This window comes from Algoriphagus antarcticus (genome assembly GCF_002150685.1).
GTDB classification, from domain to species: Bacteria; Bacteroidota; Bacteroidia; order Cytophagales; family Cyclobacteriaceae; genus Algoriphagus; species Algoriphagus antarcticus.
Window position 1 is genome coordinate 115,344 of sequence record NZ_MSSW01000002.1, and the last position, 57,671, is coordinate 173,014.

The window sequence follows — 57,671 nt, forward strand, 5'->3', positions numbered from 1 at the left end:
AGCCCGTAATCCTAACTGACTATCCAAAAGAGATCAAGTCGTTCTATATGCGACAAAATGACGACGGAAAGACTGTAGCTGCGATGGACATTCTATTCCCTGGAATCGGCGAAATAGTAGGAGGATCCCAGCGAGAGGAGCGAATGGATGTGCTGACCAAAAGAATGGAAGAAATGAGTATTCCACAAGATGAGATGTGGTGGTACCTAGATACCAGAAGATTTGGAGCTGCACCTCACGCTGGCTTTGGACTTGGCTTTGAGCGGATGGTGCTCTTCGTCACCGGAATGGGAAATATTAGGGATGTGATTGCATTCCCCCGAACTCCTGGAAATGCAGAGTTCTAACAGACTAAAGCCCGATAGAAATGCCGGGCTTTCCTTTTGATCGCTTTTTTTACCGCAATGGCCGAAGAGATTTTCGCAGAGAGCACAGCTGAATACTTGTATACTTAAGATTCAATGGTTTGAAAGTGCAAGAAAAAATAACATAAAAGGATTGCATAAATAAAGGTTATAATTTAATCTGTATGTACGCTTTTCTACCAGTAAGTGAATTCTCTTTGGTCAACGGGTTGGAAGACCGATGACCGAAGACCGAAGTAAACCAGAATTCAATGTGTCTTTGGACCTTCGATCCTATAAATTTTCTACTGGCAAGATTCCGTACAATCACATAATTTAACTCTAAAAAAGCTCCTTTATAGGATAATTCCAGAATTCAACATCAAAAACGTTTGAATAAATGACAAACTATTACTCGCTCATTTTATCAACTAAATCTGCTTTCCTTCTTTTGAAATTATTCTTCCATTAAAGGCTTTAAGCAATTGGTTCCGCTGATCATGGATAAGGTTAAACACAGAAAAGTACCCCAAATGATTTTTTTTGTGTCTGATTTTCTATCTGTAAATAGACAAAAGCATTATAATATTTGATAAACTCTAGCATTTAGGCTTCATCGGACATCTGACACCCAACCTCCAAACCAAATAAAGGTCACTAGTATAATTTCAGAAAAAAATGCAAACAATCTAACTCACCACTTTTATTCTCATAGCTAGCGGAATACAAGCTAAACTAAATGCGATAGCGATATACCCAACCACATTGTAATTGGTCAACTCCCCTGCAGCATTTTCACCGATGATTATCCCTGCCAATAAGGTCGCTGCCCCAGTTGCCAGTTGTTGCACTGCTGAATTGAAACTCAGAAAGCTGCCTCTATTTTCTGGCTTTGCCGTACCGGTTACAATAGCAGCCGCAGGCACGTATCTGCCATTTGATGTCACAAAAAACATCGTGGAAACCATCAGCACAAAGGGAATAGGAGTTACTCCCAAGTGAGTAATGATGGCAATAGGAATCAGGTTTAGAAGCATGAAGATGATAAAGATTTTTTGCTTGCCATATTTATCAGAAAGCTTCCCAACCCAAGGCGAGGTAAAAATCGTAAATGCTCCACCCGCCATATAAATGTAGGTGAGTTGAATTTCCGAAAAGCCAACATTCGCTACAGTGTAAGGACTCAAAAAGGGGATAACTATAAACTGTCCAAACATCATCATTACCGAAAGCGTGATAGCCCTCATTTGATTAGAATCGCTAGTTACCCTACGAATCACCACCAGGGGATTTGGTCTTACTATTTCGTTTTTAAGATGCTCTGTGATATTGGGAATATAGTTGATGATCATTCCAAGACTCACTACAGATAGACCTGTGAGAATGAAAAAAGGCGTATGCCAATCCGACAAACTAGCAAGAAATAGCCCAAGAGGAACCCCCAGAACTGATGCCACTGAAAACGCAGCCATCACCAATCCCATAGCTCTTCCTCGTCTAGAATCGGGAATCACATCCCCTATTATTGCTTAAATCAATGCTGAGGTCAGACCTCCAAATAAACCCGAGACTACTCTTGCTGCCAACAGGACAGGGTAGCTAGGCGATAATGCACACCCTAAAGTGGAAATTGCGAAGCCTATATATACCCAAACCAATATTTTCTTACGATCAAAGCGATCCAATACAAAGGCTCCGAAGAAACTGGAAATCCCTGCACTGAAAGTATAGCAAGACACTAATAATCCAAACTTGCGAGGAGAAATATCGAAGAGCCTCATAAGTTGAGGGCTTAAGGGCATCAAAATCATGAAATCGACAATGTGGATGAAATTAATGGCTGACAGAGCCCAAAGCAACAGCTTCTCTTTGTTCATAGTAAAAATTGATATGCTAAGAACCCCAAGAGAACTTTTAAGTTTGTCTAGGAAAAAGGGATCAAGAAATATTCAATTGAATGTATGTTTCTGGGATTGCAGCAATAATATCACTGGCAATCATAGATCTTCTTTTCGATTTTGAGGCAATTTCTCCTGCTAAGCCATGATGAAATACGCCACAAAGCGCAGCATTCTCCGGAAAATACCCCATCCCCAAATAGGAAGTAAGCATACCAGTAAGCACATCTCCAGATCCTCCTGTCGCCATATATTTATTCCCGGATGAATTAATCACCTGTCTTCCGTCTGGCAAACTAATAACTGTATTCGCGCCCTTAAGCACCAAAATCAATTCATTTTCAACTGCAAAGCCTTTAGCCATCTTCAACCTTTCCAAATGATTCTCAGCCGAACCAACCAGTCTGGTGAATTCTCCTATATGAGGAGTAAGAATTGAATTCTTTGGCACCAAAGGCAATAGATCAGGATTCCTAGACAAAAGGTTCAGTCCATCAGCATCGATTACTATTGGCTTTTTGAAATCTTGCAAAAACTGCCGGAATAAACGTGCACGATTTTCTGTCCCCCAACCTGGCCCAATACCTACGGCATCATAAAACTCAGGATTAGGAATCAAACCCCAAGAAGCCATAGCCTCAGGAACAGCGGTCTGAACAATTACCCTCTCGGAATCCTCCATGTGGCAGGTAACTAATCCCGAACCTGTTCTCAAGGCACTCTTCGCACAGAGAATAAGTGCACCCATTTTACCTGGACTCCCGCCTACCAGCAGCACCTTTCCCATATCACCTTTATAGCTAAACCGATTAAAGACCGTATGCAAAGGAGGAACATCCAGGGTTTCGAGATAGTAAAAAGTCGAGTCCAAATCCATAAAGGCTTCTTCTACCAATCCTATCTTCAGCACTACCAACTCGCCTACATATTCAGCATGCTCGGGAAGTATGAGTGAAAGTTTAGGAAATGCAAAACTGACCGTGAAATCAGCTTTCACTGCCTCGCCTTTCAGAACTATATCCGATGGCAAACCAGATGGGACATCTATGCTTATTACAGTTCCTTGATAGTCATTCAGTTTTTGTATGATCTTGATAGCATCAGGCCTCAGTTCACCTTTCAAGCCAACACCGAGAAAAGCATCAATCAAAATTCCCTTTTCAACAAATCTCAGATTTTCAAAATCCACGATTTGAATGGATTCAGGTAGCTTATTGAAATTCAAAAGAGCATCCTCACTCAATGAATCCTTTGAATCGAAACACTTGAAGATTATAACTTCATAAGAAAGTGCTGACAAAAGTCTGCCGATAGCCAAGCCATCGCCTCCGTTATTTCCAGCACCGCAAGCGATTTGAATAGGTAGGTCTGAAGAAAACCCTTGATCTAGAAACCATTTGACAAAAGCTTTAGATGCCGTTTCCATTAGCTCATGGCTACTTTGACCACTCAACTTCAAATGTTGCGAATCCAGTTCTTTGACTTGAACCCCAGAGAGTATTTTTTGCATAGTTAGGCCCTTTCAGTATCCAACCCTTTTTTAGGTATAGCTACTAAAAGTAGGAAACCTAAGCCAACAAGAAAAAAGATACCTAGTGAAAGAGCAGAGTTTCTCATACTTCCAGTGATTTGCTCTATAAATCCATAGGAGAATGTACCCAGCACTATTGCCAATTTTTCGGTCACATCATAGAAGCTAAAATATGATGCATGATCTGTAGTACTCCTAGGAATCAGCTTTGAGAAAGTAGATCTAGACAAAGCCTGGATACCTCCCATGACTAAGCCGACTACAAAGGCTAAAGCAAAAAATTCATATACAGTATATACATAGTAAGCACCTGCACAGATCCCAATCCACACCAGAACCATAATCACCAAACTTTGCTTGTTTCCATATTTCTTAGATATAAACGCAAAGAAATAACTACCTGCGATAGCTACGATCTGAATAATTAAAATAGTCATGATCAACTGATCACCGGGCAACCCAAGCTCTTTGTCTCCAAAAGTGGCAGCCAGATACATTACCGTCTGCACTCCCATGGAATAGAAGAAAAAAGACGCTAAGAAGCGATACATCACTTTAATTTGCTTGACTTCATTCCACACTTTTGTGATCTCCTGATAGCCTTTTAGCAAAAACTCCTTTTTGATATCCTTACCAAAAGGGTTTTGAGGAAGTACTCTAAACGGAATCTGGGAAAATCCCGCCCACCAAACTCCAGTAATCAAAAACGAAAAGCGTGCAGCCATCCCATCATCAGACAACATAAACCAAGACGGGAATTGAATCATCAGCAAGTTTACAACTAAGAGAATCACACTGCCTATATAGCCCAAAGCAAAGCCTTTTGCACTGAGAAGATCATATTTATCTGGCGTAGTGATCTCAGGCAAATAGGCGTTGTAGAATACGATACTTCCAGCATATCCCACACTTGCCAAAACACTAAAACAAATACCCCATTCCAGGTTATTTCCATCAAAAAAGAATAAAGCAATACAGGAAATGGAACCTAGATAGGCAAAGAACTTCATGAACTGAAGCTTCTTCCCGCTTGCATCAGCAATACCAGATAGGATTGGCGATATCAACGCGATAATTAAAAATGAAAAAGAAATAGAATAAGAATACAAAACCGTGTTGACGATCTTAAATCCAAAAAAATCAACCTTGTCATCCGGATTAAGCCCCTTTGTGACACTGTTGAAATAAACAGGAAAAATCGTAGAAGTAATGACAAGACTATAAACGGAATTAGCCCAGTCGTACATCGCCCAAGCATTTTGAACCTTCTTGGTGTTCTTAATAGATGATAGCATGTAATAAACAAAAAAAAGCTATCCCAAAAGGGGATAGCTTTAATATCAAAATGATCTATAATTATTTTTGAACTTTACCTATTGAAGCATAGAGAATTCTTCTCGCATCAGCCTCTCTTAGTTCATTCTGAACATCAGAAATAGGCCCCATTTTAACGTCCCTATCTACTTTCATGGATATAGTAATCAATCCACGGTCAGCTTCAGGAAGTAAATCACGCTCTTGGTTCACCCACTGAACAATATCAGGAGTAGTTAAGAGCGCATCATTTGCTTGTACTCTAGGTTCAGTGCCGTAAAGAGCTGTATTCTTAGGCTTTCCAATGAAAATATAAGAAATAAGTGTTTTCTTCTGGAGCTTCTGAAGCTGGGTAGCTTGAGGTATCTTCTGCTCTACCAATATCTCCTGCTCTCTCAACACGGTAGTTACCATGAAGAAAAAGAGAAGCATAAAGATGATATCCGGTAAAGCCGATGTAGGTATACTTACCTCTGCTTTTGTTTTCTTTCCAAACTTCGCCATATCAATTACCTCCTATTTTATCAGGTTCTGCAATAGAAATCGCCATAGGGATTCCTTCTTTTCCTCGATCTTGAAGACTGGTTTCAGCATCGTTTTTACCTGTCAGACCTCTGTATTCATCAGTACTAAGATTAACTCTTGCCGCGTAGATATCGAAATAAGCCTTCTTGGCTAAATCGAAAACTTCCAAATATTTCTCATAGCTGGTACCACGGTTTGTTTTAATCGAAACAACTGCTTCTCCAGGGTGATCAGACGATTCAGGATTTCTCGCAGACAGCGCTTTCACTGATGCTGGCAAACTATTGTACAATGCGGTAGCTTCCTCATTCGGCGCACCGAAATTCATGATAAATGCTTTCACATCTTCATCAAGTCCATCAGGGCTATCTCTGAATTCATCTTCAACCAATAGTTGATCATTCGCATTGATCAGAATATTGAAAATATTCCGTTTATTCAGATCGATCTCAGGAGGAGGATTATTTGGATCCGGCTTCGGAGGAAGAATATTCAAAATACCTTTATCAGACGCGATCGTAGTGGTGACGAGAAAGAAGATCAGCAGCAGGAAAGCAATATCTGCCATAGAGCCTGCATTGACCTCCGTACTCATTCTATTTTTCTTTCTAGCCATATTATTTTATCGCTTTAGTCACTTCCGTCAATACGATACTTCCTAGAGCAACGATTGCAAGAATGTAAGTGGTGATAAGCATTCCACCTACCAACTGAGATCCCGCAGGAGTCAGGTTGAAAGGAGATGCTTCAAATTTAGGAAGTACTTCATTACTTGAAATAGAATAAGCAATAAAGAACAATACAACTATACCGACAATTCCAACTGCAGTTTTGAGCAAGCTTTTTGGATTATCCAAAGACTTGATCAATGGCATAAAAACCGCTAATACAGCTCCAATTCCGATTAGGATGTAACTTCCATATAATAAGATGTCATAAGTATCCATAAGTGTAGCTTTTCTTTTAGGTTAACTTTTAATTTGAGGTCGTACAAACTTGATGGCTTACTTGCCAGTCAATTTATGTCTAACCAAGATGTCAACCAATGATATAGAAGCATCTTCCATGTCATTAACCAAAGAATCAATTTTAGCTATACAATAGTTGTAGAACAACTGAAGGATAATCGCAACGATCAAACCAGCAACTGTGGTCAAAAGTGCGATTTTAATACCACCTGCTACTAGAGATGGAGAGATATCACCAGCTGCTTCGATAGAATCAAATGCACCGATCATACCGATTACAGTACCCATGAAACCCAACATTGGAGCTAGAGAGATAAATAGAGAGATCCAAATTAGACCTTTTTCCAATCTACCCATTTCTACAGAACCGTAAGAAATAATAGACTTCTCTACCATTTCGATCCCTTCAGAGTATCTCATCAAGCCTTGTGTGAAAATAGAAGCTACTGGACCTTTGGTGTTTTTTGTAACATCCTTAGCTGCTTCAACTCCACCTGACTCAAGGGCATCTTCTACTTTGATCAACAATTTCTTCGTGTTGGTCGTAGAAAGGTTCAAGGTGATAATTCTTTCTAAAGCAACCGCTAGACCCAAGATCAAACAGATCAATACTGGAGTCATGTAAAGAGGATCACCTTCGATGAATTTCTCCTTTACTACTTGGTGGAAGCTTAGCTCCTCTGCGACGATCTCATCATCTACAATTGTGGGAGATGCAGCAGGCTCAACTGCTACTGGGGTTGTTTCTTGTGCTGCAGAATCTTCTGCCTCTTGTGCGTTAGCAATAACCGGTGCGAAAAGGATGCCTGCAAGCATGAACAAAGCGATTAACTTTCTCATAATTTGGATTTTAAATAGACTTTAGATAAAGGTTAAATGGTTTCTACTCTAGAATCGAGTTTTAAAGTTATCATTTTTTAAATTCAAAAAACAAGCGACTCTTTTAGAATTTTGTGAAAACTCAGGCTTAAATCTCAAGTATAAGCAAGCTTTTACACGAACGGAAGTATTTCCTTTTACAACAAAAAAGACACTTATCTCCAAAACTCGACGGTAAGGTTCTTATTTTTTTGCAAAAACAAAAATAAAAACGTCTAAGAGAGTCCAGCTTTTTTTTATTTGATCAGAATATCCTGATTAATTGGTTATTACATATTGGAATAATGTCACTCTTTTACCATTATTCTTCCATCTTTGAGTTGAAATTACAGAAATCGTCAAAAAAACCAGCTATTGCTAACTTGGATAGTTGACAAAACTTAAACTTTTACGAATTAAAATTTTATGTTTTGAAAGCTTATTCTGAACGTAAATTTGTAAAATATTACCCTTGTTTTTTTAATCTGATGAATATAGGTCGTGTACTACTTTGAATTTTATTTCTTATGATGAACCTTAAAACAATGCACATTTATAATGTGTGTAAAAATTAAAGCCTAGGAATACGGCTATCCTTGGCTTGTCTAATTCGATTAATCAAAATGCTATTTTTCAGTTACTACAGTCAAAATAGATCTGGCGGGGATAGTCAAATAATCCAAAGCCAGATCTATTTCCACTAACTCCAAATCCTTATCCTTTGAGGTGATATAAACACTCCTGATAGGATTGGAAATGCCATCTTCGTACAAATGCATTTTCATTTCCTTAATTCCTGAATTTACTATTACCAATACAACTTCACTCTTATCAGCGGATTGATAGGCCGAAGCCAAAAATTCAGGAGACTGTTTTTCCTGATTATTAATTTCCACTCCTAGACGCTGATATCCCGGACGGATAAACCTGCTGTAATTCCCCAACGCCCAGAGCATTTTGCTTTCGTAGAAATTCCCATCCGCTTTTTCTTTGTCAATGTAAATCAAGCCGTCTTTATAATTATAGGGAGAAATGGCAAGCCACCAATGCCAAGCGCTCGCATTGGATACCGTAAGATCATTATGAATCACTTTAGCCAGATAAAGAGCTGGGTCAATCCCCAAATCTCTCCCATTCCCATTCATTTCACCACCATTACCGCCCAGAATGCAGTACTCACTCATCCAATAACTCAATCCATCTATTTCATTTAAGGCAGAACGCAGGCTTTCTCTTTGTCTTACGGCAGATTCATAGGGTGAGGTAGTGAAATAACTATGCGCAGAAATTGAGCGGCTCACGTGTTTCAAATCGCCAATAAAATTGGATGACTCTGGATTAAAGAAATTCGAAATCTGCTCACCTCTCCCATTCTTGTCTGCTTGCTCATAGAGGTAATTGATTTTGCCTGCTTCGGCTACATCGATCTTAGTATTCAGGTTGTTCTTATCTAAAGCATAATCTAGAGCTTTCACAATTCCCCCAATCTCATTATTCCAAAATGGCGTCCCCTCCTGCCCTCCATCAGACCAGTCCCATTGAGGTTCATTCACCGGACTGACATAATCGACCATTAGGCCTTTTTCGGTTAATCCTTTTACCACCTGAGCCAGATACTCACCAAAGTCCTCATATTTCTCCACAGACAGGTTTGACTCCCCATCTTTGGCGAAAGCTTTTCCAGTCTTGGTCATAGATACAGGTGGACTGTTTGAGAAAATCAACAATTTACCTACCCCAAATTCCTGTGCGGCTGTGGCAAACCAAACTTGGCCCGCTTGCTTGGACCAATCATATGATCCATCCGTCGACAAAAACGACTCAGCTCTCCTCCACTCATCACGAATACCACTTTGCTCGCCTTGCTCTGCACTGCCTGCTCCGACATTAAAGCGCCAGAGTGACAGACCTATTCCTTTGGGATTTCCATCTGCATCAGACTCATTACTGAAAAGCAACTCAGCGATTGAATTTTTCTTTTGATTGGGCCAAAGGCCTACAAACTGACCTGACCAAGCATCTGAAGCACCAAAATGCTCCATTATCTGGTAAGTTTCCTTGCTGATCACGTTTATCTCTACAGTCTCTCCAGAAGTTGTAAACGTTTGATTTTCCTGACCTGAGCTTTGACAGGCAAAGAGAACAGCAAACGATACAAAAAGAAAAGTCTTGAAAAAACTTCTGTTGCTACTAATGTTTTTCATAAGCTAAAGTTTCCAAATAATTATAATTTAAAAAAAACGATGAAAATAATCCCTGTTCCACGAAGCAATTTTCATCCCTACTAGCCCAAATAACCTCTTAATATACTACAAAACGGGTGAATATTGCTTTCACAAAGCCTTCTCTGCCACGTGAGCACTATGATCAATATTTTAAATACCAATTAAATTTTTCAGTGAGGATTTTCTGCTTTTCAGACCGGATAAAATTGAGATAAGCCAGACTTACAGGTGACAGTTTTTTGCTTTTTAGCCAAATCAAACGCCACTCGGTTTTTATAGGCAAGTCTTCTTCTTCCAAAATGAACAACTGCCCATTGAGCAGCTCATTTTGAATCCCTATCAATGGCATAATAGAATAACCTAGACCTGCGATTACTGCCTGTTTGACAGCTTCATTGGAGGTAAGCTCCATGCGCTTTCTCTTTTTCCCCTGATGAACTTCAAAATATTTCTCCATCGCCAGACGAGTCGCAGAACCTTCCTCTCGATATATCAGCGGTTTATTCTCATCCCTGATTGCATGGTTTCCCACCAAATACAACTTGTTTTCAATTAGTAACTCCTCTTCAATACTTAGCTTTTCGGGTAGTACAGAAACCAGCGCAAAATCAATCTCATTGTTTTTAAGACTCTCTACCACTCTACTTTTGTTCGTGACGTCCAAGACAAGATCGATCCCGACACTCTTTTCCAAAAATTCCGATAAAAAATACGGGATTACATATTTCCCAGTAGAAACAGCGGAAATACTGAGCTTGCCCGTCAAGATCCCTTGATATGCCTGTGTTTTGTAATTGATATTTTCCAATTCCTGGATTACTCTCTCCGCTATTATTGCAATTTCTTTACCAAAATCAGTTACATACAATTGACGGCTCACTACTTCTGTAAGCGGAATCTCAAACTGATCTTGTAAGTTTTTTAGTTGTATCGAAACGGCCGGTTGAGTCATAAAAAGCTCCTCCGAAGCCTTAGTAATACTTTTAGTCTGTACTACTTTGAGGAATATCTGAAGCTGGTGAATGGTATAGTTCATAATTTTTATTTATGCATTACATAATAAATATAAATAAAAATTTATAAACAAGATTATTAAACTTTGCCTCACAATCAAAAAAAAGATATCAATGAATACGGCTCAATCAATCGAACACACAATGACCGATACAAAAAAGCATGACCTCGTAAGAGGTAATTTTTCACCAGAAGATGCTTTGGAAATCATCAACCATCTGATCGCTGAAAAGATCAACTTTCATGAAATGAGAAGCTTCAGTAGTAAAATAAGATTTGGCGAAGTAGATCAAAATTCAGAGGTGCGAATTAAAGAATTAAAGCAAAGTAAAGCATCGATAAATGTCTTGATTTCAAATGCAAAAGAACAAGGCAAAACCTTGAAAATAGAATCTACAATTTCAGTCGAACTTATTTAAAAAGAACTATTCAGCTATGAATCAATACTTTCTCGCCGCACTAACTTTATTATCTCCAGCAGTTTTTGTGGCTACCGCGTTGATATCTTGGTTCCAGTCTGGCATGCGGCCATTTCTGGTAAAAAAAGTAGCCACTGCAGCTACTTTAATCAGTATTTTAATTGCCGCGATTTGCGGTTTTTTTGTGATCAATTACGGTCTATTAGAAACTCCTCTTTTGGGATTTGAAGACCTTGGCCTAAGTATAAGACTGGATGCATTGAGCATTTTGATGCTCGCAATGATAGCCCTAATCAGCTTCATTGTGGTACGCTTCAGTCTCAATTACCTTGATGGAGACCCGCAGCAGGGAGCTTTTATCGGGAGATTGGCGGCCACCATTGCTTCCGTGCAACTCTTGGTGCTTTCAGGAAACTTAGAACTACTATTTGTCTCTTGGGTACTCACCAGCGTGTCTCTCCATCGATTACTAGTATTCTACAAAGATAGACCAGGCGCTATTATAGCTGCGCGTAAAAAGTTTATTCTTGCTCGATTGGGAGACATCTGTCTATTAGCTGCTTTTGTACTCTTGTACTTTCAGTTTGGCACAGGCAACTTGGAGATGATTTTTCAGGAAATCAAAAATAATCTAGCCTCCGGAATAGCTATGAATGGTATTGAAGCTGTAGCCGTCTTACTTGTCTCTGCAGCGCTTTTGAAATCTGCCCAATTCCCGACTCATGGCTGGTTGATTGAAGTAATGGAAACGCCTACACCAGTTTCCGCGCTTCTTCACGCAGGTTTGCTCAATGCTGGACCTTTCCTGATCATTAGAATGGCCTTTGTCATGGAAGCTAGCACCTATGCTCCGTTAATACTTATTGCTTTGGGAGGTTTTACGGCGCTGTTCGCTTCTGTAGTTTTCTTGACTCAAACATCAATAAAAACGGCTTTGGGATACTCAAGTGTCGCACACATGGGTTTCAGCCTCCTTACTTGTGGTCTCGGTTTGTACCCAGCGGCAATGCTACACTTAGTGGCTCACTCCTTCTATAAGGCACATGCCTTCTTATCGTCAGGAAGTGTCATAGAAGTGATCAGAGCTACCAAAGTTACTTCTGCCAAAAGAATCGGCAGTCCTTTCAGAATTGCTTTGGGAATCTTCCTAGCGCTGGGACTTTACACAGGATTTGCTATAGTGTGGGGCATCGATCCAGAAAAAGAATTATCACTACTCGCATTAGGAGGCATTATCGTCATGGGTCTTTCAAGATTATTCACCTCTGCGCTTGACTCAAGTGGCAGCTTAAAATTGATTCTTCGAGCAAGCATCTTATCGATCCTGGTTACCATTGCATTCTTCACGTTAGAATCTGGCTCCCATTATATACTCTCCTCTCAAATCCCGGAATTAGTAAGACCAACTTTCGTGGAAATCATTTTTATAACTACCATTCTATTGGCTTTTGGAGTAACAGTCTTTATCCAAATATTGGCTCCAATTCTTTCTGCAACTCCTTTTTATCGGGCCATGGCAATCCATTTGAGAAATGGACTATATGTCAATACAGTTTTTGATCGGATGGTTAGGTCGCTTTACTCTCATAACCCCGAAAATAAATCAATAGTAATGACACCAATCAAAGAGAAAAAATCAATGAAAGCTGAAAGGTTTGAAAATCAACCTGTCTAACATTAAAAATGAGCACTACCCACAATCTGAACCAATTTAAAGACCGCCAAATGATCAAGAATAACGTGTCAAAACAAAATTACTTTGAAAGCTTGGATAGCAAGCAAGAGATATTGGTGGATACCTTAAGAGAAGCTTGCAAAAAAATAGCTCCAGTCTGGCCCCTTGAAAACTTTGTGGCTGTAAATCCATACTTAGGATTTGCACACAAAAAATTCGAGAACGTAGCCCAAGAATTAGCGGCAGCAGGTGGGATTCAAATGACTTTGGATACCTCGTTTTATCTGCAAAAATTGAAAGAGGGTAAAATAACAAATCAAGATATAGCCCAGATATTAAGCAAAAAAGGAAGAAAGACAGATGTAAATAAATTCATCAAAAATCTTGAGAAAAATCTTGATTCAATCGAAGTGACCAAAACGATTGCTTCGGTCGCTGACATTGCCACAGTAGTGACTAATAAAGATTGGAATAGATTCGCTACTTCCAGAGTCTCTCTTTGGGCGGCTTCATATTTTGATAATGGGCAAGCGATCTGGTCTGCTGCCAATCAGGAGGAGGATTTATTCTCGGCTTGGAAAAATGAAGCTCAAATAGACCGTACACCAGAGCTGATGGGCTTGAGAGACTTTCGAAAGGCAGTAAAATCTTTGCCGAATCATCCAGTCGAAGCCACACAAGTAGCCTTGGAGCAATTAGGAATTCCCATCGAGCATGCCGCCTTGTACTTGCATCGTCTGCTACTTCGAGTTGGAGGATGGTCTGCCTATGCTGCTCGATTGGATTGGGACAATGAGTTATATGGGGGAAAGGACGGTAAACTGATCCAATTCTTGGCAGTGCTCATTTGCTGGGAGGTTTGCATATTAAAAAGCTTAACTAATTCAGAATTAAACCATCAGTGGAATGACGCTAAGCTTACATTTTCACAGACAATTATTCAGGAAGAGCTAAACCAGCACTTGACTCAAAACTTGATCCTGCAAGAGGCTTTTGATTTGGCAACACAGCGAAACATTCTAGCCAAATTTGCCAAGGTCAAGCCATCAACGGTTGAAAAGTCAGGACAACCTCAAGTACAGGCAGTATTTTGTATCGATGTGCGATCAGAAGTTTTCCGAAGAAATTTAGAATTGGTCGATAGCTCCATAGAGACACTTGGGTTTGCAGGATTCTTTGCCTTCCCGATTAAATATGTGCCTATAGGACATGAAGAAGGAGAAGCTCAATGTCCTGTTCTTTTGAAAACTGGCCCGACCATTATGGAACAATTATCAGATCAGAAGGAACATCAAAAAGCGCTCACTGCAAGAGTACTGAATCGTCAGGTCCAACAAGTTTGGAAATCTTTTAGATCCGGGGCAGTCACTTGCTTCAGTTTCGTAAGCCCTATGGGACTTTCCTACCTGCCAAAGATTTTTACTGACTCATTTGGTTTGACTAGACCAGTTCCACACCCAGATAAAGAGGGATTGTCTCAGGAGGTTTATGATGAGAAAAATATCAGTCTAAAGGTGGCTCGCCATGGTAATGAAACTGTCGGAATTCCCTTAGAGCAGCAGATTCAAATGGCCAAGAATGCACTCAAAGCAATGTCATTGGCAGATGATCTTGGCAGATTGGTTTTAATAGTCGGACATGGTTCCTCAACAGTCAACAATCCACACGCAACTGGATACGACTGTGGAGCTTGCGGAGGACACTCAGGAGAAGCAAACGCCCGTGTAGCTGCTGCGGTATTGAATAGCAGAGAAGTGAGAGCGGGTCTTTTGGCAGAAAAAATATTCATCCCTACCAATACAATCTTCCTGGCCTGCCTGCACGATACTACTACGGATGAAGTAAGTATCTATAATGAGAAAGACATTCCAAAAGAGAGAATAGAAGAATTAGTAACGTTAAAACGATCGCTAGAATTGGCTGGACATACTGCCAGAACGGAACGCTCTCTCCGGATGTCAACAGAAAATAAATCCAATATTGACAAGATGATTATAGGTAGAAGCAAAGATTGGTCACAAACTCGCCCTGAATGGGGACTTGCGGGATGCTCAGCCTTTATAGTAGCACCACGAAAAAGAACCATAGGAATCAACCTGGAAGGAAAGTCATTTTTACACTCCTATGAATGGGAAAAAGATCAGGGTTTTTCAGTGCTGGAACTGATCATGACAGCCCCAATGGTGGTGACTAGCTGGATCAATCTTCAGTATTACGGTTCCACGGTGGATAACAAGAATTTCGGATCGGGAAACAAAACCCTGCACAATGTAACGGCAGGCCTGGGCGTGCTGGAAGGTTACTCTGGAGATTTGAGAGTCGGGCTACCCCTGCAGGCCATCCATGACGGTGAAAAATATCAGCACGAACCTCAAAAGTTGAATGTCATCATAGAAGCTCCTATTGAGGCTATGAATGGCATTTTAGAAAAGCATCAAGGTGTCAGAGATCTCTGTGACAATGGCTGGATCTATCTCTTGGCAATGGATAGTGAGGGAAAAGTATCCTATCGATATACCGGTGCTTTGTCTTGGGAAAGCACGGATGAACTTGCAGCTTGATTTGAAGCTTTGGAAACAAAGACAGCCTATGACACCTTTAATTAAGGTCATTCATGAGGACAGATTGGTTTGATTCTTTTACTTATTTCCCAATAACTAAAACAGCATTGTCCTCATAAACTGTCTGAATGGATTGTATGATAAAAGTCCAATGAAATCCAACTCCTGCTAGTACTGCAAAATGAAATAGTTCGTGGGGACCCAAGTAACCTGGAATTACGACTGGATATTTGACCCAATCAATAACTGCTCCTATGGTGTAAGCCAGCCCACCATACACCAAGTATTTGAAGGATATAGCTTTCTTTAATTTCCAAATTCCAATCACAGACACCATACCAAGCCATCCAAATATCAGAAAAACGGCATGCGTCATGTATTCGGGGAGATCTTCAAAATAGATTGATACGAGGGTAATTCCAAGAGTTGCAATTACAGAGGTAATAATAGTGATGCCCCATTTCATGAAACCTGTAAAGAGAATAACATGAATAGCTATCAGCGTCCCTGCAATCAATAAAAATATGCCTGCATGATCCAGTATTCTCAATACATATCGAGAGGTAGTTTCTCTTTCGATTAGATGGTAGGTTCCACTCATCGCAAGTAGGAAGAATGAAGCAAAACCATAAATTAAAACCGGAAGTGGATGCTTTCTGCCCGCTCCATTTTTCTTGAAAAGAAAGAAAAGAAGAATAGCCACAGCCAAAGCTCCTAACAAATGGGTCCATGAATCAATTGGATCATCAAAACCGAGAATTGGATTAGTATTCATTAGCGGGGGTAAGAGAGTATCAGTAAAAGTACGGTAAGAAGTAGTATGGCAATTATTTGTGAAGCTATATTTTAAGTTTAAGCCTGCCTTTTACTGAAAAAAAAATGAGGTTACGTTAGTTCCATGTTTTAGCTATTCTATTTGCTAAATGAAAAAATAGCGGCATACCTGTAGTTAAGCCGCAAAAGTCATATCACTTCTAAAATATGAAATCAGATAGCCTTGAAATCAATTCGGCTGATGTTTTTCTTTAGTCAGAAGTAACGAATTGGAGAAGAATACAACTATCCAGAATTTCCGGATAGTACAATTGGAGAAAAAAATAAATTGATCAAAATATTAACCGCAGCCTATCTTAACATGATCATATCAGTTAGCTATTCTAAAATTCGATTTTTCCCCTCTCTCACCGGTTTCAATTGCCTTTTTAGGTAAAAAAATGCATCTTGTTATCAGTTTTTAATACAGGGTAACTATAGACGGCCATATCCTTACAAAAACCAGCTCATCAAATGGCCCAAGGAATTCCAAGTCAATCCTCATTAACGCAACAGTCAAATTAGCCGTAATAGTTACCTTATCCGTAACTGCCTCAAATAAAGAAGTTAAATGAACATCGCCCAGATTGAAACCAACCTTCAAAATCTGATTAAGTCCTTTTCGAAAGAAACTTTCATTTATGAGCTTCTTTTAGCATACGGTTTACCAAAAGCATCCATTACCCGATTGCAGAAAGGAAACCTCAATCTCTCAAAAACCGAAGGAGAAATCTCGTGGAAGAAAAAGCTCTTTTTCCAGGAAGAGTACAAAGAAGACTTACACCTCACTATTTCTGAACTGATCAAGTCCATCAAGCATCAGCAGCGATTCGTGATTGTGACGGATTACAACTTATTCTTGGCTGCAGATACCAAGACTGGTGAAAAACTGGATATTGAACTTCAGGAATTGCCGAAGCATTTCGATTTCTTTTTGCCCTGGGCAGGAATGGAAAAAGCACAGCACCGCAATGAAAACCCTGCGGATGTCAAAGCAGCGGAGCGAATGGCCAAGCTTTTTGACGAAATCAAGAAAGACAATGTCGCAGCCTCAGAGGATGACTCTCATGCGCTAAACGTATTTCTGTCACGCCTCCTGTTCTGTTACTTTGCCGAAGACACCCACATTTTTCAAGATGGGCAATTCACCAATGCGATCAGCTCGCATACTACCGTAGATGGAAGCGATCTCAATATTTATTTAGAGGCTCTTTTTGAAGTTCTTAATTCTGACAAAAAGAGTAGAAAGGATTTGCCAGCCTATTTAGACTCATTTCCTTATGTAAATGGAGGACTATTCAAAGATGCTCATCCTGTCCCAGTCTTCAGTAGAAAATCCCGTCAGCTGTGCATCGATGCCGGAGAGATGAACTGGAAGGACATCAACCCTGATATTTTTGGATCGATGTTCCAAGGTGTGATTGATCCTGATAAACGAGGCAGTCTGGGCGCACACTATACTTCCGTTCCCAACATCATGAAGGTGATTGAGCCGCTTTTTCTGGATGAACTGAAGGAGGAGCTGGAAAAAGCGAAGGGGAATCCTAAAAAACTAAATGACCTACTTGCCCGACTGAGTAAAATCAAAATCTTCGATCCTGCCTGTGGAAGTGGAAACTTCCTGATCATCGCCTATAAAGAACTAAGACGGCTAGAAATAGCAATCATCCAGCATCTGCAGGAACTGCAAAAGATAGCATTGGGATTTAACAGTAAAAACGAACAATTATCCTTTATCCCAAAGTCCCAACTTACGCTTGCAGCCTCCTTTCAAGTGGAGCTATTTTCTAGAATCCAACTGAGTCAGTTTTTCGGAATAGAGATTGATGATTTTGCACATGAGATCGCTCAGCTATCGCTTTGGCTTGCTGAGCACCAGATGAATGTAGAGTTTCAGAAGGAATTTGGTAAGTCCAGCCCAACTTTACCATTGAAGGAAGCAGGCAAAATCGTCTGTGGAAATGCCTGCCGTTTGGATTGGGAAGTCGTTTGTCCGAAAAAAGAAGGGGATGAAATCTATATTTTGGGAAATCCACCTTATTTGGGAGCACGATTTCAATCGGAATCACAAAAGAAAGATATTTCAATTGCGTTAAAGGCAATCCCTGGAAGAAACAGCCTAGACTATATATCATGCTGGTTTGTTAAAGCAAGTGATTATATTAAAGAAACTTGGTCTGAGTTTGCATTTGTTTCGACGAATTCAATTTGTCAAGGAATGCAAGTGTCATTGCTTTGGCAAAATATTTTTGATACAGGAAATGACATCAAGTTTGGATACCCAGCTTTTTATTGGTCGAATAATGCAAAAAACAAAGCTGTTGTGGCAGTGATTATAGTTGGTGTTAAAGGTGCTCTTAAAAGCACAAAAAAGACTTTGTACCTAAAAGGCATTAAGGAAGACGCTTCGAATATATCCCCTTATTTAACTGTTGGATCAAATTTATTGATTCAAAAAAAACAAACATCCCTCTCTAATATTCCTCAACTGGTTTTTGGAAATCAATCGGTTGATGGAGGTTTCCTGATACTGTCTGATCAAGAAAAAGAGGATTTAATTAATGCATATCCACAAGCAAAGAGATTTATTAGGAAATTTTATGGATGGAACGACCTTTCCAAAAATATTCCAAGATGGTGTATTTGGATAAATGAACAGGAAATTGATGAGGCAATATTGATTCCAGATATTAAAGAAAGAATTCAGAGAGTTAAAGAATTTAGATCAAGTGGCGGAGAGGTTGCTAGGTCTTTAGTAGATATTCCTTATCGATTTAGATACATCCATGAAGGTAAATCCAATTATATAGCAGTAGGAAGGAATTCAAGCGAAAACAGAAAATATCTTCCAGCAGATTTTAAGCCTTCGACAGATATTGCTGGTGAAACTATCCAAGTTGTTTATGATCCAGAGCCATATTTATTTGGGCTGATTTCATCTAACATGCACATGATTTGGGTTAAAGCTGTTGCAGGAGGTATGAAGATGGATATCCTGTATTCTGTTACAATATGCTACAACACCTTCCCCTTCCCTTCAATTTCAGATCAGCGGAAACAAGAAATCACCCAATGTGTATTCCGTATCTTAGAAGAGCGGGAACGGCATTCCGAAAAAACTCTGGCTCAGCTCTATGATCCGGATAAGATGCCAGATGGATTGCGTGAAGCTCACCGACTAAATGACCTAGCCATCGAGCGATGCTATAGAAGCCGACCTTTTGAGTCGGATGAGGAAAGACTGGAATATCTATTCAAGCTGTATGAGAAAATGATCGCCGAAGAGAAAATCAAGGATAGTCTTTTTGAAAAAGAGAAAAAGGGAAAGAAAATCAAGAACTAATGGAAAGTTTACTTCAACAATTTCTTTCGCATGAAACGGAGACGGAAATATTGGAATTTAAAGAGGCGAAAACCCAATACGATAAAGATAAATTGGGTAAGTATTTCTCCGCCCTAAGCAATGAAGCCAATTTAATGAATAGGCCAAACGCTTGGTTTATATTAGGAGTGAACGACGATAAGCAGATAGTAGGCACAGAAATATCTGATGCGAAAATCAATGAATATAAGAAAGAAGTAGCTGATCACACCTCTCCCAATATGACATTTCGGGATGTACACAGAGTACAAATCAATGGAAAATGGGTTTTGTTATGTGAAATTCCGGCTTCACCAAAGGGAATCCCTGTTTCTTGGAAACGACAATATTACGGAAGAGATGGAGAGAGTTTGGGGATTTTGAGTCTTGATGAAATTGATAGGATCAGAGAACAATCAAATTCTTTTGATTGGAGTGCACAGATTATTGAGGATGCAACTTTGGATGATTTATCACCAGAGGCAATAGAAGTAGCAAAACAGAAATACTCTGAGAAGAATCCTCACATTAAAGAGGAGATTTTGAAGTGGGAAACACTTACCTTCTTGAATAAGGCTAAGATCACTATTCAAGGAAAAATCACAAATACAGCAATTTTGCTTTTGGGCAAATCCGAGTCAGAGCACTTCATTAGTCCTGCTACAGCAAAAATCTCTTGGATTTTGAAAGATAGTGATGGGTTGGAGAGAGATTATCAGCATTTCACCTGTCCGTTAATACTTTCCGTTCAGTCGGTTTATGCCAAGATTCGAAATCTTAATTATAGGTATTTACAGGAGGGCAGTATTTTTCCTGAGGAAGTAAGCCAATTTGACCCCTATATTATAAGGGAAGCCTTAAACAACTGCGTCGCGCATCAAGATTATACTTTAGCAGGAAAGATCAATGTGGTCGAGCGTGAAGATGGTATTTTGATTTTTTCCAATTCTGGGAATTTTATACCAGGGACAGTTGAGAAAGTAATCGACTCCGACTCTCCTGAGACCAAGTACCGCAATCCATTTTTAGCCAATGCCATGGTTGACCTGAAGATGATTGATACAATTGGAAGTGGCATTAGAAAGATGTTTCTCATCCAGAAGGATAAGTATTTTCCTTTGCCTGATTATGATTTTTCGGACCAGAAGGTCACTGTAAAAATTACGGGTAAAGTTTCGGATCTGAATTTTGCTCGAAAACTGGCGCAAATGCCAGGGCTTTCTCTTTATGAAATTATGCTTTTGGATAAAGTGTCAAAAGGGAAACCACTTAAAAAGCAAGAAATTCAGCAGTTGAGAACCAAGAAGTTGATTGAGGGAAGAAAACCCAATCTCCATATTTCTGCAATTGTCGCCAGCGCAACTGATGAGCGTGGAGACTATATTAAGATGAAAGGCTTTAAAGATGATTATTACAAAAACCTCATTCTGGGATATCTGGAGAAATACGGAGAAGCTGAGAAAGAAGATATCGATAAATTGCTTTTTGACCTACTTCCCAATGTGTTGGATGAGAAGCAAAAAAATAACAAAATCAGAAATTTGATGAACTCCCTTTCTAAGAAACAAAACCTGATTGAAAATAGAGGAACGAACAGAAAACCAATTTGGATAAAAGTTTAAATAACTAACTAATTAAAAATAAACTTTAGATAAACTTTTAGATAAACTTTACTAAAAAAAGCCGATTCAAGCGACTCAGAATGCTTTTACTTGAGAAATGAAGCATTTTCAAAGATAAACTTTAGATAAACTTGCGAAGAATGGATGATGGATTTAGACGAAATATGGCAACAACACAAACAGAAGTCTTGAAAAGACTCAAAGAACCTGGAATTGGGATGATTTCAAGTAATAAAAGCCTTTCTAATGAAGAATCCTCTGTATTGCAAAAGCTGGAAGCTTTTGGAGTAATTGAAAAAGTAAATCTTACATATAGACCATGTGCTAGATTTTATAAGTATGCAGATAAACTGATTGCTCAGGAAATCCCTGTTGAACAATTTAATTTTGACGATCAACCTAGTGCAAATCAAATTTTCCATAATACAATTCATACTCAGAGTATTGGTCAAATAAATCAAGGATCTGGCAACTTCAGTTTTGAACAGATTAACGTTGATATAATAAAAAAATCAATGGAAAATGAGCTGACCCCAGAGCAATTGGACGATATCATGCGGGTACTGGAAGAGAAGGGGCAAAATGGTGTTGTTCAGAAGTTGAAAAGCTTTGGAAGTGACGTGCTTGCCAATGTGATTGCTGGAATTATTGCCAACCCAGCCCTATACAGTTAATATGCGAGCTACATTCTTTCCTAGGCTTAGGTAGCTTTCAGTGAAATAGAATCTTATTTGATGGTCTTATGATGATGAGAATGAAAAATCAGGCCAGCGGTCTGGCTAAAAAAAAATAAACAAAAAATAAATTCTAGAAAAAGGACATCAGAATTCAATCAAGCCGTATTTTTCTTTTTGCTGTGAAAACAAATGAAAATAAAAAAGTGCATTTGAAACTCTTAACATTACCCATTTAGATGAGAATTATTATGTGATGGTCATGTGACAGCAGGATAAGTCAAAACCTCAAACCACTGATAATGAGCTATTTATTATGTGACGGTTATGTGATAGAATGCTGAAAAGCGAAGAAATGAGAAGGATCAAAAGTTTATCTAATTTACTGTTTAGTTTATACCAGTTAGACGAGATTTAGATGAACTTTAGACGGAAAATAACATCATCTATTTGATAATCAATTATTTACAAAAAAAAATTTAGATAAACTTAGACGAATTTTAGATAAACTTTAGCTAATTAACCTTTTTGAAATGCCCAATATAGTAGAAGTAAACTATCACCAAACCGGACAGAGCACACAGATAAATCCTATGGGTATGCGTGACATGCAAGCCCGAGCATATGAAGCCAGACACGCCCAATATTTGTTACTGAAAGCTCCTCCTGCTTCAGGTAAGTCCAGAGCATTGATGTTTTTGGGATTGGACAAGCTCGTCTATCAAGGCATCAAAAAAGTGATCGTAGCAGTACCAGAACGATCTATTGGGAGTTCATTTGCCCATACAGATCTGAAGTCAAGTGGCTTTTTTGCAGATTGGGAGCCTAATGATATGTACAACCTATGCATGCCAGGAGCGGAAGGAAGCAAGGGCAAAGTACAGACTTTTAGAGATTTCATGGCAAATGATGAACAATTGTTAATCTGCACTCATGCTACTTTACGTTTTGCCTCAGAAGAATTGGAAGAAAAGTCATTTGATAATTGTCTATTGGCAATAGATGAGTTTCACCATGTGTCCGCTGATATCAATAACCGTCTTGGTGATATCCTCCGAAATATCATGAAGAAGTCCTCTGCGCATATCGTAGCGATGACTGGCTCATATTTCCGAGGGGACAGCGTTCCTGTTCTACCACCTGAAGAGGAAGCCAAATTTGAAAAAGTTACTTACAACTACTATGAGCAGCTAAATGGCTATAGCTATCTAAAATCTTTGGGGATCGGATACCATTTTTATCAAGGCCGATATACCGAGGCGATATTGGAGGTATTGGATACAGATAATAAGACAATCCTGCATATTCCCAATGTCAACTCGGGTGAATCCACCAAGGACAAGCACAATGAGGTAGATTTTATTTTGGATGCAATTGGTCAGGTAATCAAGCAGGATCCTGAAACTGGTGTGATTTACATCAAGCGTTTTGGGGATGGTAAAATCCTAAAAGTGGCTGATCTGGTTGAGGACAATTCCAAGGAACGTGATAAAATCGTAGAATACCTTAGAAAGAGCAAAAATGAAGATGACATAGATTTGATCATCGCTCTAGGAATGGCTAAGGAAGGATTCGACTGGCCCTATTGTGAGCATGCATTGACCGTTGGCTATCGAGGGTCATTGACAGAGATCATTCAGATTATTGGCAGATGTACCCGAGATAGTATTAATAAAACTCATGCACAGTTCACCAACCTCATCGCCCAGCCAGATGCCGCGGATGATCAAGTAAAACTATCAGTAAACAATATGCTGAAAGCCATTACCGCTTCCTTACTGATGGAACAGGTGCTTGCTCCTAACTGGAAATTCAAAACCAGGCTATCTGATGACGATAAAGCAAAGCCAGGAGAACTCCATATTCGTGGTCTAAAAGAACCAAGCTCCAAAAGAGTAAGAGATATCATTGAGTCGGATCTTAATGACCTGAAGGCTGTGATCCTTCAGGATAATCAAATGCTAAAGGCTATGCCCGGGAATGTAGATCCAGAAGTGATCAACAAAGTACTTATCCCAAAAATCATCCAAGTGAGATATCCAGATCTTTCGGTCGAGGAAGTAGAGGAAGTTCGGCAGCAGGTAGTGGTAGATTCGGTGATCAAAAATGGAGAAATTAAAGAAACGGGAGACAAGCGCTTTATCCGCATGGCAAACACCTTTGTGAATATTGATGACCTTCATATCGATCTGATAGATCAGGTTAATCCCTTCCAAAAGGCTTTCGAGATATTATCAAAGTCTGTGACGACTAAAGTTCTCAAGATAATACAGGAAACAATCGAGGCTACTCGAATTACCATCACTGAAGAGGAGGTTTTGATATTGTATCCAAAAATCAAGGAGTTCATAGCGATGTACAGTAAAAAGCCAAATATCAGTTCTGGCGATCCATTAGAAAGAAGGATGGCTGAGGCGATTATTTATATCAATGACCAGAGAAGGAAACATGCATCATCGTAAAAAGTATTCCTCATTGGATGAAATTTTCAATGATGAGAAATTTCACCTGATCGAGGAAAAAAAGAAAGTTTCGACAAGCAATACTCCTGATGATCGTTTGTTAGCGTCTTTTCAGCAGATCAATGATTTTCATGCTAAATATGGCAAAGCTCCCGAAGCTAATATTTCCAACGTGTCAGAATACCAGCTCTATTCAAGACTGAAAAGTATTCGAGAAGATCCGAAAAAAGCAGAAATGCTTCAGTCGGAGGATATTTATGATCTCTTGTATGACAGCAGTTTGTCCATGGTCGAAGAACCCAGCGCACCTTATTACAGAAAACCCAAAAAAGTAATAAAATCCATCGCTGATATTCTGGATGATAATCTGGATATTTTGGAAGATGATGAGGGACTTTTTGACTTCAAGCATACACCAAAGCCAGATGAGAGGGCAAGTGCCGATTTTGTAGCTAAGAGGAAACCTTGTAAGGATTTTGCTACCTACGAGCCTCTTTTCAAAGAAGTGCAAAAAGATCTAGCCGAAGGCAAGCGAAATCTGATTGACTTCAAAATGGACAATCTAAAGGAAGGAGCATTTTACGTTCACAATGGAGTTTTATTCCTATTAGAGTGGGTCGATATCTCTCAAAAGGAGCATTATAGAGAGGATGGCACACGAGTTCGTGAAGATGGCAGGACAAGGTGCATTTTCGAGAATGGTACTCAATCAAACATGCTAAAACGATCCGTAGAAAAAATTCTCTATGCCAACGGGAAGGTTGTCACAGAAAATTTCGAGAAAGTGAATGAGACTTTTCAGGAAAACTTCGGAATGATCAGAGAGGAAGATAAAGAATCAGGTTTCATCTATGTACTGAAATCACTTAATCCAGACCAGAGAATTACATCTATCGATAACCTCTATAAGATTGGCTACTCGAAAGTTGCTGTAGAAGATCATATCAAAAATGCGGTAAAAGAGCCAACCTACTTAATGGCTGAGGTGGATTACATCGCAGGATGGAAATGCTATAATATGAACACCCAGAAATTCGAACAGCTGATTCATAATTTCTTCGGAGCTTCCTGCTTGAATGTGGACATCTTTGATGAAAATGGCAAAAGATACACTCCAAGAGAATGGTTTATTGCTCCCTATGAAGTGATTGAGCAAGCCATTGTACTGATCATTAGCGGAGAGGTTGTGAAGTTTAGGTATGATGCGGAGGAGGAGAGGATAGTTGGGAGGTAGCTATTGTATGCTCTTAATAGAAATTGAAAGAATAATCTAAGACTAAAGAGAAACTTATCACGTAGAAACGCCTAAATTATAATATAAATGGAATTAGTATATCAGAAAGATTTTAAATCTATAAAGCAATTCGACCCTATTACCATAGCTGACTTTAGTATCATAACAGGTTTAAATGGATCTGGAAAAACCCATCTCCTGCAATCAATAGAAAATGGGTCTATCGAATTAGAAGGGATTCCAGCAACTGAAGTGATATATTATAACTATTCTGACTTTAGTCTTAATTACGACATACCTCTTCCTACCAATGGGAACAGATCTCAAAATACAGATGTGTCCAAAAATACAGCTAAGGAGACATATGCCAGAAAATCTTCAGCTTTAACCCAAAGAATAAATAGCTAGCGGAATGAAGTTCTTCAAAGCATAACTTTTTTACCATCTCACTTATCTCATTTACATCAAAGACTAATTCAGGTAATCCATAACCCTGAGTTATTAATGTGGTCAATGGATGAATTATCCACGTACAAAGATTTAATAACAACAGAAATCTTTCAAACTGATCCAATAGCCGCTTTTGTCGGTATTTCAGATAAAGCTCGATTTTTTTATGAAAATTTTGGTTTAATACCTAAAGTCTCAGATCTCGAATTATTCCAGAATGTATTACCAAAAATTCAATTACTTCAACTGCTTCAGCAAACAGGATATAATAAAAGTTTTTTCGAGTGGGAGGATATTGATTTTGAGAAGTACAAATTACTTCAACACAACAATCCACTATTCAATATCTGGAATGAAATTGCTCAAACATCCCTTTCTCAAGAGTTCATCAATTTAGTGTCATTCATTCAAGATGTTCCCAATCCCTTAATATCACTAAATGATGAAAGCCTTCTTAAAATCAGAGAAGATGCTTTAAAGTTGTTTATAGATTTAGAGAAAAATTTGGAAGAAAGCATGTCTGCTAATTCGTTTAAATTATTAAAGGGATTAGCAGGTGGAAAAGGTGTATTTGTACCTCTTCAGCCTGAAAGCGGATTTCTTGATCTCTACCAATTGTCTTTAGAAGAAAAACAATATCAAATTTCACGAAAACAGAATGCCTATAACAAATATTTGAGCGAGAGAGATGGTTTGCCAGTTACTTTCCTCGACGATGAGCAATTTATTAAGACACATGGTGAATCCCCTGTTTCGTTGCTTAATGAAGCTCTTAATAATTACGATTGCAATGGTTACGAATTTAAAGCTAGCCAGATCCCTGATCAAATAGGCGTTGACTTTTACTCTCAAAATATTCACATCCAGCTTTATAACAAACAACAAGGTTATAATACTGACCTTAATTCCTTGTCATCAGGGGAGCGAACTTTATTAGCCTTAACCTTTTATGTTTATAAATTAAAGTTTAAAAAGAGACTAGTTTCCAGTCTGTTGCTTCTTGATGAAATTGACTCATCCCTTCATCCTTTTATGTGTCAAAGGTTGATAGAGGTATTATATAACTTATTTCATAAGCAGTTAGGATTGAAAGTGATTTTATGCACTCATTCGCCCTCAACCGTAGCATTCGCTCCTTGCGCGGATTCACTTTATGTGATGAAGGCAGAGGGAAGCCAAAGACTTATTCCTAGTAGCAAGGATGCTGCCTTGAAAGAGTTGACTCACGGAGTGCCTTCTTTCAGTGTTAATTATGAAAACAGAAGGCAAGTATTTGTTGAAAGTAAGTATGATGTGGAGTATTATGAAGCCCTTTACAAGCTTTTTAGAAAACGATTAGACCCTGAAATATCTCTTAATTTTATCGCTTCTGGAGATGCTAAAAAAGACAAAAACGACCAGCCTATTTCAAATTGTACTCAAGTCATAGAAATTACACATCTTCTTAGGAAAGGTGGGAATAAATTTATTTGGGGCATTATAGATTGGGATCTAGAGAGCCAAAAACCTAAAGTCGAACATGTAAAGGTTCTTGGCTGGCAACGGAGGTATAGCATAGAAAATTTTATTCTCGATCCACTTTTGGTAGCAATTCTTATTTTAATGGAAAAGATTCGCGATCCTAAGGATTTCGGTCTTGAGGATGAATTTAAGCTGCATATGCTATTTAACGTGGATGAACCTAATTTACAGGGCATAGTTGATCATATGATCAAAGTGTTAAATCACGATGGGTTAATAAATATTTTACAAAATGTGGATTATCTAACAGTGTCAGGAAAGCGGTTATCATTACCTAAAAATTTCACTCAATTAAACGGCCATGATCTAGAAGCTAGATACCTAAAGGTGTTTCCTGAGTTAAATGCGATAAAAAAGAATAAAGAGAACGAGCTTAAAAATTCGATTATTAAAAAAGTTATCCAGGAGTTCGATGATTTTGCTCCTCAAGATTTACTTGATATTCTAATAAGTGTGCAAGAGATTTAAGACATCTTAGGATTAGCGTCAATTCCAAAAAACAAAAGAATTCGCTAAAGAATTCGCTACTGATTTCGCCACTAAATTAAAAAACAAAACCCTAACAATCAATATTTCAGATAGTTAGGGTTTTAATATGTAGAGAGGAAGGGATTCGAACCCTCGATACCCTCACGAGTATACACGCTTTCCAAGCGTGCGCCTTCAGCCGCTCGGCCACCTCTCTAGGATATTTTCCAATCCGTATTCCGAATCGGAGTGCAAAGAAAATTATTATTAGTGCCCTTTCCAAATAATCCTAGAAAATAGCCAATGAAATTGCACTTAAGCACTCATCTCCCCTGCCAGAGCCACTTTCAGCTTTGCTACTACATCTGAATGCTTACTCTCCTGACCTAACAAAAACATCAATTTCGTCACTGCCGCTTCCGTCGTCATATCCGTCCCGCTGATCACGCCCACATTCAGAAGTTCTTTGCTGGTCTCATATCGTCCCTGAATCACTCGGCCCCCATTGCATTGAGATACATTCAGAATGATGATCCCTTTTTTAATGGCTTTCTGCAGAGAATCCATAAACCAGGCTTCACTCGGACTATTTCCCGAGCCATAGGTTTCCAATACAATCGCTTTAAGTCCTTTAATATTAAGCATGGCATCAATCACATTCTGAGTGATCCCAGGAAATAACTTTAGAATAAGGACATTATTATCAAGAGAACTCCTAGTCACCAATTTCTTATGTGATTCCAGCGGACGAATAGCCTGTGTATTGTAATCTATTACAATCCCCGACTCTGCCAGTGGCGGATAATTCTCAGACTCAAACGCATCAAAATGAACACTTTGCACCTTCTTAGAGCGATTTCCTCTGAGCAATAGGTGATTAAAAAAAACACAAACCTCAGGAACTATGGGCTCCCCATTGATTTTTGCTGTGGCAATTTCTAAGGAAGTCATCAAGTTTTCACGCGCATCTGATCTCATAGCGGAGATAGGCAATTGTGCTCCAGTGAAGATCACGGGCTTGTTCAAACCTTGAAGCATGTAACTTAGCATCGACGCCGAGTAAGCCATAGTATCTGTACCATGAAGCACCACAAATCCGTCGTAACTGTCGTAATTCTCATAGATAATATAGGCCATATCCTTCCAGTGACTCATAGTGACGTTAGAAGAATCAATAGGCTCAGGGAAAGAAATCACCGTAATGGCAATATCCATGGTGTATAGAATAGGGATTTTCTCCAGAATTTGCCCAAAGTTAAACGGCACAAGAGCTCCGCTATCATCATAGGCCATTCCAAGCGTACCTCCTGTATATATTATCAGTACAGAGGATGTTTTGCTGGTGCGGAGTGCTGTATTTAATCGAACTATTTTATAATTCATGATCCAATCTCACGGAATAGGTTAAGGGCATTTTCTCTTGTTTTTAGAGCTACTTCCTCCTTAGAAATCTGCAAGTAATCCCCAATTTTCTCTGCAATAATCGGTAAATACGCCGGAGAGTTCCTTTTTCCTCTATATGGTACCGGAGCAAGATATGGCGCATCTGTTTCTAAAACTAAATTCTCAATACTGACTTTAGGTATTACCTGATCCAACCCTCCATTTTTGAAAGTCGCTACTCCTCCTATTCCGAGTAGAAAGCCCATATCAATAATTTGCTTCGCCTGTTCTAGATTCCCGGTGAAGCAGTGAAAGATGCCTTTGAGCTTGCCATCATGTTCCTCCTTTACAATAGCGATTGTCTCATCCATAGAATCCCGGCAATGCAACACAATCGGCAAATATCTTTCCTTTGCCCAATTGATCTGAGTCTTCAGCGCTTCCTTTTGCTGCTCAAAAAAAGTTTTGTCCCAATAGAGATCAAGTCCAATTTCTCCCACTGCTGCAAACTGACGCTTATTCAGCCAATCTTCCATGATAGCCAATTGCTCCCGAAAGTCTTCCTTTACATCGCAGGGATGCAGACCCATCATCGGAATGCACAACCCCGGATATTTCTCCTCACAGGCTAGCATCGCCGCTATCGTCTCCACATCCACATTTGGCATGTAAACTCGCTCTATGCCAGCATCTCGGATATCTTGAATTATCTGGTCCCGATCCGAATCAAACTTGGTTGAATAAATATGTGCGTGCGTCTCTATGTAATTCATATGATTATAATTTGTCTTTTAAGGCCATATGAAATCTCGCATTTATCATAATCATTCCAGTGTGTGAGCCTTTGAGTCATGCTCGATTTCATGGGTATATTCTGGATTTCCATTTCGTCTTGGAAGGCCAAAAATAGTAAAGAATAGTAAGGAGGATGGTATTGAAATTATAAAAATCAAAAAGCAGTACGTATATCCAATTGATTTTCACACCCACTTTACTAGCAATTCTTATAAGAAATATGCCTTGCAAAAGAATCTTAATCAAGGCTAAACTCATTCCAACTACTGGATTCATCACTAATAGAACGATAAGTCCGATAAAATACACGAACTGAAGAGCTAATATTAGTTTCCAGTAAAATGGCAAAGTCATTACCCCATTCATCCATCTCTTTCGCTGATTCAGTAAGTTTCGAAAACTTGTTTCGGGTTTGGTCAGCGCAAGCATTTCAGGACTTACTTGATGCAAGATTTTGAAACCTTCTCGCTGAATCGCTCTGGAGATTTCTAGATCTTCTGTAAGGCAAAAAGGTAAGTGCTTAAAACCGCCACATTGATCATAAGCCTTCTTGCTGATCACCATATTATTGCCCAAACCTGTAGTCGGAATAGTGAGATCCGTTGCGACTTTGATAAACCCTAAAGTCAGCCACCAATCGATCTCCTGAAATCTCTCCATCCAATTCTTCGCTTTGATCTGAGTAATTCCAATCACCAAACCAACGTTTTCAGCAAATGCACCTAATCCTTCTCTTATCCACTTTGGGTTTACCTCACAGTCTGCATCCGTAAAAAAGTAAAAGTCTCCCGTAGCTTTTTCCGCTAAAATAGCCAATGCATTAGCCTTGCCATTTTGATTATACTGGGCAGTTTCTGAAGAAGAAATAGTTTTGAAAATTCGGCTAGAACCACCTGCACACCAGTCTCTCAATATCTCTGATGTAAGATCTGAACTCTGATCGTCGGCAAATAGAAACTGGACCCGACCTACCGGATAATCTAAGTTCTCAAAAGATCCCAAAAGATCAGGAAGCTCTTTTTCCTCATTTCTGGCCGCTACCAGAACAGATACAAGTGGTAGGTCATTAGGTAGCTTTTTGTTGTGATTTTTCCAGAAAAATACAACGCGGATTATAGCAATGAGGAATTGAAACAAAATCAATCCGACTACTCCATAGCATAACCAGCCTATCATAGCACAGCTGTTTTCCAACCCATTTCCACTATGAAATCTAGATATCGAGGCAAAATCTTCGGCAAAAGCTCCTTGGTCTTCAATTGATCGTGGAAGACGGCAATAGTTCCAGCTTTAGTACAGTGAATAGACTTACTCAATACCACTTCTGGTTTCAAGTTTTGATCATAATCACCCGAAAGCATATCCCACATTACTATTTGATGATACTTGGAAATCTCTGCGGCCTGACTCGGTTTGAACAATCCATATGGAGGTCGGAATAATTTTGTCTTTATCCCCAACACATCACCCAAAACTCTATCACACAAGTCAACATTCTCCAAATAGACTGATTTTTCGGTTTTCCAGCCATTCAAATGGTTGAACGTATGATTGCCTATTCCATGGCCTGCACTCACCATTTCCTGAGCAAGTTTTGGATTCCTACGCACATTATCTCCAACCACAAAAAAAGTGGCAATCTGATCTCTTTTAGCCAATTCCTGCAAAACATATTCCGTAACTCCCGCCACCGGCCCATCGTCAAAAGTCAAGTAAACTGTATTCTCCTCCGAACTTTTTCGCCAAAGTCTCTCAGGGAAAAGCCGCTGAATAAGTACAGGAACTGTATGCCAAATCATCCTATTGGAATCTTAAACTCAGCAAAGTCAAGTCATCACGCAAAGGAACGTCTTTAGAAAACTGCTCAATTTTTTTCAAAAACTTCCGATGAAAATCATCCGGATCCAAATTCATATTCTTATCTACAAATTTCTCGAAGCGCTCTTCTCCATACTCCTCTTCGGATGGATTCATCGCCTCTGTCAGTCCATCGGTATAGAGATGCAGCGAGAAGTTTTTGAGGTGTTCCCGTTTTCCTATCTCCAGAAAAGGCAACTCTTCAAAAGCCCCCAAAATCGTTGTTCCCGCATGTAAATTTTCACATTTTCCAGTTTCTTCACGACAAAGCAAAGGTGGATTGTGTCCTGCATTCACATAGTTGAGTTCTCTGGTTTTAAAGTTGAAATGTCCAAGGAAAAAAGTAATGAAGCGCTCTCCGTGGGTATTTTCATACAAGGTATAATTCAACTGTTTTACCACCATTTCCAGATCTGCATCGCTGCGCAAAAGCGTACGCAAAGCTGCTTGGAAATTGGACATCAAAAGTGCTGCAGAAATTCCTTTTCCCGACACATCAGCGATACAGAAGTAAACCTCATCCTTGGATTTGCGGATCAGATCGTAATAGTCACCACCCACCATACTGTGCGGCAGGTAGGTTACCTTCGCCTTCAACTCCTTATCTATAGGAAGCTCCGCCGGAAAGAGCATTTGCTGCACCTGAGATGCAATGGCTACTTCCCTATTCAAAATCTCCTGCTCCATTTGCTTTCTGGCAAACCGCTTATTCTCCAATGCCACTACAAGAATATTGGTCAGGGCCTGAGTGAAATTCAAATCCAACTCCAAGTCCTGATCTTTTCTCCTTAAAAAAAGAATCGCAAGCATTTTGTCTTTATGATAGACAGGGAGGTAAGTTTCGAGTTCCTCAAAAGAATACTCTTCCTCCAAATCCAATCTCAACTCCCCTGTGGTTTTTTTGTCCAATACTTGATCAGCAGCAATCAACATTGGAACATTTCCCTTTACACCATGAGATATTTTATTTTCGAAAGCTCCTTCCTTAGCCACATAGAGTATCAGCGATTTGATATTCAGATGAATGAGGCAGGTAAACTTAAAAATATTGAGCAAAACCGCTTCTGGCTGATTTTCATTAATCGCCTGAGTGATCTCTAGCAGAGATTTCAATTGCAGTTCCTTGCGTTGATATTTGTGTATTTCTGTGGTCAATTCTAAAGTGTATTATGTGCCATCAAACCGTTTTTTGTCGCCAAAAAATATAAGCGCGTTCCTTCTTTCATGATATCAACTTCTCCAAATCTCTCTGTATCGGGATCATCGAGACACTTGATATAGCCTTGAGAATAAAGCCGCTGCAAAGTAGACAACAGCAGCTCCTCCTCCCAATCCAAGGTTTCCAAAAGATAGCTATAGGGCTGGACGAAATAAAGCTCGTCCATCAAGTCAAATTCCTCGTCGTTCATGATTCAAATTTCAGATTCTAAATTAACACTTCTTTAGTTCCCCCTGCCTTTCCATGTGAATTTTCCTCTCAAAGCTCCTGCCCCAACTTTTAAGACATAGAATGGATGCACAAATGAAGTCTGAATTATCGAGAGATTACCCGGTTGGCTACCTAGACTATTCAATACTTTGCCCAAGCTCATCTTTTCCGAAGTTACTTTCACAATCCAAACTAAACCAAAAGCCAGAACCCCTTTTCCACCTAGAGAAATCAAATAAAAGCTTCCAATCCAAACCAGTTGCACTAAAAATGCAACTGCTGCTGATAAAGCATGCGAAATGGAGCTATGTGCTCTCCACTTACTTGCCCATCGCACGCGCTGATTGACCAAGGCCTGCCAAGTAGGCTCTGGCTTTGTCTTGATCAACGTCTCCAAAGATGCTAAATAACAACAGGCTTCTGCTCCATACAACTTGTGGATTTTCTTCAACAGAAACTCATCATCTCCCGAAGCAAATTCACGATTTCCTTCGTATCCATTTACTTTCGCAAATGCTTCTTTTCTATATGCCAGATTGGCTCCGCTACACATCAAGGGATTTTTTTGGGCAAAAGAGTAATTAGTCATCAGTAAAATACTCGCCCAGTCCATTGCTTGAAATATCTCTAGAAACTCCCCTTTTCCTTCCACAAGGACTGCTCCGGCTACTAACTGAACCTCGGGGTTGTGGAAAGGCAGAACCATCTTTTCAACCCAAAATTCAGGGAAATAACAATCTGCATCTGAACACAGGATAATTTCCCCAGAGGCCAATGCTACTCCATGCTCCAAAGCAGATTTCTTGCCTTTTCCGGGACTTCGAAGAACTTGAACATTCTTCTTGTCTTCAAAACACTTTTGCAATAGCTGAAAAGAACCGTCCTCTGAGTGATCATCAAGCAAAAAAATCTCCAGATTTGGATACTTGAGTTTCTTAAGATTTAAGCCCAAACTTGGAATATTCTTAGCTTCATTTCGGAAAGGAACCATAAGCGTTACCTCTGGATAAAATGACCGAATTGGAGCGCTACCCACATTTTCCAGCCAAAATCTACTCATCCACCAAAGCAATGTGAAGTAACTCAGAGACCAGACGAGGTAAAAACTTAGCATGTTTTGGGCTAACTTGCGGGGGTGAGCAAAGAACAAGAAAAAGCACCAAAGGAAAAAATCATTTTAGGCATAGATCCCGGCACCAACGTAATGGGTTACGGGGTGATTTTGACTGAAGGCAAAAAGTATAAACTTCTACAATATGGTGTGATTCATCTCAAAAAGTATGAAACGCATGAGTTGAAACTCAAGAAGATTTTTGAACGCATCACGGCAATTTTGGAGGAATTTATGCCTGATAGCGTGGCCTTGGAAGCTCCTTTCTTTGGTGTAAATGTGCAATCTATGCTCAAGCTCGGTCGTGCTCAAGGTGTCGCCATGGCAGCAGCTTTGGTGAGAGATATCCCCATCACGGAGTATTCTCCTAAAAAAGTAAAACAGTCTGTCACTGGAAATGGAAATGCGTCCAAAGAACAAGTGGCCGCCATGCTTCAGACACTTTTCTCGTTAACTGAGCTTCCTAAAATGCTCGATGCAACAGACGCTTTGGCTGTGGCGTTATGCCATCATTTTCATGAGGGGAGGATTCAGACAAAAGGCAGAAATGCAGGTTGGAAATCATTCATCGAGGAAAATCCAGACCGTCTGAAAAAATAAAAACCCGGCATTAACCGGGTTCTTTTGATGTTTAGAGAAATAAACTAATCAGAAATCATACCCAATAGAAATTTTAAGCACACTGTTTTTGACATTCTGATTGTAATAATTCAAGCTCTGAAAGCCAATATCATAACTCACCTGAGCATTCAATCCCTGAGGTAATTTAGCCCCAACCCCTATCACTCCGGCGATATCATAACCCTTAATAGGCTCTGTACTCGTATCAGTACTTCCATCTGTAAATTCTAATTTTCTAGAAACCAAAACAGAACCTTGCGGCCCGGCAAATACATTGAGATAAGGGAGAAAATTAAGGCGTACCAATACTGGCACATCCACATAGCTCAGTCGGTCATTTTTGACCGCAGGTGTGCCGATTGCTCCAACTCGTTCGTGTCCTTTTTGAGAATATTGAATTCCTGGCTCTATCGAAATAAAACCCAACTCTTTTCTGAAATATGCTCCTGCATGAAATCCTGCGATAGGATCTGAAGCAAAGTCAGTGAAATTAGCGCTACTAAAGCCTGCTCTAACCCCAAATTGTGCCTGTGCTGTCCCGAATAACCCGAGTGCAAATACGAATACCAAAAGTTTTTTCATAAAATATTAATTAGTTAGTAGAGTTTATTTTAGTAGAATTCAATGATTTAAAGATTAAAAACTGAGATATTTCCAATATTAGGGCAAGTGTTAATGTGCTTCTTTTTAAATTAACTGTATAAAACTAAGACATCCATCATTAATTATACCTAAGCACCATTACTTTTTAGAAACGAACAAATGGAAAATTTCTCAAGCCTATTCAGCAAATTCCCCACCATAAGTGAACGAGCAAAAGTTGCGTTCGCCAGTCACTTAGAAGAATTTGAAGTAGAAAAGGGCTTCTTGCTAGAAAAAGAGGGGCAGGTAAGTAAGTATCTCTATTTCGTTTCGCAAGGATCAGCCAGAAGCTATTACATCCGCGAAAACCGGGATATCACCGTTTCTTTTACACTCGATGAGGAATTTGTCACCGCTATGCATTCCTTTATCACCAGAAAACCATCTTATGAAAACATCGAAACGATGGAGAAAAGCAAGGTTTTCAAAATTTCATACGAGGATCTACAAGTATGTTTTATAGACTTCCCCGAACTGGAGCGAGCCTATCGAATGATTTTGGAGCAGTATTATATTGTACTTGAGGAGCAACAGATCTTCACCAAATTCAAAACTGCTAGGGAAAGATACCTCGAACTGATGCAATACCGGCCAAAGGTGATTCAAAGGGCTTCTGTCGGTCAGATCGCTTCTTTTCTCGATATGACTATCGAAACCCTCAGTAGAATCAGGGCAAAGATTTGATGAATCAATCCTTCGGAATTTACTCAACTATTCCTTCCCTCCACTTCCTCTAAACTGATCTTCCTTATAAGCGAATAGCACATTGAACGTAGTCAATGAGCCATAAGCTCTGGTGATGTATTGCTGAAGATGAACTCGATCTTCGTCATCTAGCTTTGGATGATTATTGATGTTTTGTTCTAGCACGCGGAGCTTTTCGCGCACCATCACTATTTTATGGAAGAAAGCTGACATGGGGATTTCCTTAGGTTGCAGAGAGGCATCGTTGGGTTCAAAAACCACATTACCGCCCATCCATTTTCCTCCTAAAGGCACAATTGGTGCCCGCTCGGAAGTCTGGATTAGTGCTTCTCGAATTGCTTTCTCCACGTCCTTCATGGTAAGCATAGGGAAGTCGGGCACTTTGGCTTCCTCCACGGTAAATCCCTCGTAATCCCTTGCGAGCGTCTTGACTTCTTCGGTTGTATAAAAATAGATTTTGTAATAGGTGTCGTCCAACGAAAGGATCATTCCTGTCCCAAACTTTGGATGTACTAATTTGCTCCCTGGAGCTAGTTCACTTGCTTGTGCCATTGTAAAAAAGGTTTAGGTAGCCAAAATAAGGAAAATTGCGAATAGGTAAATGTCTAAATTGTTCTACATCCAGTACTTTAACCCAGATAGGTTCAATTTGTGGAACCAAGACTTAGCATGATGAAAATTAATGTGTGTAACCGCGATCTTACACGTACCCAATTTAATTACGGTTTTCACATGAAAAAACCCCCCAAGCCCCCTTAGTCCCGAAGGCTATCGGGAGGGGGATTAGCCGAAATTGAACCTCAACCATTGATTTCAAGACCATACGTGCAACATTACGAACAGTCATAAAAATTATTATTGATAACTAACACTATTACTCTTCTGAGATAAATCGCATGAAAAGAATCCCTGAACTGATGCTAATGGGTATTTCCATTTTTCTCGGCTTCACCTTTTGGGGAGCTGGAATGGCAAAGCTTTTTCATGAGCATCAGTTTTTTGGATGGATCGGCCCTGTTTGGCTTATCGAAGAACTGGAACCTTATGGTTTAGGGCTTTATGGCAAATTCATTGCGCTCAGTCAAATCTGCATTGGCTATATGCTGGTCACCACTCGCTACAAATTGCTCGGAAGCATTATGATGATCCCTATGATAGGTAATATTCTGATGGTGACTATTTCATTGGATTGGAGAGGAACTCCATTTGTTTTAGCTTTTCTATTACTACTTGATGTGATATTACTTTGGCAGTACAGAGACTTTTTCAGACCGTTGATCGATGAAGGAAAAAGTCGATTTGACATCAAAAGCAGATTCATCCGAACCAGAAATGGGCATTTGGTGTGGCTTGCTGGCTTAGGGCTTCAGCTCTCTGCTATTCAGGCTTCCTATTGGAATTGGATGGTGGCGTGTTTGATTGTTTTGTTAGGATTGGTGTTGTCGGGATTGAGTTTTCGAGTAGATCGGAAGTTGATGAGTGATGTTGATTTAAAAATTCCTTAACAGTACATTTAAAGATAACAAAGCATTTAAATCCTACTTTACACTTTAACGAAGCTCCCATTTTATGAACGCTGTCACAAAGATCACTTTTGCTACTCTGTTTTTTTTAGCACTTTCCATTAATCTTTCCGCTCAAGATTTTCTCCCATCAGCCTTCCCAGATCGTATTATACTGACTTGGTCGGATGATCCCATGACTACGCAATCTGTGACTTGGAGAACTTCAGCCGATGTGACGGATTCCAAAGCGCAATTTATCCTAGCTCCAAATACTCCGATTTATTTAGACAGCGTGGAAACTTTCGATGCAAAAACTGAATCTCTAGATGTGGACAGCGTGCAGGCAAACTATCATTCGGTAACTTTCCGAAGCCTAAAGCCAGCTACTACTTATGCTTATCGTGTGGGAAACGAAGGGACGTGGAGCGAATGGCTACAATTCACCACAGCTCCTGAAAAAGGCACTCCGTTTTCTTTCGTGTATTTTGGAGACGCGCAAAACAACCTGAAATCGCAATGGTCCAGAATTGTTCGACAAGCTTACTCCAATTTGCCAAAAGCTGCTTTTATGCTTCATGCTGGTGATTTGATCAACAGTACCCAATCTGATTCTGAGTGGGGTGAGTGGAATCATGCCGGCTCATTTATCAATGCCATGATCCCGAGTATAGCCACCCCGGGCAACCATGAATATGACCGTGAAGAAGATGGGACTTTGGTACTTGATTATCACTGGAAAAAGCAATTCACTTTACCTGAAAATGGCCCTGAAGGATTTGAAGAGACAGTTTATTATACTGACTATTCTGATTTGAGAATGATTTCCCTTAACTCCCAAGAGATCGTTTTGGATGAAAGATCTATGGAACTTCAAAAAGTTTGGTTGGTAAAAGTGCTGGAGGAGAACACTCAAAAATGGACAATTATTTCCTTTCACCACCCTATATATTCTACGGGAACTGGCAGAGATAACAAGGAATTTCGTGAAGCTTTCAAGCCAATATTTGACAAATACAAAGTTGATCTTGTGCTCCAGGGACATGACCATTCGTATGGCCGCGGAAGAAACTTACCTTCTGGCGTAGCGAATCAGGATCCATCCGCTCAAGGCCCAGTGTATGTAGTATCTGTCAGCGGGCCGAAGATGTATAACCTCACCTTTGAAAAATGGATGGATCGCGCTGCCTCCAATACACAACTCTACCAGCTGATCAGCCTCGAAGGCAATCGTCTTAGCTACGGAGCTTATACAGCCACGGGAGAATTGTATGATGCTTTTGAACTCATCAAGACTGATGGCAAGCCGAAGCAATTCATCGATAGAGCGGATAAAGCTATACAAGAGGCTATTGAACTGACTCCTGGAACAGCCGAAAAAATGACTCCCGAGGAAATGGCTGAATATATGAGAACCTACAAGAAAGGTAATTGATCAAGAACTGATCAGCTTTTTGAGGAACAATTGTATGCTTAGTAGGTTTGTGAAATTAAGGTATACTTACCCTATTCTGGCTTATTTCTTGACAGTTTTGAAGGTTAGAGAAGAATACATTTACATTCCACAGCTAAAAGGTCAAATCGATTAAAACTTTTCTTATCAAATTTCTCAAGATTTTAGGCATTATTCTGGGCGTTATTTTGGTCCTAGCAATTGCTCTGATTCTCTTTATCAGAAGCCCATGGGGTCAGGGCATTGTTGTGGATAAAGCTACGAGCTACGTTTCTGACAAAACGGGTACTGAAGTACGCATAGAGCGTCTTTTCATTACTTTCTCGGGAAATATTTATCTCGAAGGTTTATATCTGGAGGACACCAAAGGTGACACCTTAATCTATTCTAAGAACCTGGAAGCTGGAGTAGCTTTTGCCCCGCTCCTAAGTACGGGCAACATCAATGTCACCAAGTTAGATTGGGAAGGACTGGTAGCGAGAGTGAGTCGAAGTGCAGAAACGGAGAAATTTAACTTTGATTTTTTGATTGAGGCTTTTGCTTCCCAACCTGCGGATTCTACGCAAACTGTAGCCACTGATACCACTGCTTCTGATCCACCGAAAATTAAGCTTTCTCCGATTTCGATAAGGGATTTTGACATCACCTATTTGGATGAAGTGATGGGAATCGATGCTTCACTCCTTCTGGGAGAATTGGAAGTCACTATTCCTGGATTGGACTTAGAAAAATATGAGTTTGACATTAAACAAATAGCACTACAAAACACCAAAATCAAGTATCATCAGACTAAACCATTTCCTCCTTCCGAAGAGCCGGAAGAGGAACCCTTGATGCCCATCGTCAATCTGGATGAGTTGACCTTGAGCAATGTAACCGCGGATTATATAAGCTCTCCGGATAGTCAGGAAGCTCAGGTTGAGATTGGTCATTTACTCGTAGAATTGCCAGAAGCAAATCTCAAAACCCAAACCGTCAAACTCACTACACTTGCGCTGGAAAATTCCAGCATTCTATTCCACGATTTCTCACTGACTTCATCAGTTGACACAATAAACAGTACTTCTTCAGCGCCCTTCGAGTGGCCAGATTGGATCGTAGAAGCCAACGATATCTCTATTGATTCCACAAACATCGAATATAAATCAGCAGATATTTCAATCAAAAAAGGTTATTTCAATCCAGAAGCAATTCAAATCACAGCACTTAATCTTGATTTGGAAAACGCATTTATACGAGATGAAAAAGTAGGACTTGAACTGAACAAACTGGAATTTACAGAAGGAAGCGGCTTTGAGCTTCGCGAGTTCAGCACAGCAATCAGTTTGGGAAATGAGGAGATAGAAATTGAGGACTTACTCCTTCAAACCAACCGCAGCAAGCTGGATGGAAACCTAACCTTGAATTATCAGTCGATTCAAAGTCTTTTTGATCAGCCTGAAAATGCCAGCGCAATCCTGACTATAGACGAGTTGAGGGCAGATGTACGCGACAGTTATTTCTTTGCTCCCGAATTGGCTCGGGACACTTTAATCCAAGAGATAGCAAAGTCGCCAATTCTCTTGACTGCCAAAGCAAAAGGAAATCTGTCTGCGATTGACATTTCATCGCTTAATCTGAGATGGAGCGATACAAAACTGACAACCCAAGGAACAGTTGGCAACCCAACCGACGTGGAATTGCTGACTTTTGATTTCCCGGATATTAAAGCTCATACCACCAGGAAGACACTCATCAAATTCGTGGACGAATCCGCTCTTGGTATAAAACTTCCTGAGAATTTTGATCTGACCGCAAGTGCCAAAGGCAAGATCGATGATGCAGTCGCAGACTTACAACTGGATACTGATTTTGGGAATATTGCCCTCAATGGAAGTTACAAAAACAGTGATGCAATCTCATTCGACACAGAACTAGCTGTCTCCATGCTACAGCTCGGAAAAATCCTTCAAAACGAGAATTTAGACACGGTATCTGTCACCCTAAAAGCAATCGGAGAAGGTAGCAGTCTAAATGATCTGAATGCGAGTCTAACTTCATCTTTCACTCAGCTGGGCTTGTATGGCCATGATTATTCAGGATTGGAACTAGAAGGCAAACTGGAAAATGGAGCTGGCGATGTGCGAATGTGGATTGATGAAGAGTTCCTTAATTTTGATTTATTGACCAAGCTTGATCTCGATTCCTTGAATTCAAAAGTTGATTTGACTTTGGATCTGCAAGGAGCGGATTTTTATGCTTTAGGCTTTACTGCCAAACCTACCCGAGCTCGGATGATGCTAAATGCTAATTTCGAAGGAAATGCAGCAGCATTTGATCTGACTACAAAGATCACCGATGGAATCATCGTATATGAGCAGAAATCCTATCCGTTTGGCATTCTTGATATAAATGCCAAAATACGCGAAGATTCTTCAAGTGTGGACATTGCGAGCAAAATCCTGAATGGTTATTTGCGAACTAACACTAATCCTTCTGAGCTGACATCATCCTTACAGGGGCATTTCAGGCACTATTTGGATAAAGCTGATTCATTACATGCAAACTCCCAAAGTGATGTAATCATGAATCTGGATATGGTAATTTCAGAAGACCCGCTCCTGAGCGAGGTTCTTCTTCAGAGTTTGGAGCAATTTGACAGCGCAAGGATTCAAGTCGACTATTTTCAGGAAATTGATTCCTTGACAGCAACTATCGATTTCCCATTTGTGAATTATGCAGGAACAGAAGTGGATAGTTTAGGAATTAGAATTCGCTCAAATGAAAATGTGTTGCGAATGTATTTTGGATTTGCAAATCTGAATTCCGGACCCGTCACCATGGATCAAACCTTTGTTACCGGTCAGCTTGCCGACTCAAGGCTTTATTTTGATTTTCATTCTTATGAAGGCGAAGAAAGAAAGTATCACGTTTCTTCAGATATAGGATTGGATGGAGACACCCTCAGCTATCATGTATCTTCGATTGATTTGATATTGAAAGGTGAGCAATGGAACATTCCCGAGAAAAATTTGGTGAAATATTCTGGGGAAAGTCTGGAATTCAAGGATTTCAAATTCACAAATGGAAATCAGGAAATAACCTGGGAAAACAATGTGGAGGGCTTTACAGACGAAAATATCGCGGTTGTCTTTGATGACTTTAGACTTTCAACTCTTACCAGTCTTCTGAATCCACAAGAACTCGTTGCAGGCGGAAAAATGGACGGAAGACTTGTGATGGAGAATCCATTTGGCGCTACAGGGGTGATGGGAGAATTGAAGATTGACAGTTTGAAAGTGTTTGCCGTTCCTTTGGGTAATCTGAGTTTGGATGCTTCGGCCAAGAATCTAGGTGACTACGTTCTAGCTCTCTCCTTGAAAGACGATGGCGTTGATTTGGATCTGAACGGCAATTTTGCCGCCAATGAGGAAGGTGGTGAATTTGATATCAAGCTTGAATTGAACAGAGTGGAAATACAGAAATTGGCTGAACTTTCAGGAGACCAGATCCGTGATGCCGCCGGGTATCTTACGGGTACTGTAAATGCATCCGGGACGACCACCGATCCACAGTATAATGGTGATTTTCAATTTAATGAAGCATCCTTTGTCCCAACGCAACTAAGCACAAAGTATTTGCTTTCTGATGAAAAAATCTCTGTAGACAATGAGGGCCTTTATCTCAATCAATTTACCGTGAGGGATATGGACGGAAATACATTCGTAGTTGATGGCAGCGTTCTGACAGAAAGTTATTTAAACCCATCCTTTGACCTGAATCTGACTGCAAAGAACTTTATGGTCATCAATTCTACTAACAAAGACACTGATCTTTTCTACGGAAAAGGCACTATAGATGCAGATGTGTCCATTCAGGGAGATCTCACACTTCCTATCGTAAATGCAAAGCTTCATGTACAAGACAATACTGATCTGACCATTATTATTCCTGAGTCCCAGGCTGATCTTGTCGAGCGACAGGGTGTGGTACTCTTTGTCAATAAGGAAAATCCTGACGCCATTCTGACTCGTCAGATGGAAGAGACTACAGACGTATTTTCCGGATATGACATTTCTGCTATTTTAACCGTAGAACCCGAAGCTGTTTTCACTATTGTAATAGATGAGGCTTCAGGTGACAACCTTGCAATTTCCGGTGCAGCGAATCTTTCTTTGGATATAGATCCTAATGGCCGGATCACTCTTAGCGGAACATATGAAGTAAATGACGGACATTATGAAATGTCGCTATACGGCTTGGTTAGCAGAAGATTTGAGATCGCCAATGGCGGAAGAATAACCTGGAACGGAGATCCAATGGATGCTACATTGGATCTTCAGGCTATCTACAAAATAGAGACTTCCCCATCCGCACTTATGGCCTCGCAGATATCTGGCAGTAGTAGTGCTTCACAATCCCAATACAATCAAAAGTTGGACTTTCTTGTTTATCTGAATGTGGGTGGTGAGCTTTTAAAACCAGAAATCTCCTTCACTTTAGATATGCCAGAGGGTGCGCGAGGAGCTTTTGGCGGAAACGTTTATTCCAGGGTGCTGCAGATCAATGAGCAACAAGATGAGCTCAATAAGCAGGTCTTCTCCTTACTGGTGCTGAATAGATTCTTTCCTTCTACAGGGAGTGACGGGTCAAACGGAGGAGCTGAAGCCATCGCTAGAAACAGCGTCAGCCAATTACTTTCTGATCAGATGAATGCATTATCAAGCAAACTGTTTGGAGATAGCGGTTTGTCCGTCGGCTTTGATGTGGACAGCTATCAAGATGGAGGAGCTCAGAATAGAACTGAGTTAAACATCAATGCTCAGCAAAGTCTTTTCAATGACCGCTTGGTCGTACAAGTCGGAAGTCAGGTTGATTTAGAAGGTACTCCAGCAAGTCAACAGAATACAGCAAGTTCAATTTTGGCAAATATCAGCTTCGAATACATGCTTTCCGAAGACGGTAGATGGAGAATCCGCGCCTTTAGAAAAAACCAATTTGAGAGTATTATTGATGGACAGTTGGTAGTGACTGGCGCTGGATTAGTATTCAACCGAGAGTTCAATCAATTCCGAAACCTCTGGAAACCTGAAGAAGTGAAAGATGGAGAGGTAAAAACAAATCCAATTGAAGAGCTGGAAAAAGAAAATGACAAGGACAAAAAGGAGCAAAAACAAGTAGAAAAAGAAGAAAGGAAAAAAGCAAAGGCCAATAAAAAATCAGAGGGAAATGAAAATTAAACGCCATATATCCTTGATCAGCGCCATTTTGCTACTTGCTATGGCTTGTAATGTAAAGAAGTACATTCCTAAAGATGAGTTTCTTTACACTGGTGCCGATCTTAAACTCAAAACTGAGGCAAAAATCAGCGATATAGATGAGATCCAAGCTGAACTGGAAAGCCTGCTAAAACCTGAGCCAAATAGCAAAATACTGGGAATGTATGTGGGGCTTTGGGCGCACTATAAAGGAACGCAAGAAAAGCCGGGATTCATCAACAGATTTTTGAATAAAAAGCTAGGTGAGGAACCAGTGTATTTCAGTCAAGTTGACCCAGCCAGAACTGAAGAACTGATTCTAAACAGGCTGGATAACAGAGGTTTTTTCTATAGTACTTCCAGCTCAGATATCATCCTTAAAAACAAGGTAGCAAAGGTCAATTACGTGGCAGAATTCGGTGAACCTTATACCCTTTCAAAGTTTCAGTTAGATCGGGATTCCCTGCAGATTGAGCATGAAATAACTTCATTGCTAGATGAAACATTCATAGTAGAAGACAGTCGCTTTGATCTCAACACTCTGAATCGGGAGCGGGCTAGAATTGACTCTGCTTTGAAGGAGCAAGGATATTATAATTTCAATGATGATTTTCTGATTTTTGAGGCAGACACTAATATTTCTGACACTTTACGGAAATTCAATCTATACCTGAGATTAAAGCAAAATACTCCCGAAAGAGGAATTATCCCCTACCAAATAGATGAAATAAATGTCTTTCCCAACTATTCAATCGATGAAAGTGGAGAGAAACTAGATACAACTGTAGTAGCAGAAAAGAATTTCATCCAAGGGAACTTGGTGTTCAGACCTTCCCTTTTGGAAGATTATATTCTGATACAAAAAGAGGAACTCTATAGCCCCAAGATGTCCAAGCTTACAAGTAATAGATTAAGTTCTATCGGTACTTATAAGTTTGTAAATCTACGCTATGAAGAGCTAAGCACCGATGACTCACTAGGTCATCTTCAGGCAAATATTTACCTCTCGCCGATGACGAAAAGATCCGTGAGAGCAGAGCTTTTGGGTGTATCCAAATCAAACAATTTTGCAGGGCCAACTTTAAATCTTACTTATAGAAATCGTAATATTTTTAACGGTGGAGAGACATTTAATCTATCTACTAAATTCGCTTACGAATTTCAGGTAGCGGGCGGCGACAGGTCTAATCTGAAATCATTTGAAGTAGGAGTCAATGCTGATCTGATTTTCCCAAGAGTTATTTTCTTCGTTCCTATCCGTGAAAAATTCAGTTATGCCGTACCGAAAACCAAAATGGGAATAGGTGTTGAATACCTCAGCAGAGGAGGCCTATATCGCTTAAATTCATTCTCGACGAACTACGGATATTTCTGGAATCCCAATCCTTTCGTCTACCATGAAATTAATCCTATAAGTGTAAATTTGGTGAATCTCACTAGAACCTCACCTGAATTTGAGGCGATTCTGGATGCAAACCCATTTTTGAGAAGAAGTTTTGAACAAAACTTTATTGCTGGAATCAACTACACATTCCAATACAATAAGCTGCAGGACAAATATAGAAAGCATGCGATTTTCACGGGCGTGACTATTGACTTGGCAGGAAACGCATTAAACCTGATCAATTCTATCGCAGGTACTGAGAACGGAAAATTCCTGGGATTAGCATATGCACAGTACACAAAAGCTGATCTTGATTTTCGATATTATTTCCGCCCGAATGAAAAGCATACTATTGCAACCAGACTTTTTCTGGGAGCTGGACTTCCATTTGGCAACTCAGTCTCTCTGCCTTATGTGAAGCAATATTTTTCCGGTGGACCAAATAGTATAAGGGCTTTCAGAATCCGATCTATAGGGCCTGGAACTTACCGACCAAAAACTGATGACAATAGCTCATTTTTCGACCAATCCGGTGATATAAGATTTGAGGGGAATATTGAATACCGGTTCCCGATCGTTTCTTACTTGAAAGGCGCGGCATTTATGGACGCTGGAAATATCTGGCTACGAAATGAAAACGAAGCACTGCCTGGAGGCAAATTCACTAAAAACTGGTACAAGGAACTCGCCGTCGGAGCAGGCGTAGGATTGAGAATTGATATACAATTCTTTGTGATACGCTTTGATTTTGCCACCCCACTTCGCTATCCATACCTCCCGGAAGGAGAGCGCTGGAGCAATAATTTTAATATAGGCAGCAAAACCTGGAGACGTGAAAATTTGATTTTCAACTTTGCTATTGGCTATCCTTTTTAAGCATAGAACCTAACGGTAAAAACCAATTCAGCTTCTAATGAAAATGTCTATTATCTTAGGGGATAAGCAATTTTTTGACTTAAAAGATTTCTATGAAATTCCCTTCAATTGCAAAGCTCCAGAAAGACGGAACAAGTACCGCAATACGCTTCCCCTTTAGTTTACTTTTTGGAGTTCTAGCGGCAGGATTAAGCATCTACATTATTGAAACTGAACCCATAGACGATCTGTGGTTCCTCAATCTCCTACTTACTTTTGCTCTAGGAATTCCACTTTATTTTTGCATTGACGTCCTTGCGGAAAGAAAGAAGTTCACCACTATGCAAAGGCAACTTGCCTGGGTAATTGGTTTGCTATTTTTGGGTTTAATCTATTTTAGTTTCCCTTCGGAGGATACTTTGACGAATAACAGAGTTCCATACATACGGTATGCCATTTACAATCTGGCGATTCACTTGATGGTCGCCTTTCTCCCCTATTTTGGAAGTGATAATCAGGAAGGATTCTGGAACTACAATAAGATTTTATTCATCCGACTGATCACTGGAATCTACTATTCTTTGGTGATTGTTATAGGAATCGACCTAGCACTTTTAGCCATCAATACACTTTTCGAGGTCAATATTCAAGGAGAGACTTATGCTCAAATATTTGCCATTACTTTCGGCGTTTTCAATACTTGGTTTTTCTTAGCTGGTATCCCAAAGTTCTTTGAAAACAAAGTCACTCTGGAAGATTACCCTAAAGGCCTGAAGATTTTCACACAATTCATCTTAATACCACTCCTACTTATTTATCTCTGCATTCTATATTTCTATGGAGCAAAAATCATCATTACCGGAGACTGGCCGAAAGGAATTGTGACTTATATGATTGTAGCCATATCGGTACTGGGGATTTTCACCAACCTGCTCCTTTATCCCTATCAGCAATGGAAAGAAAGCGGCTGGATTAAAAAATTTCATGGAGCCTATTACCTCCTTCTCATCCCATTAGTCACCCTGCTTTTCTTTGCCATAGGTATTCGTATCCAGGATTATGGTCTTACTGTGAACCGCTATATTATCACCTTGATGGGGATTTGGCTGACCTTTATCTGTATTTATTATTCGTTTGGGAAAAAGAATATCAAGACAATTCCAGCATCTCTTGCCTTGTTCATGATCTTATCATCTTTTGGCCCATGGGGGATGTTTAGCCTGAGTGAAAGAAATCAGCGAAACCGTCTTGCTGGCATATTGACAGAAAATAAGATTTTGGTAAATGACAAAATTCAAAATGAAGTCAATTGGGTACTTGGAGAGAAGGGCAGCCTCAAGCCATTGGGTGAATTGCGAACAAAATCACTCCAAACAGAGAAGTTGAATGAAGTAAATTCCATCCTTCAATATCTGGAGGATTATCATGGAATGGAAAACATATATCCATGGTTTGAGCAGGATTTATATAGCTTGATGGAGAATACCACTAAAAGTCCAGTAGCTATAAACCCAAGTAAATTTCTGATAGAATCCATGGGACTGACGTATGTCCCTTACTATCAAATGCTGAATGAATCAGATTCATTTAAAGAACTGAACCTAGTTACATACGAGGACTTCGAAGTTCAAATCTCTGAATACGACTATCTCCTACACATAAATATAGGGGCATGGAATCAGGACAAGGAATCCCTCACTGAAAGGAAGTATAACCTGGAAGTGGACAAGGACGGCCAAACGAATTTAATCTTAAAATGGGCTGATGGACAGATGACTTTCGATCTTTCAAACGACTTGAAAGACCTCTTAAACTTATACGATGGCGGTTATCACGAGGTAAATTCAGAGGAGTTAGTCATTTCCAGAAAAAATGAAAAGCTAGAAATAAAATTGCTGTTAAAATCAATGACGATAAGAAATTCAGAAGGCAAACTAACGCTTCAAAGCCTAGAAGGATTATTGTTGGTCAATGAAATTCAGGAGGAATAACCTGCTGATTTTCTATCCTAAATTCATTCTCAGTATATTGATGAAGAGAAATTCCAGCAAGGATTTCTAAGACTATTTTTCTACCCTTTAGTAAATTCCAGTCAAATTATGGCATTTATAGATTACTACAGTGTCCTAGGCATAGCCAAAAATGCTAGCGAGGCAGATATCAAAAAAGCATACCGAAAACAAGCCCGAAAGTACCATCCTGACGTCAATCCAGATGATAAAACTGCGGAGCACAAGTTCAAGGAAGTAAATGAAGCAAATGAAGTTCTCAGTGATCCTGAAAAGCGCAAGAAATACGACAAGTACGGCAAAGACTGGAAGCATGCAGATCAGTTTGAGCAGGCTGGAGCAAGTGGCGGAAGACGGCAACGTGGCCAGGGGAATCCAGGAGCTGGTTTTGGTGGCGAAGGTTATGGTGGAGCAGACTATTCCGATTTCTTTGAATCCATGTTTGGCGGATCTGGAGGTGGCTTCAGGCAAGGTGGCAGAAGCACCAAATTCAAAGGACAGGACTTTAATGCAGAACTTCAGCTTTCTATCCACGACGCATACCAAACCCGCAAGCAAGTTCTCACGGTAAACGGAGAGAATATCCGCCTTACGATCGCAGCTGGCATAGCCGATGGTCAGACCATCAAAATCAAAGGAAAAGGAGCCCCAGGAATCAATGGTGGGCCAAATGGCGACTTATACATCAAGTTTGCAATCAAAAACGACACGAAATTCCAGCGCGAAGGAGACAATCTCTATTCCTCAGAGGATCTGGATCTTTATACGTCTATGCTGGGCGGAGAGCTTTTGGCAGATACATTTGGTGGAAAAGTCAAACTGAAAGTTGCTCCGGAAACGCAAAATGGAACCAAGGTGAGACTCAAAGGGAAGGGGTTTCCAGTCTATAAAAAAGAAGGCGAATTCGGGGATTTGATCCTGACCTATTCAATCAAAAACCCTACGAATCTGACGGCAGAAGAGAAAAAGTTATTTGAAGAACTCCAAAAACTAAGATAAGATGGCACAGCAAGAATTGATACTTATAGAAACGCTCTGTACGCATTATGAGATCGAAGTTTCATTTGTGGACTCACTTTACAGCTTGGGTTTGATCGAGATTCATACCATAGAGCAGACACGATTTATTCCTGAGGAAAAAGTAGCTGATTTGGAAAAAATGATCCGAATCCATCAAGACCTTGAAGTCAATCCAGAAGGCATAGATGTGATATTCAATTTGCTCCGCAAAATAAATAACTTAAGGAGTGAGCTGGCTGATACCAAAAATAGACTGATACGATACGAACTCGAAAATCAATAAACAAACTACCCTAAAACAAACTATGACTACTAACTTCCACATCTGGAAAAATAACCGTTCCATTTACTATAAATTTCTCCAGCACAATTCATTGGAGCATCTGAATAAGATCCCTTTAGGATTCAACAACAATTTGATCTGGAATATTGGGCACGTGATCGTCGTTCAGCAGCGACTTGTCTATGGACTTTCTGGGCTTCCTATGAATATTTCCGACGAGCTGTTTCAGAAATATAAACCTGGCACAAAACCAGAAGTCGATGAGCCAAAAGAAACTGTTGAGATGTTCAAAGAACTTTTGATCTCTCCTATTGATCAAACCATTGCTGATTTTGAAACTGGAAAATTCAAAGAGTATAACGAATACACCTCTTCCAAAGGCTTTCACCTTGCTAGTGCTGCAGATGCTGTTACCTTCAATAATTATCACGAAGCCTTACACTTAGGCGCGATGATTTCTATTTTGAAATTTCTATCCTAAAACTTACTGAATCATGAATAGATTCTTAATTCTGGCAACCGCAATGACTGGAGCTTTCAGCCTGGGTCTGTTCTTCAATTCAATATTCTATGCGGATCAAAAGAAGTCAACTCAGAGTCAAACAAATAATAACTCAGATATGAAATTAGGAGCCTTTTCTATCAGCCTTAGTGTCAAAGACCTTGAAGCTTCATAACAATTTTATGAGAAGCTTGGCTTCACTCAGTTTGGTGGGTCTGCGGAAAGTAATTACCTGATTATGAAAAATGAAGGCACTTTGATCGGGCTTTTTAAAGGAATGTTCGAAGGCAATATTCTTACATTCAATCCAGGCTGGGATGAGAATGCACAAGCAATAAAGGAATATAATGACGTGCGAGAAATTCAGCAAAAACTCAAGTCGAGTCAAATTGAAATAATGAATCCTGCAGATGAAACTACCTCAGGCCCTGCCAGTTTTATGGTCACAGATCCCGACGGAAATATGATTTTATTCGATCAACACTTATAGAAATTTGATTTCCAGCTTATTTAAAAGTACGATCTTGGAATCAATGATAGAACTTCAAATTCGGCAATCTCTCTTTCTTAAAGGGGACAAGGGGGATATTCTTAAGCAAACATGTAAGATCCCTAGTGCATGTTCATTCGTGCAAATACACATTTATACCAAAAGACTTTTACACTATCCATACAATGAATAAGTCCAGTACAGACGAAATCCGCGACCGATTCGATAACGATGTAGAACGTTTCTCAAACCTTGACACAGGACAAGTCGCCACAATTGATGCTACTATCTCCCTGGAACTTATCACTGAAGCTGCAAAGCGAATTGTCCCTAATGCTACAACTGTGCTTGATGTAGGCTGTGGAGCCGGTAATTATTCATTAAAAATGCTCAGTAAAATCCCAGATCTTTCATTTACGCTAGTAGATCTCAGTGGCAAAATGCTGGAAAAAGCCTTGGAACGAGTTTCTGCAGAAACCAGCGCAGACGTATCCATTTTCCTGGGTGATATTAGAGACATCATGCTTCCAGAAGCGAGCTTCGACATTATTATGGCTGGAGCAGTGTTGCATCATTTACGTGAAGATGACGATTGGGAAAGGACTTTTACCAAACTATTCTCACTCCTCAAACCTGGAGGCTGTTTGATGATCTCAGATCTGATCACCCAAGACACAGACTTGCTCAATGAATACACCTGGGAGCGCTATGGAGATTATCTGGAAAGTGTAGGCGGAAAAGAATACCGTGAAAAAGTACTCGCTTATGTAGCTAAAGAGGATTCACCGAGATCTATGAATTATCAGCTGGATCTGATGAAAAAAGTAGGTTTTAGCAAAGTAGAAATCCTCCACAAAAACATGTGCTTTGGAGCTTTTGGAGGAATAAAATAACATTTATCCTCAGCAAGCAATTATCATTATGAGAGAGATCTCTAGGTAAAATAGAATCTAAAATCTTATTTTAGACAAAGCCATAATTTTTAGACTTAACCCATGACTAACCAGCACCTTTCCGATCGCAAGCGTTTGGTTTCCTTAGATGTATTTCGTGGATTGACGATGTTCTTGTTGGTAGCTGAAGCAGCATCGGTTTACCATACGCTACTTGACGCAAACCCTGAAGGAACTCTCTTCCATAATTTCTTCCTGCAATTCACCCATCATCCTTGGAATGGACTCCGATTCTGGGATTTGATCCAGCCATTTTTCATGTTTATAGTTGGTGTAGCCATGCCTTTTTCATTAAATAAAAGAATGGCTGTAGTGGGTGATCGGGGAAAAGTGACTCGACATATTTTAAAGAGATGTTTACTCCTTTTCCTTTTCGGTACTGGCCTTCATTGTGTATATGCAGGGGAATTGGTGTTTGAACTTTGGAATGTCTTAACTCAATTATCCTTCACCATTTTGGTGACCTACTTCCTACTGGACAGATCCTGGAAAGTTCAATTAGGCGTGTCTCTTGGTTTGCTGGTATTGACAGAGATCATGTACAGACTCTATAATCCTGAAGCTCCCTTTCTACATGGAACCAACTTCGGGAATTACATAGACCAGATCCTGATGGGAAAAATCAACGGTGGCGGCTGGGTAGCTATCAACTGTATCCCAACCGCTGCGCATACGATCTGGGGAGCTATCTGTGGGAATTTGCTTTTATCATCAAAGTCTGAAAAAGAGAAAATCAAGATCTTGGTACTAGCAGGTTTAGCTGCGTTGGCAATTGGCTATGGGCTTGATTTTGCAGGGATCACCCCTATTGTCAAACGAATCAGCACCACATCCTTTGCATTTGCTTCTGGCGGCTGGGCAATTCTGGCATTAGCATTTTGCTATTGGCTGGTCGATGTAAAAGAGAAAAACAACTGGGTTTTCCCTTTTGTTGTGGTGGGCATGAACTCCATTTTCATTTACCTCTTTGCTGAGATTTTAGGCCATAGCTGGCTATTCGGATTTATAGAGATTTTTAGCAGCGGAATATTATTTCCTTTAGGAATTGGAGAGTCCGCAGTCGTCATTATTACTGCATTCCTGACTTTGGGAGCCATGTGGTATTTGTGCTATTTCCTGTATAAAAAGAAGATCTTCTTTAAGATATAAAGTGGTTGAAAAACTATCAATGTTCAATTTTCAAACTCAATTTCAAAGGAAAATTCCACTGCGAACTTTGAGCCTTTCTTCGCAAACTTTGTGGCTTAAAAAAGTATCAATGATCAAGGAGAAAGCAACTTTGCACTTTGCTTTCTTTGGGTAGATAGTGGTTAAAAAAGAAAAAAAGCTGAAACGATCTCTCATTCCAGCTTTTGGCGTTAAACTAATAATTCTCCTAAAGTGTATAATACTCTTCCCAACCTCTTCTCGGTACTTCGCCTCCTAGCAATTGATTTGCAAGTGGGTTATTCGTGATACGTTGAGTTTCTCTGTCAAATTTCAAGGTAGTGTTCAATTGTTGAGCTAATACTCCCAAGCAGAACACCTGACTAAGAGGCCCTGCGATTTCAAAGCGCGAACGGGTTTCTTCTTCGCCTTTACAAGCTTTTAGGAAATTGGCAAAGTGATTTGATGGGCTTTCTGGAACATCTGGAAGTTTGCTTGCCATGTCTTTGGCTTTTTCCTCACCAATAATCGAAAGTGTGCTGCCATGAGATCCACCTTTGAAAGTGAGGTCTTTGCCATAAATGATTTTTCCCGGGTTTAATTTCGCAGGCTGAATCTGTCCTGTACTGGCTGCAGGGATTTCCGAATTTAATTCTGATACGCCATAATCTTTAGGTACTGGCGGGACATTATCTACTCCATCGTACCAAGTCATAGTCAAAGCAGGCATATCACCCCGCTCTGGAAACTTGAAAGCAAGAGTGGACGACATAGGGAAGAAGAATGGATTGTGGCCTTTGAGCATCACTGGGTCAACTTCGTATGGTAAACCAAGGTCGAGAAATTCGTGTACCGTATCCATTGTATGTGCTCCCCAGTCTCCTAAAGCGCCCATACCGAAGTCATACCAGCATCTCCACTGACCATTGATAAAGTCCTTATTGTAATCATGGGGAAATCTAGCCATCAGCCAAGTATCCCAGTCAAGTGTGGACGGAATAGCTTCTGCTTTTGGGAAGCTTTGCATATTTACATCCCAGCCATGCCATCTTCTTGGGCTGTTCATGTGGGCTGTTACTGCGGTCACATCCTTGATGATGCCAGCTTCTTTCCATGCTTTGAACTGGAAATAGTTGGCTTCAGAGTGTCCTTGATTACCCATTTGAGTGACTACTCTATGTCTTTTGGCACTGTCCATCATGAGTGTAACCTCGTTGAAAGTACGAGCCATTGGCTTTTCTGTATAGACATGCTTGCCTTCAGACATGGCTAGCATGGTGATGGGAAAGTGTGAAAAATCAGGAGTTCCTACCGTTATGGCTTCGAATCCATTTCCAAACTCATCAAACATCTTTCTAAAGTCCTGAAATCGCTTTGCGTTTGGAAACTTGTTCATGATCTCTGTAGTGTGCGGAGCTCCCATATCCACATCGCAAAGTGCCACGATATTACACAGGCCTGTTTTGTAAAGATCGTTGATGATCTGAGCACCTCTGTTTCCGACCCCACAGCAAGCAAGATTTACTTTATCACTTGGAGCAATATGTCCCAGAGATTTGCCAAGCACTGTCGAAGGGATGATTGTAATTCCACTCAGCCCGAATGCCGCTAGTGAGCCAGTTTTAAGGAAGTTTCTTCTGTCCTTTTTCATATTTATAGGGTATTTGGGGAGTACAAATTGTATTTTGAATGAGAAAGTAGGGATTTTTTACCGCTAGTCTTTTCATTTTTCTGTTGAAAGGTGAAAGAATTAACGGAATCGATACCGAAAGAGAAATTTGCTCACAGGATGAAAACCCTTAAAAGTTTTACTATTTTCCGAATTCATTCCTCTAAAAACCATGAATAGTCCATCCTTTACAAAGTCTGCCTTCTTATTTGTTTTGATAGCAGTTCTTTCAATTTCCTGTGTTACCGCCCAAAACGGCAAAACCTTCTTACAGTTTGAGGGTAAAGAGGGGCCAGGCAAAGGCAAAAATATAGTGCTGATCTCAGGAGACGACGAGTACAGATCTGAGGAATCCATGCCCATGATGGCGAAAATACTGTCAACGCATTATGGTTTTAATACAACTGTACTGTTCCCTATCGAGCCAGAAACAGGAGATATTGTCCCAAGCTATCAAACTAATATTCCGGGGTTGGAGCACTTGGCAAATGCCGATTTGGTGATTATGCTGATCCGTTTTAGGGATTTGCCTCTGGATCAGATGAAACATTTGGAAGACTACTTCAAATCAGGTAAACCTTTGATCGCACTACGTACTTCAACGCACCCTTTTGCTATTAAAGACAAAGAATCCCCATATTCCAAGTGGACTTGGAATAGCAAAGTCCCTGGTTGGGAAGGCGGATTTGGTCAGCAGATCGTAGGTGAAACATGGGTAGCTCATCACGGTATTCACAAATCCGAAGGAACACGAGCGCTGATAGATGGAGTAGATCGCGATGCAGATCACCCTATTTTGCGTGGCGTGGATGACATCTGGGCTCCTACGGACGTTTATTCGATTAAGAATTTGCCGGTGGCAGCCAATGTGCTTTTATTCGGACAATCCACCGCGGGAATGACTCCAGAAGCTCCATTGATGTGGGATAAATCTATTATGCCCATTGCTTGGACGAAGGATTACTCGCTAGACGGAGGAAAAACAGGCAAGGTGCTGGGAAGTACGCTGGGTTCTTCGATTGACTTCCAAGTGGAAGATATGCGCCGCTTGATCGTGAATGCTTCCTTTTGGCTATTGGATATGCCTGAGACGATTACACCAGATCTTTCTGTGGAGATTGTTGGGAACTATGAGCCTACTATGTTTGGCTTTGATAGCTTTAGGAAAGGAATGAAGGTTGGTGATTTTAAGTAATAGATAGTGACTTTATTATTCAAAATTCATCATTCGTACTTCGATATTTTTAATGACGAATGATGAATGTCCAATTATGAATAATGAAGTTCTGAATGATATAGGTGAATATTTAGAGTGAATAATATATGAACAAAATAGGATTTAATGTGCTGGCTTGGTCGGCAGAGATGTCAGAAGAGCTTTTGCCTGTTCTCGATCGCTTGAAGAAAATCGGGTATGATGGAGCAGAGTTTTTTATCGGAGGTTCTCCGGAAGAATCCTTTAAACTGGTAGGCAAGCATTGTGCTGACATTGGCTTGGAAGTGACTGCTGTAACCGTAATGGGGCCGGATCAAAATCCTATTTCTCAGGATGCTAAAGTCCGGGCGGCGGCAAGCGAGCAACTCAAATGGGTGATCGACCGTGCTGCTGATCTGAATGCCCAGGTACTTTGCGGACCATACCATTCTGGATTTACTGTGTTTGCTTCGCGCGAGCCGATAGAAGAGGAATACAACTGGTCTGCAGACTACCTGCATGCAATGGGTGATTATGCCCAGCAAGCTGGTATACTATTGACTCCAGAGGCACTGAATAGATTTGAATGCTACCTCTGCAATACCATGGAACAGCTTTCTTACTTGCTGAAGAAAGTAGATCATCCAAACGTGCAGGCGATGTTTGACACCCATCATGCGAATATTGAAGAGAAAAAGTTGGGTGATGCGATTAAGTTTATTGCTCCTCAATTAGGTCATTTTCATATTTCAGAAAATGACCGCGGAACTCCAGGCTCTGGCCATGTGAATTTTGACGAGATATTTAAATCCCTAGCTGAGGTGAATTATAAGGGTTGGCTGACTATCGAGGGCTTTACCAGAAATGATCCAGCCTTTGCCAATTCCATCGGTGTGTGGAGAAATTTCTCCGAGCCTTGGGATATGGCGGAGAATGGATATGAGTTGATACGAGAAATGGGTAAGAAGTACGGGTTGTAGGGAGGAGTTGGGAAGTAAGGATCAAAGCTGGAAGATCAGTTAAATTGAAGTTTGACCATGGTCTTTGTCACAGACCATTTTTTGATAGTGATTTCCGTGTGAATTTTCTAAGTCCGAGGCAGGTTCCTTACTTATCCTGTAATTGATTTTTCAGGATATTCAGAATGAAGTTTGTGCAAGAAGTCAGTACGATCGAAGTCTTCCACAAATCCTGATTCTTCTCCCTTTTTAAGTGCAGATATTAGTACGGACTTTTTGGTTTCCTCATGCTCAAATACTCTTAAGGCAGCACGTACTACCTCACTAGCGGAGGAAAACCTACCCGAATTAACCTGCTCAGTAATGAACGTGTCGAAATAATCTCCCAGTAAAATTGATGTGTTTTTTGCCATGATTGTTTATAATTACCATGAAAATACCAAGTATTGGTATGAATAACAAAAAATGTATGAGTTCAAATTAATTAAGATTCAGAAAGAGGTTAATTATTTTCTGCGTTGGATATAAAGATAA

At 40.0% G+C, this 57,671-nt stretch carries 46 protein-coding genes, 1 tRNA gene and 2 pseudogenes (1 of these 49 only partly in view); 27 read left to right on the plus strand and 22 right to left on the minus strand.

The features are described from left to right. A protein-coding gene (gene asnS, locus BVH04_RS01655) for an asparagine--tRNA ligase (protein WP_086539702.1) crosses the window boundary here: on the plus strand, window positions 1–347 show its 3' end. 1,105 nt of this gene lie to the left of the window's left edge; only the last 347 of its 1,452 coding nucleotides appear in the window; its start codon lies beyond the left edge, outside the window; it ends in the stop codon at window positions 345–347. 686 nt (window positions 348–1,033) lie between these two features. Here the strand turns inward: asnS and BVH04_RS01660 are convergent. The 9 genes and pseudogenes from BVH04_RS01660 to BVH04_RS01700 form a co-directional block, all read right to left on the minus strand. Next, window positions 1,034–2,221 (minus strand): annotated as a pseudogene (locus BVH04_RS01660) (MFS transporter). A gap of 61 nt (window positions 2,222–2,282) precedes the next feature. Then, window positions 2,283–3,752 carry an NAD(P)H-hydrate dehydratase gene (locus tag BVH04_RS01665; protein WP_086539595.1) on the minus strand — a complete coding sequence of 490 codons (1,470 nt, stop codon included), beginning with the start codon at window positions 3,750–3,752 and terminating at the stop codon, window positions 2,283–2,285. Window positions 3,753–3,754: 2 nt separating this feature from the next. Further along, window positions 3,755–5,068: an MFS transporter gene (locus BVH04_RS01670; RefSeq protein ID WP_086539596.1), complete on the minus strand. Its 1,314-nt coding sequence runs from the start codon at window positions 5,066–5,068 to the stop codon at window positions 3,755–3,757. A gap of 61 nt (window positions 5,069–5,129) precedes the next feature. Continuing rightward, a complete protein-coding gene (locus BVH04_RS01675; RefSeq protein ID WP_086539597.1) occupies window positions 5,130–5,591 on the minus strand; it encodes an ExbD/TolR family protein in 462 nt (153 codons plus the stop codon). A 1-nt stretch (window position 5,592) separates the two neighbouring features. After that, entirely contained in the window at window positions 5,593–6,228 is a 636-nt protein-coding gene (locus BVH04_RS01680; RefSeq protein WP_086539598.1) for an ExbD/TolR family protein, read from the minus strand. Between the two features lies 1 nt (window position 6,229). Continuing rightward, a complete protein-coding gene (locus tag BVH04_RS01685) occupies window positions 6,230–6,559 on the minus strand; it encodes a hypothetical protein (RefSeq protein ID WP_086539599.1) in 330 nt (109 codons plus the stop codon). 57 nt (window positions 6,560–6,616) lie between these two features. Beyond that, window positions 6,617–7,420 carry a MotA/TolQ/ExbB proton channel family protein gene (locus tag BVH04_RS01690; protein WP_086539600.1) on the minus strand — a complete coding sequence of 268 codons (804 nt, stop codon included), beginning with the start codon at window positions 7,418–7,420 and terminating at the stop codon, window positions 6,617–6,619. A gap of 644 nt (window positions 7,421–8,064) precedes the next feature. Continuing rightward, a complete protein-coding gene (locus tag BVH04_RS01695) occupies window positions 8,065–9,642 on the minus strand; it encodes a glycoside hydrolase (protein ID WP_086539601.1) in 1,578 nt (525 codons plus the stop codon). Window positions 9,643–9,805: 163 nt separating this feature from the next. Then, window positions 9,806–10,699, minus strand: coding sequence for a LysR family transcriptional regulator (locus tag BVH04_RS01700; protein WP_086539602.1), 894 nt, complete (start codon window positions 10,697–10,699; stop codon window positions 9,806–9,808). 121 nt (window positions 10,700–10,820) lie between these two features. Between BVH04_RS01700 and BVH04_RS01705 the strand changes: the two genes are divergently transcribed. The 3 genes from BVH04_RS01705 to BVH04_RS01715 are packed head-to-tail and all read left to right on the plus strand — an operon-like array spanning window position 10,821 to window position 15,332. Continuing rightward, window positions 10,821–11,096, plus strand: coding sequence for a hypothetical protein (locus tag BVH04_RS01705; protein WP_086539703.1), 276 nt, complete (start codon window positions 10,821–10,823; stop codon window positions 11,094–11,096). Window positions 11,097–11,112: 16 nt separating this feature from the next. Continuing rightward, window positions 11,113–12,771 (plus strand): proton-conducting transporter transmembrane domain-containing protein, encoded by a 1,659-nt coding sequence (locus BVH04_RS01710; protein ID WP_086539603.1) that lies wholly within the window; start codon window positions 11,113–11,115, stop codon window positions 12,769–12,771. An 8-nt stretch (window positions 12,772–12,779) separates the two neighbouring features. Beyond that, window positions 12,780–15,332, plus strand: a complete 2,553-nt coding sequence (locus tag BVH04_RS01715; RefSeq protein ID WP_240510797.1) for a YbcC family protein — start codon at window positions 12,780–12,782, stop codon at window positions 15,330–15,332. Between the two features lie 82 nt (window positions 15,333–15,414). Here the strand turns inward: BVH04_RS01715 and trhA are convergent, their stop codons facing one another. After that, window positions 15,415–16,107: a PAQR family membrane homeostasis protein TrhA gene (gene trhA / locus BVH04_RS01720; protein ID WP_086539604.1), complete on the minus strand. Its 693-nt coding sequence runs from the start codon at window positions 16,105–16,107 to the stop codon at window positions 15,415–15,417. A 609-nt stretch (window positions 16,108–16,716) separates the two neighbouring features. Between trhA and BVH04_RS01725 the strand changes: the two genes are divergently transcribed. The 7 genes from BVH04_RS01725 (at window position 16,717) to BVH04_RS01755 (ending at window position 27,937) form a co-directional block, all read left to right on the plus strand. Continuing rightward, complete coding sequence (locus BVH04_RS01725) at window positions 16,717–19,488, plus strand: class I SAM-dependent DNA methyltransferase (RefSeq protein WP_086539605.1); 2,772 nt, start codon at window positions 16,717–16,719, stop codon at window positions 19,486–19,488. Continuing rightward, window positions 19,488–21,128 carry an RNA-binding domain-containing protein gene (locus tag BVH04_RS01730; protein ID WP_086539606.1) on the plus strand — a complete coding sequence of 547 codons (1,641 nt, stop codon included), beginning with the start codon at window positions 19,488–19,490 and terminating at the stop codon, window positions 21,126–21,128. Before BVH04_RS01725 ends, BVH04_RS01730 begins: the two co-directional genes overlap by 1 nt. A gap of 140 nt (window positions 21,129–21,268) precedes the next feature. Beyond that, the gene (locus BVH04_RS01735; protein WP_086539607.1) at window positions 21,269–21,802 is read left to right on the plus strand and encodes a hypothetical protein; all 534 of its coding nucleotides are present in this window, start codon (window positions 21,269–21,271) and stop codon (window positions 21,800–21,802) included. Between the two features lie 533 nt (window positions 21,803–22,335). Continuing rightward, window positions 22,336–24,264, plus strand: a complete 1,929-nt coding sequence (locus BVH04_RS01740) for a DEAD/DEAH box helicase (RefSeq protein ID WP_086539608.1) — start codon at window positions 22,336–22,338, stop codon at window positions 24,262–24,264. Further along, the gene (locus BVH04_RS01745; protein ID WP_240510798.1) at window positions 24,233–25,498 is read left to right on the plus strand and encodes a GIY-YIG nuclease family protein; all 1,266 of its coding nucleotides are present in this window, start codon (window positions 24,233–24,235) and stop codon (window positions 25,496–25,498) included. Before BVH04_RS01740 ends, BVH04_RS01745 begins: the two co-directional genes overlap by 32 nt. A gap of 87 nt (window positions 25,499–25,585) precedes the next feature. Then, complete coding sequence (locus BVH04_RS01750; RefSeq protein ID WP_086539609.1) at window positions 25,586–25,906, plus strand: hypothetical protein; 321 nt, start codon at window positions 25,586–25,588, stop codon at window positions 25,904–25,906. A gap of 105 nt (window positions 25,907–26,011) precedes the next feature. Beyond that, complete coding sequence (locus tag BVH04_RS01755; protein ID WP_169714339.1) at window positions 26,012–27,937, plus strand: AAA family ATPase; 1,926 nt, start codon at window positions 26,012–26,014, stop codon at window positions 27,935–27,937. Window positions 27,938–28,067: 130 nt separating this feature from the next. On the opposite strand, the gene BVH04_RS01760 is transcribed toward BVH04_RS01755, so the two are convergent. From BVH04_RS01760 to BVH04_RS01795, 8 genes are all read right to left on the minus strand, one after another. Next, a tRNA-Ser gene (locus BVH04_RS01760) sits at window positions 28,068–28,154 on the minus strand. 98 nt (window positions 28,155–28,252) lie between these two features. After that, window positions 28,253–29,320, minus strand: a complete 1,068-nt coding sequence (locus BVH04_RS01765; protein ID WP_086539611.1) for an asparaginase — start codon at window positions 29,318–29,320, stop codon at window positions 28,253–28,255. Next, a complete protein-coding gene (locus tag BVH04_RS01770) occupies window positions 29,317–30,093 on the minus strand; it encodes a TatD family hydrolase (RefSeq protein ID WP_086539612.1) in 777 nt (258 codons plus the stop codon). The genes BVH04_RS01765 and BVH04_RS01770 overlap by 4 nt, the downstream gene beginning before the upstream one ends. Window positions 30,094–30,181: 88 nt before the next feature. Beyond that, on the minus strand, window positions 30,182–31,291 hold the full coding sequence (locus tag BVH04_RS01775; protein WP_086539613.1) for a glycosyltransferase: 1,110 nt from the start codon (window positions 31,289–31,291) through the stop codon (window positions 30,182–30,184). Then, window positions 31,288–31,914, minus strand: coding sequence for a polysaccharide deacetylase family protein (locus BVH04_RS01780; RefSeq protein WP_086539614.1), 627 nt, complete (start codon window positions 31,912–31,914; stop codon window positions 31,288–31,290). Before BVH04_RS01780 ends, BVH04_RS01775 begins: the two co-directional genes overlap by 4 nt. Window position 31,915: 1 nt before the next feature. Beyond that, entirely contained in the window at window positions 31,916–33,127 is a 1,212-nt protein-coding gene (locus tag BVH04_RS01785; RefSeq protein WP_086539615.1) for a PP2C family protein-serine/threonine phosphatase, read from the minus strand. A 2-nt stretch (window positions 33,128–33,129) separates the two neighbouring features. Continuing rightward, entirely contained in the window at window positions 33,130–33,381 is a 252-nt protein-coding gene (locus tag BVH04_RS01790; protein WP_086539616.1) for a hypothetical protein, read from the minus strand. Window positions 33,382–33,414: 33 nt separating this feature from the next. After that, window positions 33,415–34,515, minus strand: coding sequence for a glycosyltransferase (locus tag BVH04_RS01795; RefSeq protein WP_086539617.1), 1,101 nt, complete (start codon window positions 34,513–34,515; stop codon window positions 33,415–33,417). Window positions 34,516–34,536: 21 nt separating this feature from the next. Between BVH04_RS01795 and ruvC the strand changes: the two genes are divergently transcribed. Next, window positions 34,537–35,112: a crossover junction endodeoxyribonuclease RuvC gene (ruvC, locus tag BVH04_RS01800; protein WP_086539618.1), complete on the plus strand. Its 576-nt coding sequence runs from the start codon at window positions 34,537–34,539 to the stop codon at window positions 35,110–35,112. 48 nt (window positions 35,113–35,160) lie between these two features. On the opposite strand, the gene BVH04_RS01805 is transcribed toward ruvC, so the two are convergent. Beyond that, window positions 35,161–35,715, minus strand: coding sequence for a porin family protein (locus BVH04_RS01805; protein ID WP_086539619.1), 555 nt, complete (start codon window positions 35,713–35,715; stop codon window positions 35,161–35,163). Window positions 35,716–35,895: 180 nt separating this feature from the next. On the opposite strand from BVH04_RS01805, the gene BVH04_RS01810 reads away from it, so the two are divergent. After that, window positions 35,896–36,459, plus strand: coding sequence for a Crp/Fnr family transcriptional regulator (locus BVH04_RS01810; RefSeq protein WP_086539620.1), 564 nt, complete (start codon window positions 35,896–35,898; stop codon window positions 36,457–36,459). A 27-nt stretch (window positions 36,460–36,486) separates the two neighbouring features. Here the strand turns inward: BVH04_RS01810 and BVH04_RS01815 are convergent, their stop codons facing one another. Next, the gene (locus BVH04_RS01815; RefSeq protein ID WP_086539621.1) at window positions 36,487–37,032 is read right to left on the minus strand and encodes a hypothetical protein; all 546 of its coding nucleotides are present in this window, start codon (window positions 37,030–37,032) and stop codon (window positions 36,487–36,489) included. Window positions 37,033–37,376: 344 nt separating this feature from the next. Here BVH04_RS01815 and BVH04_RS01820 point away from each other — a divergent pair, with 344 nt between their 5' ends. The 12 genes and pseudogenes from BVH04_RS01820 to BVH04_RS01870 all read left to right on the plus strand — a co-directional run bounded on the left by BVH04_RS01820 (window position 37,377) and on the right by BVH04_RS01870 (window position 53,317). Further along, entirely contained in the window at window positions 37,377–37,985 is a 609-nt protein-coding gene (locus tag BVH04_RS01820; RefSeq protein WP_086539622.1) for a hypothetical protein, read from the plus strand. 64 nt (window positions 37,986–38,049) lie between these two features. Further along, on the plus strand, window positions 38,050–39,417 hold the full coding sequence (locus tag BVH04_RS01825; RefSeq protein WP_086539623.1) for a purple acid phosphatase family protein: 1,368 nt from the start codon (window positions 38,050–38,052) through the stop codon (window positions 39,415–39,417). A gap of 206 nt (window positions 39,418–39,623) precedes the next feature. Next, the gene (locus BVH04_RS01830) at window positions 39,624–44,654 is read left to right on the plus strand and encodes a translocation/assembly module TamB (protein ID WP_086539624.1); all 5,031 of its coding nucleotides are present in this window, start codon (window positions 39,624–39,626) and stop codon (window positions 44,652–44,654) included. Then, window positions 44,644–46,932, plus strand: coding sequence for a translocation and assembly module lipoprotein TamL (tamL, locus tag BVH04_RS01835; protein WP_086539625.1), 2,289 nt, complete (start codon window positions 44,644–44,646; stop codon window positions 46,930–46,932). The genes BVH04_RS01830 and tamL overlap by 11 nt, the downstream gene beginning before the upstream one ends. A gap of 92 nt (window positions 46,933–47,024) precedes the next feature. After that, window positions 47,025–48,902, plus strand: coding sequence for a DUF4153 domain-containing protein (locus BVH04_RS01840; protein ID WP_086539626.1), 1,878 nt, complete (start codon window positions 47,025–47,027; stop codon window positions 48,900–48,902). A gap of 108 nt (window positions 48,903–49,010) precedes the next feature. Next, entirely contained in the window at window positions 49,011–49,919 is a 909-nt protein-coding gene (locus tag BVH04_RS01845) for a DnaJ C-terminal domain-containing protein (protein ID WP_086539627.1), read from the plus strand. A gap of 1 nt (window position 49,920) precedes the next feature. Further along, window positions 49,921–50,223, plus strand: a complete 303-nt coding sequence (locus tag BVH04_RS01850; RefSeq protein WP_086539628.1) for a chaperone modulator CbpM — start codon at window positions 49,921–49,923, stop codon at window positions 50,221–50,223. 22 nt (window positions 50,224–50,245) lie between these two features. Next, window positions 50,246–50,704 (plus strand): DinB family protein, encoded by a 459-nt coding sequence (locus BVH04_RS01855; RefSeq protein WP_086539629.1) that lies wholly within the window; start codon window positions 50,246–50,248, stop codon window positions 50,702–50,704. Between the two features lie 13 nt (window positions 50,705–50,717). Next, window positions 50,718–50,900: a hypothetical protein gene (locus tag BVH04_RS26445; RefSeq protein ID WP_317045478.1), complete on the plus strand. Its 183-nt coding sequence runs from the start codon at window positions 50,718–50,720 to the stop codon at window positions 50,898–50,900. A gap of 15 nt (window positions 50,901–50,915) precedes the next feature. Next, window positions 50,916–51,215 (plus strand): annotated as a pseudogene (locus tag BVH04_RS01860) (VOC family protein); the annotation flags it as partial. Between the two features lie 185 nt (window positions 51,216–51,400). Further along, a complete protein-coding gene (locus BVH04_RS01865; RefSeq protein WP_086539630.1) occupies window positions 51,401–52,108 on the plus strand; it encodes a class I SAM-dependent methyltransferase in 708 nt (235 codons plus the stop codon). Window positions 52,109–52,210: 102 nt separating this feature from the next. Beyond that, on the plus strand, window positions 52,211–53,317 hold the full coding sequence (locus BVH04_RS01870; protein ID WP_086539631.1) for an acyltransferase family protein: 1,107 nt from the start codon (window positions 52,211–52,213) through the stop codon (window positions 53,315–53,317). A gap of 226 nt (window positions 53,318–53,543) precedes the next feature. Here BVH04_RS01870 and BVH04_RS01875 read toward each other — a convergent pair whose 3' ends face one another. Next, window positions 53,544–54,965 carry a Gfo/Idh/MocA family oxidoreductase gene (locus tag BVH04_RS01875; RefSeq protein ID WP_086539632.1) on the minus strand — a complete coding sequence of 474 codons (1,422 nt, stop codon included), beginning with the start codon at window positions 54,963–54,965 and terminating at the stop codon, window positions 53,544–53,546. A 190-nt stretch (window positions 54,966–55,155) separates the two neighbouring features. On the opposite strand from BVH04_RS01875, the gene BVH04_RS01880 reads away from it, so the two are divergent. Both BVH04_RS01880 and BVH04_RS01885 read left to right on the plus strand, forming a co-directional pair. Beyond that, window positions 55,156–56,178: a ThuA domain-containing protein gene (locus BVH04_RS01880; protein ID WP_086539633.1), complete on the plus strand. Its 1,023-nt coding sequence runs from the start codon at window positions 55,156–55,158 to the stop codon at window positions 56,176–56,178. Window positions 56,179–56,306: 128 nt separating this feature from the next. Next, the gene (locus tag BVH04_RS01885) at window positions 56,307–57,158 is read left to right on the plus strand and encodes a sugar phosphate isomerase/epimerase family protein (protein WP_086539634.1); all 852 of its coding nucleotides are present in this window, start codon (window positions 56,307–56,309) and stop codon (window positions 57,156–57,158) included. A 131-nt stretch (window positions 57,159–57,289) separates the two neighbouring features. On the opposite strand, the gene BVH04_RS01890 is transcribed toward BVH04_RS01885, so the two are convergent. Next, window positions 57,290–57,550 (minus strand): type II toxin-antitoxin system ParD family antitoxin, encoded by a 261-nt coding sequence (locus tag BVH04_RS01890; RefSeq protein WP_086539635.1) that lies wholly within the window; start codon window positions 57,548–57,550, stop codon window positions 57,290–57,292. Window positions 57,551–57,671 lie beyond the last annotated feature (121 nt).

Bases quoted from the DNA above. Each gene is read 5' to 3' on its own strand.
- trhA (WP_086539604.1), bottom strand. From the start codon at position 16,107: ATGAATACTAATCCAATTCTCGGTTTTGATGATCCAATTGATTCATGG.
- BVH04_RS01745 (WP_240510798.1), top strand. From the start codon at position 24,233: ATGACCAGAGAAGGAAACATGCATCATCGTAAAAAGTATTCCTCATTG.
- BVH04_RS01790 (WP_086539616.1), bottom strand. From the start codon at position 33,381: ATGAACGACGAGGAATTTGACTTGATGGACGAGCTTTATTTCGTCCAG.
- BVH04_RS01725 (WP_086539605.1), top strand. From the start codon at position 16,717: ATGAACATCGCCCAGATTGAAACCAACCTTCAAAATCTGATTAAGTCC.
- BVH04_RS01775 (WP_086539613.1), bottom strand. From the start codon at position 31,291: ATGATAGGCTGGTTATGCTATGGAGTAGTCGGATTGATTTTGTTTCAA.
- BVH04_RS01845 (WP_086539627.1), top strand. From the start codon at position 49,011: ATGGCATTTATAGATTACTACAGTGTCCTAGGCATAGCCAAAAATGCT.
- BVH04_RS01880 (WP_086539633.1), top strand. From the start codon at position 55,156: ATGAATAGTCCATCCTTTACAAAGTCTGCCTTCTTATTTGTTTTGATA.
- BVH04_RS01770 (WP_086539612.1), bottom strand. From the start codon at position 30,093: ATGAATTACATAGAGACGCACGCACATATTTATTCAACCAAGTTTGAT.
- tamL (WP_086539625.1), top strand. From the start codon at position 44,644: ATGAAAATTAAACGCCATATATCCTTGATCAGCGCCATTTTGCTACTT.
- BVH04_RS01740 (WP_086539608.1), top strand. From the start codon at position 22,336: ATGCCCAATATAGTAGAAGTAAACTATCACCAAACCGGACAGAGCACA.
- BVH04_RS01885 (WP_086539634.1), top strand. From the start codon at position 56,307: ATGAACAAAATAGGATTTAATGTGCTGGCTTGGTCGGCAGAGATGTCA.
- BVH04_RS01735 (WP_086539607.1), top strand. From the start codon at position 21,269: ATGGATGATGGATTTAGACGAAATATGGCAACAACACAAACAGAAGTC.
- BVH04_RS01765 (WP_086539611.1), bottom strand. From the start codon at position 29,320: ATGAATTATAAAATAGTTCGATTAAATACAGCACTCCGCACCAGCAAA.
- BVH04_RS01680 (WP_086539598.1), bottom strand. From the start codon at position 6,228: ATGGCTAGAAAGAAAAATAGAATGAGTACGGAGGTCAATGCAGGCTCT.
- BVH04_RS01780 (WP_086539614.1), bottom strand. From the start codon at position 31,914: ATGATTTGGCATACAGTTCCTGTACTTATTCAGCGGCTTTTCCCTGAG.
- BVH04_RS01690 (WP_086539600.1), bottom strand. From the start codon at position 7,420: ATGAGAAAGTTAATCGCTTTGTTCATGCTTGCAGGCATCCTTTTCGCA.
- BVH04_RS01695 (WP_086539601.1), bottom strand. From the start codon at position 9,642: ATGAAAAACATTAGTAGCAACAGAAGTTTTTTCAAGACTTTTCTTTTT.
- BVH04_RS01855 (WP_086539629.1), top strand. From the start codon at position 50,246: ATGACTACTAACTTCCACATCTGGAAAAATAACCGTTCCATTTACTAT.
- BVH04_RS01675 (WP_086539597.1), bottom strand. From the start codon at position 5,591: ATGGCGAAGTTTGGAAAGAAAACAAAAGCAGAGGTAAGTATACCTACA.
- BVH04_RS01665 (WP_086539595.1), bottom strand. From the start codon at position 3,752: ATGCAAAAAATACTCTCTGGGGTTCAAGTCAAAGAACTGGATTCGCAA.
- BVH04_RS01875 (WP_086539632.1), bottom strand. From the start codon at position 54,965: ATGAAAAAGGACAGAAGAAACTTCCTTAAAACTGGCTCACTAGCGGCA.
- BVH04_RS01685 (WP_086539599.1), bottom strand. From the start codon at position 6,559: ATGGATACTTATGACATCTTATTATATGGAAGTTACATCCTAATCGGA.
- BVH04_RS01755 (WP_169714339.1), top strand. From the start codon at position 26,012: ATGGATGAATTATCCACGTACAAAGATTTAATAACAACAGAAATCTTT.
- BVH04_RS01815 (WP_086539621.1), bottom strand. From the start codon at position 37,032: ATGGCACAAGCAAGTGAACTAGCTCCAGGGAGCAAATTAGTACATCCA.
- BVH04_RS01825 (WP_086539623.1), top strand. From the start codon at position 38,050: ATGAACGCTGTCACAAAGATCACTTTTGCTACTCTGTTTTTTTTAGCA.
- BVH04_RS01865 (WP_086539630.1), top strand. From the start codon at position 51,401: ATGAATAAGTCCAGTACAGACGAAATCCGCGACCGATTCGATAACGAT.
- BVH04_RS01820 (WP_086539622.1), top strand. From the start codon at position 37,377: ATGAAAAGAATCCCTGAACTGATGCTAATGGGTATTTCCATTTTTCTC.
- BVH04_RS01700 (WP_086539602.1), bottom strand. From the start codon at position 10,699: ATGAACTATACCATTCACCAGCTTCAGATATTCCTCAAAGTAGTACAG.
- BVH04_RS01795 (WP_086539617.1), bottom strand. From the start codon at position 34,515: ATGCTAAGTTTTTACCTCGTCTGGTCTCTGAGTTACTTCACATTGCTT.
- BVH04_RS01670 (WP_086539596.1), bottom strand. From the start codon at position 5,068: ATGCTATCATCTATTAAGAACACCAAGAAGGTTCAAAATGCTTGGGCG.
- BVH04_RS01890 (WP_086539635.1), bottom strand. From the start codon at position 57,550: ATGGCAAAAAACACATCAATTTTACTGGGAGATTATTTCGACACGTTC.
- BVH04_RS01810 (WP_086539620.1), top strand. From the start codon at position 35,896: ATGGAAAATTTCTCAAGCCTATTCAGCAAATTCCCCACCATAAGTGAA.
- BVH04_RS01730 (WP_086539606.1), top strand. From the start codon at position 19,488: ATGGAAAGTTTACTTCAACAATTTCTTTCGCATGAAACGGAGACGGAA.
- BVH04_RS01710 (WP_086539603.1), top strand. From the start codon at position 11,113: ATGAATCAATACTTTCTCGCCGCACTAACTTTATTATCTCCAGCAGTT.
- BVH04_RS01840 (WP_086539626.1), top strand. From the start codon at position 47,025: ATGAAATTCCCTTCAATTGCAAAGCTCCAGAAAGACGGAACAAGTACC.
- BVH04_RS01750 (WP_086539609.1), top strand. From the start codon at position 25,586: ATGGAATTAGTATATCAGAAAGATTTTAAATCTATAAAGCAATTCGAC.
- BVH04_RS01805 (WP_086539619.1), bottom strand. From the start codon at position 35,715: ATGAAAAAACTTTTGGTATTCGTATTTGCACTCGGGTTATTCGGGACA.
- BVH04_RS01850 (WP_086539628.1), top strand. From the start codon at position 49,921: ATGGCACAGCAAGAATTGATACTTATAGAAACGCTCTGTACGCATTAT.
- BVH04_RS26445 (WP_317045478.1), top strand. From the start codon at position 50,718: ATGAATAGATTCTTAATTCTGGCAACCGCAATGACTGGAGCTTTCAGC.
- BVH04_RS01715 (WP_240510797.1), top strand. From the start codon at position 12,780: ATGAGCACTACCCACAATCTGAACCAATTTAAAGACCGCCAAATGATC.
- BVH04_RS01705 (WP_086539703.1), top strand. From the start codon at position 10,821: ATGACCGATACAAAAAAGCATGACCTCGTAAGAGGTAATTTTTCACCA.
- BVH04_RS01870 (WP_086539631.1), top strand. From the start codon at position 52,211: ATGACTAACCAGCACCTTTCCGATCGCAAGCGTTTGGTTTCCTTAGAT.